Genomic DNA, 57,671 nt, shown 5'->3' on the forward strand with positions numbered 1-57,671 from the left:
CACCGGATCGTTCGCCAGCACGCGGTTCGCGGCCAGCACGACGTTGCGGTTGGCCTGGAAGTAGTCGACGTGGGCGTCGAGACCGACGGCGATCTGGTCGGCGAGGCTGCCGGTGCCCAGGTCCTCAACCTCTGTCAGCAGCTGGGCGGTGGCGCGCTCGTGCACGGCGGCGAACAGATCCCGCTTGCTGGAGAAGTGCCGGTAAAGCAGCGCGCGGGAGACGCCGGCCCTGGTCGCGACCTCCTCCATCAACACGTCGTCGTAGAGCTTCGCGGCGAACAACGAAGCACCCACGTCGATCAGCTGGAAACGGCGCGATTCCGGCGTCAACCTCACGCCGGGAGCTTAGTTGACACGCGTCTACCAAGCCGAGTAGACACGTGTCTACCAAGGGGGTGGGGATGGCCGCGACGCTGAGATGGCTCGCGTGGGCGATGGGAGTCGCCTGCGCGTTGATCGGGATCTACCACGTGGTGCTGGGGGTCGCCTCCGTGCCGGGTGAGGAGATGGCCGGCGCGACGGTCGACAGCCGCGAGCGCTTCTACAACGCGATCTTCTTCGGCTACGGGCTGGCGTGGATCTGGGCGGCCCGGCAGAAGCCGGTCCCCGCCACCGCCGTCCGGTGGCTGGCGGGCGTGTTCGCGCTGTCGGCTGTCGGAAGGCTGCTGTCTCTCGCCGTGCACGGGCAGCCGCACTGGTTCCAGATCCCGCTGATCGTCCTGGAAGTGGTGCTTCCTCCGGTCTTCTTCTGGCTCGCCTCCGCCGACGAGAAGCGCGTAACTTCAACGGGACTGTGAAGAGGTTCGCGAACCGGCAGGAGGCGGGCCGCGCCCTCGCCGCGCGACTCGCGGACCGGCCGTGGCACGACCCGCTGGTCCTCGGACTCCCCCGCGGCGGCGTCCCGGTGGCCAGGGAGGTCGCGAACCACCTCGGCGCCGAGCTCGACGTGGTGGTCGCGCGCAAGATCGGCGCACCCGGCCATCCCGAGTACGGGGTGGGCGCGGTGACGGCGGACAGCGAACCGATCTACGACCAGCGGGTGCTCAGGGCGTTGCGTCTCACCGAGGAACTGCTCGCCGGCACCTGCGATCGGGAACGCGACGAGGCCGCGCGGCGAACCGCCCTCTACCGCAAGGACAAGCCGCTCACCATCTCCGACCGCGACGTCATCCTCGTGGACGACGGGCTCGCCACCGGCGTCACCGCCAAGGCCGCGCTGCACTGGATCACCCGGCACGAACCGAGAAGCGTCACGCTCGCCGTGCCCGTGGCCGCCAGGGAGTCGCTCAGCACGTTCTCGACGCCGGTGGTCGCCGTGCTGGTCCCGCGGCACTTCGGCGCGGTCAGCCGCTGGTACGAGCGGTTCGATCAGACGACGGACGCCGAAGTGCTCAGCGCGCTCGAGTAGTGCTCCACCACCGGGAACGGCGAGTAGAACTTGTGCAGCAGCGACGACCAGCGCTCGTACGACGGCCCCTGCCGGAAGCCCACGGTGTGCGCCTCGAGCGACTCCCACCGCACCAGCAGCAGGTAGCGCGACGACGTCTCCAGGCACCGCAGCAGTTCGAGGCCGAGGAAGCCCGGCGAGGCGGAGATCAGCTCCCGCGCCTCGCCGAACGCCCACTCGAACTCGGACTCGCGGCCCGGCACCACGTCCAGGACCGCCTGCTCCAGGATCACAGCCGGCAGAACCTGATGTCCGAGGCCAGCACGGCCTTGGCACCGATCGCGGCCAGCTCGTCCATCACGCGGTTCGCGTCCTTGCGCGACACCATCGCCCGCACGGCCACCCAGTTCTCGTCGGCCAGCGGCGCGACCGTCGGCGACTCCAGACCCGGCGTCAGGGCGACCGCGTCGTCGAGGATCGTGCGCGGGCAGTCGTAGTCGAGCATCAGGTACTGCTGGGCGAACACGACACCCTGCAGGCGAGCCGTCAGCTGCTTCTTGGCCGCGGTCAGCTCGGAGCCGGCGCGGTGCACGAGCACCGCCTCGGACTCGCAGATCGGGTCGCCGAACGGCACCAGGTCGTGCTGGCGCAGGGTCCGGCCGGACCCCACGACGTCGGCGATCAGGTCCGCCACGCCGAGCTGGATCGAGATCTCGACGGCACCGTCGAGCCGGATCACCTTGGCGCTGATGCCCCGCGTCCTCAGGTCGCGGTTCACGAGCTTCGGGTACGCCGTGGCGAGGCGCTTGCCCTCCAGGTCCTCGACCTTCCAGTCCTTGCCCTTGGGCCCGGCGTAGCGGAAGGTCGACCCGCCGAAGCCCAGCGCCAGCAGCTCCTCGACGGAGGAGCCGTTGTCGTCGGCGCCGGAGTCGGCGGCGAGGTCGCGGCCGGTGATGCCCAGGTCGAGGTCACCGGACGCCACGTAGATCGCGATGTCCTTGGGACGCAAGAAGAAGAACTCGACGTCGTTGTTCGGGTCCAGCACGGTCAGGTCACGCGACTCGTGCCGCTGGCGGTATCCGGCCTCGGTCAGCATGGCGGAGGCGCGTTCGGTGAGCGCCCCCTTGTTCGGGACTGCTACGCGCAGCATGTGGAAGTCTCCGTCAGAGGTACTTGTAAACATCTTCGAGGGTCAGGCCGCGGCCCAGCATGATCACCTGGAGGCGGTACAGCAGCTGCGAGATCTCTTCGGCGAGCTTCTCGTCGGACTCGTACTCGGCGGCGATCCAGACCTCGCCCGCCTCCTCCAGGACCTTCTTGCCCTGCGCATGGACGCCGGCCTCGAGCGCTGCGACGGTGCCGGAACCCGCCGGCTTGGTGGCGGCTCGTTCGGTCAGTTCGGCGAACAGGGAGTCGAAGGTCTTCACGACGTGACATCCTCCCATCTCCCGCACCCCCGTCCACACCGCGGTCACATCTGTCCCAGGCCGTGGACGTGATCTGTCCTGCATGGACACCCGGTAGCGTGAATTCTCGTGTCGGAGTTCGCCGAAGTGCTCGAAGCGCTGCGCCGGGTGCGCGGAATCAACCCGTTCTTCGCCCTCGACGTGGGCCGCCCGGACCAGACGTGGCTGCCCGGATCGGCACTGCTGGAAGGCCCCGCGCTCAAGACGACCATCGACGCCATCGCCACCCGCTACCGGGCGGAGGAACCACGCGTCGCGGCGAGCCTGTTCTTCCTCAGCTACACAGCGCGGCTGCTCAGCCCTCTCACGGCGGCGAACCTCCCGATCGACGTGCGCCCGGAGAACCTGTGGTGGCACCACGACCCGGCGAACGGCCTGAGCGTCCGCATCGACGAGCCGCGGCTGGGCCCACCTGCCGCCGAGGCGCTCGAACCCGTGGTGGAAGCGATCCAGAGGATCACGCCCGTGGCGCGCGGATTGTTGTGGGGCAACGCCATGTCGAACATCGCGGGCGCGCTCAAAATGGTTGTGCGCGCACGGATGCTCACGGCCGAAGAAGCGGAACTTCGCGGCGCACGACTGATGAGCGCGCCACCGTTCGAACAGGCAGGGGAATTCATCCCCTTCCCCGGCGAGGTCACGTTCCGGCGTCGGAGCTGCTGCCTTTACTACCGCGTAGCCGCAGGTGGGAAGTGCGGCGACTGCCCACTCGTGAAGTGATGAACACGACAACTCTTATGGCCGGTTGTGTTTAAGCCACCGATCAACTTACGGTGCACGCGCCGCAGTGACGGGAAGCCGGTGTGAATCCGGCGCGGTCCTCGCCACTGTGACCGGGAAGCGATCCCCGCCGAGCACGTCACTGGTTCCACGCAGGAGCTGGGAAGACGCGGGGGCAGCGTTGATCCGGGAGTCAGGAGACCGGCTGCGGCGCCGCAAGGAGAGTTGACCTTCCACGAGGTATGGAGGAGCCCGTCATGACGAGCCCCGCAGCACATCTGTCCGCCGTCCGCGTGCCCAAGTGGGCCTTCGCCGCCGCCCTGCTCGGCCTGATCGTCACGTACCTGGTCCTGCAGGAGAACGGACTCGCGCTCGGTGCGAGCTCGGAGCTGCTGCACGAGTTCTTCCACGACGGCCGGCACGCGCTCGGCGTCCCGTGCCACTGATCCGCTGATCACGCACATGACGACGACGTACAAGTCCCTCGCTCTGCGGGGGATCGCGGCGGGCGGCATCGCCGGTGTCGCCTCCGCGCTCGTGCAACTGCTGGTGACCGAGATCCCGATTCGCGCCGCGCTGGCGGTCGAGGAGGCCAGGGAACCGGCTGGCGAGGGCCATTCGCACGGTGGCGAGGAAGCACTGGTCGGCCGCGGCGCCCAGGTCGTGGGCGGCATGCTCGGCGTGGTGATCGTCGGCATCGCCGTGGGCCTGGTGTTCGCCACGGCCTACGCGCTGTCGAAGCGCTGGTTCGTCGACCGCACGCCGTTCAGCCGCAGCCTCGCCTTCGGTGCCGCCGTGTTCGGCGCGGTGGCACTGCTGCCGTGGCTGAAGTACCCGGCCAACCCGCCCGCCGTGGGCGACCCGGAGACGGTGAACTACCGGACCGCGCTCTACCTCGGTGTGGTGGTGGCCGGTCTCGTGATCGTGTGGGGAGCGAGCCTGCTGGCCGAACGGCTGCGCGCGCAGCCACAGCCGGTGCGCGTCACCGCGGTGCTGCTCGCGGTGGCCGCGGCCGTCGCGGTGGTGCTGGTGGCGTTCCCCGCGCCGCCGGACACGATCCCCGCGGACATGCCGGTGAACGTGCTGTGGCAGTTCCGCCTCAGCTCGCTCGCCCAGCTCGCCACGCTCTACGTCGGTCTCGGCGTGGTGTTCGGCCTGCTGATCGACCCGGCCACGCGCAGGGCCAAGGCCTCCGAGAAGGCCGCAGTCGCCTGATGGTGTGGGGTGGTCGCGCGCGGCCACCCCACACCGAGGTCAGTCCGCCTACACGATCACACGGACGTAGAACGGATCACCGTCGATGATCCGGTCGTAGGAGTACCACGCACTGAGCCAGGTGCCCGCGGCCTCGTTGTCGTCCCCGAGGATCGACTTGACCGAGAAGTTGCGCAGCGGGTTGTGCGTCGCCGAAGCGCCCTCCCTGGTGGTCGCGAACGGGTACTCGTCGCACTGGTGGCCGGGCTTCGGGTACTCGCCGGGAGGCAGTTCCGTCTCGCACGCCGCAAATGCGCTCTGCCTGTTCTTCTGGCGCCACTCCCTGTCGTGGTAGAGGCGGTGCAGTGGCGCGCGTCCGATGGCACCAGGGATGTCCTTGCCCGCGACCCTCGGACAGGTCTCGCCCGGTCGCTCCATCGCCTGCTTGTAGTGCATGCCGGACGCCTGCATCGCCGCGAACTCGGGTGTGGCGATCGGGAAGTTGATCACCGCGTTGACGTCCGGGAAGATCGCACCCTGACCGCCGGTGAACGCGTTGTACTTCAGGTAGTCGGCGGAGTCGAAGCGCACGCGGTTCTTGGGCGTGTCGAGGTCACGCCTGCTGTTGTTCGGCGCCGTCGCGGTCACGTGCACCCAGGCGTTGCCGTACCCGACCCGATCGGGGTTGAGGTCCGTGACGGGTGGTTCAGCGCCCACGACCTTCATGCGCGCCTCGTTGTTCGCGTCCCACTCGGAGATCGAACGCTCCACTGAGGACAGACTGCTGTCCGGTGCGCAGTCGTCCGGTTGTACCAGGGAATCGCACCGCATCTCCACCTTGATCTTCATCAGGCGGTCGGCGACTGAGACGTCCTCAAAATCGGAGACGAAAACCCGGTAGAGCGACTCGCGGAAGTGCGTGTTGCCCTCGCCGATCACCGTCACCAGGTACACGACCCGTCTGCCGAAGCACAGCGGCCCCCAGCAGTGCATCTTGTAGTTGATCGAAGCGTTGCCGCTCCAGCAGTACGAGTAGTGGTTCTTGATCTGCCCCGGCGGGTTCTCCTCCGCGCCGGGGTTGCGGCACTGGTCGAACGTGAAGTGGTCGTACTTGAAATCCGGCGGGGTCCAGGACGCACCCATCTGAGGCTTCGGCTTCAACTGCAGGTCGGCGTACGTGCCGCTGCGGCCGTGTTCGGCCTGCAAGGACGTCAGATCGCGCAACTTCGGCGTCTCCTGCGACGGGGTGGCGGTTCCGGTGTCCGCACCACCCGAGTTGATCTCGACCAGTTTCTGGCCCTGGTCGAGGTAGACGGCCGTCCAGGTGCCGTTCGCCAAACCAGCGCCGTTGATCATGTTGTTGCCGCCGTTGAGCGGTGCGCCCTGCTGGGCGAGATCGTCCCAGCCCTGAGCGCCCGCCGCTGGATCCACACCGAACCGGCCACGGCTGATCTTGTTACCGGTACCGATGGACAAGATCGTCAGCATTCCGCTCGGCTCGAGGATCACCGCAGTTCAGGAATCGTGCGGTAGGTCGCCGGTCCGCCCACGCCGTCGACCGAGGCGTGCAACCAGCGGCTGGTGTGCCGCGAGATGTGCTCCAGCCTGTTGTCGGTCGTCCCGATCACGAGCGGCGGATACTTGGCCGGCACCTTGGGTCCGACGTCGGCAGTTGCTCCGGTTGTAGCCGAGACCAGTGTTCCCGCCGCAAGTGCGGTCACCGTCAGAATCCTCGTCAAGCGGCCCGAAAATGGGCGCAACAAATTTCGCCTACTCAAAAATAAGCACCCCCATGCAATGGAATTGCCGTTTCTCCGACACCCCCCCAAACCCATGCTCTTGTTCCAGGAAAACGCGATCTACCGCCGTCCGGCCCAACATCGCGAACGGCGATGCGGCATCATGACGACATGACGGAGAACGACGTTCAACCGTGGGAACGCATCCACAACTGGTTGCACAGCAACGCTTCCCGGACTTTCGGCCAGATCACCGCGCCACCGGGTGCAACCGGGTTCTGGCGGCTGACCGGAGCGCGCAACCTGATTCCCCCGGCGTACACGCCCCTGTCCGCGGAAGATTCGAACCGGACACGCATCCGCAAGACCACAGAATTCCAGGTCGAAGCGGAACCCGCAGGCACCACGTCCGGGATCTTCCTCCAAGAATTCGTCCCGCTCGCTGCGGACGGCATGGGTGGCTACGTTTTCGTCGACGAACGACCCGGACCGGAGTCGGGTTGTGTTCGCGAGTGGGACGTCGACGAAGGCAGCCGCCTACCCACGCTGTGGCCGACCATCGACGCGATGCTCGCCGATATCGCGCATTCGCTCGGCACCGGCGAACCGGCCCTCCGCGAGCATGTGAAAGCCGCCAGGGCCAAGTTCGTCAAGGCCGTGCTTTACGTGCCCGAGGTGCGTGACGGCCTGCTGAGCTGGCAGTCCGTACGGGTTTAGAGCGCGCGCAGCACGTCCAGGTCCACGCCCACCAGCGAGTCGCGGAAAATCCGCCGCTCCCCCGCCGGCACCTCGACGTCGCACGGCACCACCAGAACCGTGCACCCGGCGGCGACGGCGGCGGCCACGCCGGTCGGCGAGTCCTCGATCGCCACGCACCGCGTCGCGTCCACGCCGAGCAGGCGCGCTGCTTTCAGGTACGGCTCCGGCAACGGCTTGTTCTGGCCGTCGACCTCGTCGCCGCACACCGTGACGTCGAACAGGTCCCGGCCGATCGTGTCCAGCGCGACCTCGGTCAGCGAGCGCTCGGTAGACGTCACCAGGGCCATCGGCACGCCGGACGCGCGCACCGCCCGCAACGCCTCAGCCGCGCCCGGTCGCCACGGCAGGCCGGCGCGGAACACCTCCTCGGTGCGGCGCGAGATCCACGCGGCGCCGTCCACCAGGTCCTCGGGTGAGGGCTCGATGCCGACGTCGGCGAACAGCAGGCGCATCGTCGTGGGCACGTTGGTGCCGACCATGCTTTCGCGGGTCTCCAGGGAGAGCACCCCGCCGAGCTTCTCCGCGTACTCGTAGAGCGGGATGTCCCACAGCTTCTCGGAGTCCAGCAGGGTGCCGTCCATGTCCCACAGAACGGCAGAGAGGTCAGACATTGAAGTACTTCGCCTCCGGGTGGTGCGCCACGAAGGCGTCGGTGGACTGTTCGGGGTGCAGCTGGAGCTCCTCGGACAGGGTCACGCCGATGCGTTCCGGGTCGAGCAGGTCGACGATGCGCCTGCGGTCTTCCATCTCGGGACAGGCGCCGTAGCCGAACGAGTAACGCGCGCCGCGGTAGCCGAGCTTGAAGAACTCCTCGACCTCGCTCGGGTCTTCCGCCGCGACGGACTCACCCGACGGCCACACGAGCTCCTCGCGGACCCGCTTGTGCCAGTACTCGGCCAGCGCTTCGGTGAGCTGGACCCCCAGTCCGTGGACTTCCAGGTACTCACGATACGCGTTCTTGCCGAACAGTTCGTTGGCGTAGTCGGCGATCGGCTGGCCCATCGTGACGAGGTGGAACGCGATGACGTCGACCTCACCGGACTCGCGGGAACGCCAGAAGTCGGCCAGGCATAGGCGGCGATCCCTTTTCTGGCGCGGAAAAGTGAACCGGAAGCGCTCGGCGGAGTCCACCGACGGCTCTTCCAGGATGATCACGTCGTCGCCTTCGGAGACGCACGGGAAGTAGCCGTAGACGACTGCGGCGTGGGCAAGAACACCTTCCGTGGCAAGGCGTTCCATCCAGTAGCGCAGACGCGGGCGGCCCTCGGTCTCGACCAGGTCCTCATAGGACGGTCCGTTGCCGCCGCGCGTGCCCTTGAGGCCCCACTGGCCCATGAACGTCGCCCGCTCGTCCAGCAACGCCGAGTAGTCCGCGACCGGGATGCCCTTCACGACCCTGCTGCCCCAGAACGGTGGCGCCGGGACCGGGTTGTCGGTGGCCACGTCCGAGCGGCCGGCGACCGTCTCCTCCTCGACGGCGGCGGCCTTGCGGGCGGCGGCGATGCGCAGCGAACGTTCGCGGCGCGCCTTGCGTTCCGCCGCCTTCGCCTCGGCTTCGGGGTCGACGCGGGGAGCTTCGCCGCGCTTGGCCGCCATGATCGCGTCCATCAGGCGCAGGCCCTCGAACGCGTCACGGGCGTAGCGGACGTCGCCGAAGTACATCTCCGTCAGGTCGTTCTCGACGTACGCACGCGTCAACGCGGCGCCGCCCAGCAGCACGGGCCACCGCGCGGCGACACCCCGGGAGTTCATCTCCTCGAGGTTCTCCTTCATGATCACCGTGGACTTGACCAGCAGGCCGGACATGCCGATCGCGTCCGCGCGGTGCTCCTGCGCGGCCTCCAGGATCGCGTTGATCGGCTGCTTGATGCCGATGTTCACGACCTCGTAGCCGTTGTTGGACAGGATGATGTCGACGAGGTTCTTGCCGATGTCGTGGACGTCGCCCTTGACGGTGGCGAGCACGATCCGGCCCTTGCCGCCGTCGTCGGACCGTTCCATGTGCGGTTCGAGGTGCGCGACGGCGGACTTCATGACCTCGGCGGACTGCAGCACGAACGGCAGCTGCATCTGGCCGGAGCCGAAGAGCTCGCCGACGGTCTTCATGCCCGCCAGCAACGTGTCGTTGATGATCTGCAACGCCGGACGCTGCTCCAGCGCGGAGTCCAGGTCGGCTTCCAGGCCGTTGCGCTCGCCGTCGACGATCCGGCGCTCCAGCCGTTCGAACAACGGCAGCGCGGCCAGTTCCTCGGCGCGGGAGGCGCTGTTCGACTTCGTGGTGACGCCCTCGAACAGCTCCATGAGCTTCTGCAGCGGGTCGTAGCCCTCGCGGCGGCGGTCGTAGACCAGGTCCAGCGCCACCGCGCGCTGCTCGTCGGGGATGCGGGCCATCGGCACGATCTTGGACGCGTGCACGATCGCGGTGTCGAGGCCCGCCTGCACGCACTCGTGCAGGAACACGGAGTTGAGCACCTGGCGCGCGGCCGGGTTGAGTCCGAAGGAGACGTTCGACAGGCCCAGCGTCGTCTGCACGTCCGGATAACGGCGCTTGAGCTCGCGGATCGCCTCGATCGTCTCGACGGCGTCGCGGCGGACCTCCTCCTGGCCGGTGGAGATCGGGAACGTCAGGCAGTCGACGATGATGTCGTTGACCCGCATGCCCCAGTTCTGCGTCAGGTCCTCGATCAGCCGGACGGCGACGCGGACCTTCCAGTCCCTGGTGCGGGCCTGGCCCTCCTCGTCGATGCACAGCGCCACGACCGCCGCGCCGTGCTCGGTGACGAGCCGCATGATCTTCTGGAAGCGGGATTCCGGGCCGTCGCCGTCCTCGTAGTTGACCGAGTTGACGGCGCAGCGGCCCCCGAGACACTCCAGGCCTGCCTGGAGCACGGCGGGTTCGGTCGAGTCGAGCATGATCGGCAACGTCGACGCGGTCGCGAGACGCGAGGCCAGCGCGCGCATGTCGGCCTCGCCGTCGCGGCCCACGTAGTCGATGCACAGGTCGATGAGGTGGGCGCCCTCGCGCGTCTGGTCGCGCGCGATCTCGATGCAGTCCTCCCACTTCTCCGCCAGCATCGCCTCGCGGAACGCCTTGGAGCCGTTGGCGTTCGTGCGTTCGCCGATCATCAGCACCGAAGCGTCCTGTTTGAACGGAACGGCCTGGTACAGGGAGGACACGCCGGGCTCGGGACGTGGCCTGCGTTGCGTCGCGCCGAGGTCCTTCACCGCCTCGGCGACCTGGCGCAGGTGCTCGGCCGTCGTGCCGCAGCAGCCGCCGACGAGCCGCGTGCCGAACTCCTGCACGAACCCGGCCAGCGCCTGCGCGAGCTCCTCGGGCGACAACGGGTAGACCGCGCCGTTCGGGCCCAGTTCGGGCAGGCCGGCGTTCGGCATCACCGACAACGGGATGCGCGCGTGCTTGGAGAGCGTCCGCAGGTGCTCGCTCATCTCGGCGGGACCGGTGGCGCAGTTGAGGCCGATCAGGTCGATGCCGAGCGGTTCCAGGGCGGTCAGCGCGGCGCCGATCTCCGAGCCGAGCAGCATCGTGCCGGTCGTCTCGACGGTGACCTGGGCGATGATCGGGACGACGCGGCCCTCCGCGGCCATCGCGCGCTTGGCACCGATGATCGACGCCTTGGTCTGCAACAGGTCCTGCGAGGTCTCGACGATGATCGCGTCCACACCGCCGGCGAGCAGGCCCTTGCACTGCTCGACGTACGCGTCGCGCAACGTCGCGTACGGCGCGTGACCGAGCGTCGGCAGCTTGGTGCCGGGACCGACGCTGCCGAGCACGAACCGGGGCTGCCCGGACGTGCTGAACTCGTCCGCCACCTCCCGCGCGAGCGCCGCGCCCCGTTCGGACAGGTGGAAGATCTGGTCCGGGATGTCGTACTCGGCCAGGTTCGCGAGGTTCGCGCCGAACGTGTTCGTCTCCACGGCGTCCACACCGACTTCGAGATAACCGCGGTGCACGGCCTTCACGACGTCCGGACGCGTGACGTTCAAGATCTCGTTGCAGCCCTCTAGACCGTTGAAGTCGTCAAGAGAGAGGTCAGCGGCCTGGAGCATGGTGCCCATGGCACCGTCAGCGACGACGACCCGGTTCACCAGCGCTTCCAGGAACGGCGACTCTCCGCGATCACGCATGGGCCAAGCCTACGATGAGTTGACCTGGGGAGGCCGTAGTCTGGCGCCGTGAACGATCCGTCCCAGGAATCCCCGACCCCCTCGAACCCGCGCAAACCGCTCACGAGTCCGATCATGGTCTGTGCCTTCGAAGGGTGGAACGACGCGGGCGATGCCGCCAGCACCGCCATCGAGCACCTGCAACTCACCTGGGACGCCACCCCGCTCGCCGAGATCGACCCCGACGACTACTACGACTTCCAGGTGACTCGACCCACGGTCCGCATGGTGGACGGTGTCACCCGAAGGGTCGACTGGCCGACGACGCGGCTCTCGGTGTGCAGGCCCCCAGGCTCCCCGGTCGACGTCATCCTCGTGCACGGCATCGAGCCGAACATGCGGTGGCGCAAGTTCGCCGCCGAGCTGCTGGGCCACATCGAAGCTCTCGGGGTGACGACCGTGGTGACGCTGGGCGCGCTGCTGATGGACACGCCCCACACCCGCCCCGTGCCGGTCACCGGCACCGCCTACGACCCGGACGCCGCCGCGAAGTTCGGGCTGGAGCACTCCAAGTACGAGGGCCCGACCGGCATCGTCGGCGTCTTCCAGGACGCGTGCGTGCAGGCGGGCGTCCCGGCGATCTCGTTCTGGGCCGCCGTGCCGCACTACGTGTCGCAGCCGCCCTCCCCCAAGGCCACGCTCGCGCTGCTGCACCGCGTCGAGGAGGTGCTCGACATCGAGGTCCCGCTCGGCGCGCTGCCGGAGCAGGCCGAGGAGTGGGAGCGCACCGTCTCGGAGATGGCCGACGAGGACGAGGACGTGCGCAACTACGTGCGCGCGCTGGAGGAGCGCGGCGACGCGGCCATCCAGATCACCGAGGCCTCCGGGGACGACATCGCCGCGGAGTTCGAGCGGTACCTGCGCCGCCGCGGCCGCGGCCCAGGCTGGCCCTCAACCGGGCCTCGCTAACCCCTGTTTCGACGACACGCGGGGCCCCTGCGTACTCCAGAAGAGTACGAAAGCTCCCCGCGTACTCTGCGCCACCGCGATGCGAGGCGACCCGGCACGGGCTGCGCCGGCCGCACGATGAAGTACGCGGGGAGCTTTCGTACTGCAGGAGAGGACGAAGGGGCCCCGCGTGCACTTCGCAACGGCTGCGCGCGGCGGCCGGTGCACGCTGACCTGCTGCCGGCCAGGTGTCAGACCCCCTCGCTAAGCTTGAAATTGGGGGTACCCGGCTGACGTCGTGTGTGTGGTGCGCACGCACGGACGTCTACTGCCAGAAAAACTTAGCTCCACTAACCATCACCGCCGCTCCCCCACTAGGGTGGAGCGGCGGAGGTGTCTGTGGGCCGTTTGGCACGCGCCGGGTTGTACGCCGGCGCCTTGATCGGGCCGTTCGGCGGCGCCATCACGACGTCGATCCTGCCCGAGATCGGCCACACCTACGGCCGCTCACCCGGTGCGGCGGCGGCGACACTGACGTACTACCTCGTGCCGTTCGCCGTGCTGATGCTCGTGTCCGGCACGCTCGCCCAACGCTGGGGTCCACAACGGACCGTCCGCATCGCGTACGTCGCCTACGCGCTGGCGTCCGCGCTGGCGGCAACCTCGTGGACGTTCGAGGTACTGCTGGCCTCACGAGCACTCCAAGGCGCCGCGAACTCGTTCACCACGCCGGTGCTGCTGGCCGTCATCGCCGCCTCCACGCCGAAGGAGAAGCTCGGCCGCGCGCTGGGCCTGTTCGGGTCGATGCAGGCCGCCGGGCAGACGTCCGCCCCGCTGGTCGGAGGGCTCGCCGCCGAGGCGAACTGGCGGCTGGCGTTCGTGGTGATCTCCGTCGTGGCCGTCGCCCTCGCGATTCTCGGCGTGCCGGACACGGACACCGAACCGGAGCGCGACGCCAGCCTGCGCAGTGCGTTCGTGCCGAGCACCCTCAGGCCCGCGCTGATCGCGTTCATCGGCTGGGCCTGCCTGGGCGGGTTGTCGTTCCTCGTCGCGTTCCGGCTGGACGACGTCTTCGGGCTCGGCGCGGGCGAGCGCGGCGTGCTGCTCACCGGCTTCGGCATCGTCGGATTCCTGACCGCGCGGCAGGTCGGCAGGGCGATCGACCGGTACGGGGCCACGACCACGGTCGTCGTCGGCGCGACGCTGGGCGGGGGTCTCATCGCGGCGGTGGGCGTCTCGCCGGTCGCGGCGATGGTGGTGATCGCGTGGGCGCTGACCGGGGCGGCCGCGCAGGGTGTGTTGGTGAGCATCAACGCGTTGGTGTTGCAGAGCGACAACGCCAACCGGGGCGGCAGCGTCAGCGTCGTGCAGTCGCTGCGCTTCATGGGTGCTGCCGCCGCCCCGCTGGCGTTCGTTCCGCTCTACCAGTCCCATCCGCTGCTGGGTTTCCTCGTCCCAGCAGCACTGCTGATCACGGTGCCGGCGATCGTCACGTGGTCAGGTCGCGCCGCCGGAAACCGGCGAACCCCGCAGCCAGAAGCACCACCGCCACCGCGCTGAGCCACAGCAGCGGGCCCGCGACGATGTCCGGGTACTTCGGGACGTGCGTGAACGGCGACACGTCGAGCGCCCACTGGTCGAGCTGCAGGGCCGGGCCGAGCAGCGTGATCACCAGCGACGCCGAGACCACGGCCCAGCTCACGCCCGTGAACTGCGGGAACAGCCCGAACAGCACCAGCGCCACACCCGCGACCACCCAGGCGGCCGGGAGCTGGACGAGCGCGGCTCCGAGCATCTTCGGCAGGGCCGTGCCGACGTCACCGATCTGCAGGCCGTGCACCAGGCCGAGGCCGAGACCGGCGAAGGCCAGCACGATCGCGCCGCCGACCAGGGCGAACACCGCGTGCGACGCGACCCAGCCCCAGCGCGAGACCGGGGTCGCCAGCAGCGGTTCGGCGCGGAACGAGGTCTCCTCCGACCGCAGCCGCAGGACCGCCTGGACCAGGTAGATCGACGAGATCAGGCCGATCAGCTGGGTGACGGTCGCGAAGAACGCGTCCACCATCGCGTCCGCCCCGCCGATCTGCTGCACGATCTGACCGAGCGTCGGGTTGTCCTCGACCATCTGCCCGACCGCCTGCGCCACGCTGCCGTAGATCACGCCGACCACGAACAGAGCCACCGACCACCCGATCAGCGACCCCTTCTGCAGCCGCCAGGCCAGGCCGAACGGCGTGCCGATCTTGCCGTGCGCCGGCCCGAGCCTCGTCGGCAGCAGGCCGAGACCGACGTCCCTGCGCGTCACGACGTAGGCCGAGGTGCCCACCAGCACGACGAACACGGCCAGCGGGATCAGCAGCACCCAGAACCTGTTGTCACCGAACGACCGCACCTGCTCGGTCCAGCCGATCGGGGAGAACCAGGTCAGCCACTGCGGGCCCGACTCCCCCGCCGCGTCGCCCGCGGCGCGGAGCAGGTAGATCACGCCGAGGAACCCGCCCGCGAGCGCGTTGGACACGCGCGAGTTCTCCGACAGCTGCGCGGTGAACGCGCTGACGCCGGTGAACACCAGGCCGACGCTCGCGGTCGACAGGCCGAACGCCCAGGCGCCGTCGGCGGGGAGGTCCTTGCCGATCAGCACCAGCGCCTGCAGCACGCCGATCAGCAGGCTCGTGCCGCCCGCGACGATCACCGCGGCCGCGAGGTGCGCGTGCCGGCCCACGACCGCGGCGCTGACGAGCTCCGTGCGGCCCGCCTCTTCTTCGGCGCGCGTGTGCCGGGTGACGACCAGCAGAGCCATGATCGCGATGAACAGGCCCGCGAAGACGCCCCAGCGCCACGCGACCAGACCACCGAGCGTCGACCAGTCGTGCAGCGGGCCGAGCATCGCGAGGAACGCGGAGTTCGCGTTCGCCGTGGCACCGAGCAGTGCCCTGGACTGCTGCGTCCCGTAGACCTCTTCCAGCGCGGTCGTGGTCGACAACGTGGTGAACACCAGGAAGAAGATCCAGACCGGCAGCAGGATCCGGCTGCGGCGCAGCGCCAGCCGGACGAGGTGGAGGGTGCCGATCATTTCGTGTCCTCGTAGTGCCGCAGGAACAGCTCCTCCAGCGTCGGCGGCTGCGAGGTCAGCGTGCGCACGCCCGAGGAGACGAGCTGCTTGAGCACGGGGTCGAGCTTGTCCGAGTCGACCTCGAACTTGACGCGGTTGCCCTCGGCGACGAGGTCGTGCACGCCCGCCATCGAGGTGAGCCCGTTGGGCGGGCCCGCGAGCTCGGCGGAGATCGACGTGCGGGTCAGGTGCCGCAGGTCGGCGAGCGTGCCGGTCTCGACGATGTGGCCGTTGCGAATGATGCTCACCCGATCGCACAACGCCTCGACCTCGGCGAGGATGTGGCTCGACAGCAGCACGGTGCGGCCGCGCTCGCGTTCGTCGTTGATGCAGTCCTGGAAGACGGCCTCCATCAACGGGTCGAGGCCGGACGTCGGCTCGTCCAGGATCAGCAGCTCGACGTCCGACGACAGCGCGGCGACCAGCGCGACCTTCTGCCGGTTGCCCTTGGAGTAGGTGCGGCCCTTCTTGCGCGGGTCCAGTTCGAAGCGCTCGAGGAGCTCCGCGCGGCGGGCCTTGTTCAGGCCACCGCGGAGCCGTCCGAGCAGGTCGATGACCTCGCCACCGGTCAGGTTGGGCCAGAGGTTCACGTCGCCGGGGACGTAGGCGAGGCGGCGGTGAAGGGCTGCGGTGTCCTTCCACGGGTCGCCGCCGAGCAGCCGCGCGGTGCCGGAGTCGGCACGCAGCAGGCCGAGGAGGATCCGGATCGTCGTCGACTTGCCGGCGCCGTTCGGGCCGAGGAAGCCGTGCACCTCACCGGTCTGGACGTCCAGGTTCAGGTCGTCCAGTGCACGCGTCGGACCGAAGGTCTTGACCAGGCCCGACACGGATATCGCAGATGTCATGCCCGGTAAGCTACACTTCTTTCACAACTTCGTGAAGTACGTAAATTTTGCCCGATCGGCTGACGAAAGGGGATGATGCCGCCGTGACGAGAGCTACACAGCGTGACACGCAGGCGGTGAGCCAGTTCGTCGAGCGCTTCGGCGGAATTCTGGCGGACACCGGCGTGCCCCGCATGCCGGCTCGCATCCTCGCGGCGCTGATGACGACGGACTCAGGACGGCTCACCTCAGCCGAGATCGCCGATCTGCTGCAGATCAGCCCGGCGGCGGTGTCGGGCGCGGTGCGCTACCTGACCACGGTCCAGATCGTCAGCCGCGAGCGCGAACCGGGATCGCGCCGGGACGTCTACCGGATGCGCGACAACGTCTGGTACGAGGCAACGTTCCGCAAGGACCAGATGCTCGGGATGATCGACGAGGTGCTCGGCGAGGGCGTCGACGCGCTCGGCCCGGACACCGACGCCGGGGTGCGGCTCGACGAGACGCGCGAGTTCTTCCGGTTCTGCCACGCCGAGCTCGGCTCGATGCTGGACCGGTGGCGCGCGCACCGCGAGAAGTGGCTCGAACAGCGCGAAGCCTGAAACAATGAACGGCGCATTTATCCACTTGAGGTGGACAAATGCGCCGTTCATCGATTGCTGCGTCAGCCCGTGACGAGCGTCAGACCGTACGCCGAGAGGATCTCGTTGACCGGCTGGAAGTAGGTCGTGCCGCCGCTGGTGCAGTTGCCGGAGCCACCGGAGGTGACGCCCTGCGCCTGCGTGCCGCTGACCCACGAGCCGCCGGAGTCACCGGGCTCCGCGCACACGTTCGTGCGCGTCAGACCGCTGACCGAGCCCTCCTGGTAGTTCACCGTCTGGCTCTTGGCCTGGACCTCACCGCAGTGCCAGCCCGTGGTCGAGCCGGACCGGCAGATCGACGCGCCGACCGCGGCCTCGGTGTGACCGGCCACGACGACGTCGGCGCCGCCGTAGTGGTTCACCTTGGCCGTCGCCGTCCACGCCGAGTTGGTGCGGACGAACGAGTAGTCGTTGCCGGGGAAGGACGACTTCTCGAACTCACCCATCGCCGACCGGTCCACACCGGCCACCGTGTCACCGGGCGAACCGCAGTGACCGGCGGACACGAACCCGCCCTGCACCGCGAACCCGATGGAACAACGACCGGCGTTGTTGATGTAGTAGGCGTCGCCGCCGCGCACGTCCTTGAGCAGACGCGGCGCCTCGTCGGTCTCGACGACCTTCGCGAGCGTGCCCGCCTTGCCGGCGAACGACTTCGCCGCCTCGGCCTGGCCGCGCTTGACGGTGATCGTCACGGCGTTCGCGCGGGTGTCGACGAACCAGCCGGTGACCTCGGCGGGAGCCTTCGCGGCGTCCAGCTCAGCCTTGGCCGAGTCGAGGGCACCCGCGGAGTTCGCGACCACCTTCGGTTCCGCGCCGAGCCGGCGGAGCCGGTCGGTCTTCGCCGCGTCGGTCACGCCCACGACGAGCTTGCCGGCGGACGCGTCGAACCACGCGCCACCGAAGCTGTCACCGGCGAAACCCTCCACGACGCGCTGCAGGACCGCGGCCGCGTTCTCCTGGCGAAGACGTTCGGTCGCCTGCTGGGCGTTGAGCCCCAGGTCGCGCTGCATCGCGGCGAGCAGGTCAGCCGACGGTTGCGGCGCGGCGACGGCGGCAGGGGAGACCGTCGTCGCGAGTGCACCCGCCAGCACGGCGACTGCCGCGACAGCCATGCGCTTCATAGGCATTTCTCCTTGATCTTCGGTTCTGCAGGGCCGGTGTAACGCCGGACCGGGCAACCGCGATGAGGAGATCGGCTGTGCTGCAACACAGCCCGCACGACACCGGATGCATGGCGTCCCCAGGCGGTCGAACTGCCCGATCAGTTCGTTCCTCCGTCTGGGGGACGCTATGTTGTGCTGCCTACCGGCCGGTAGGGCCGATCGAGGGTGGACCTCTCGGCGTTGGGCTTGGTATAGGGAAACCAAATGCCTTCTCTTGGCCGATTTCCGTGACTGTGCGCAATCATTGCGATTGACACGAAACGTCAAATCTGTCAACAGTTCGCACTCGACGGCGTATCCCTCTGACCTGCGGTTTAGGGCTAGCGTGCAGGACACCCTGTTCCCTGCACGAGGGAGAACCCTGCAATGCGAAGAGTCTTGGGTACGGGACTCGCTGCCGCTGCCGCCGTGTGTTTGGCCGCAGCTGTGGCACCCGCCGCATCAGCTCAGGAAAACCTGGGGACGATTCTCGGCGCCGAGCGCGCCGACGTCGTGAAGGACAGCTACATCGTCTCGCTGAAGGCCGACACGGCGTCGAGGGCCGCCGCGCCTGGCCTGGCGAGCAAGTACGGCGGCCAGGTCGGTCAGGTCTGGCAGCACGCGCTCAACGGCTTCTCGGTGAAGATGAGCGCCAAGCAGGCGCAGCGTCTCGCCGCGGACCCGAAGGTCGCGTACGTGCAGCAGGACGCCGAGGTGCACATGCTCGACGTCCAGCAGAACCCGCCGTCGTGGGGCCAGGACCGCGTCGACCAGCGCGACCTGCCGCTGAGCAACAGCTACCAGTACGACACCACGGCGTCCAACGTCACGGCGTACATCATCGACACCGGTGTGCGCACCACGCACACGACGTTCGGCGGACGCGCCACCTGGGGCACCAACACCTCCGGTGACGGCAACAACAGCGACTGCAACGGCCACGGCACGCACGTGGCGGGCACCATCGCGGGCGCGGAGTACGGCCTCGCGAAGGGCGCCAAGGTCGTCGCCGTCAAGGTGCTGAACTGCCAGGGCTCCGGCACCACCGCCGGTGTCGTCGGCGGCATCGACTGGGTGACGGCGAACGCGGTGAAGCCCGCGGTCGCCAACATGTCGCTCGGTGGCGGCGCGGACGCCACCCTGGACGCGGCCGTGCGCCGCTCCATCGCGGCCGGCGTGACCTACGCGATCGCCTCCGGCAACTCGAACACCGACGCCTGCAGCACCTCGCCTGCACGCGTCACCGAGGCGATCACGGTCAACGCGTCGACCAACACCGACGCGCGCGCCTCGTTCTCGAACTACGGCTCCTGCACGGACATCTACGCGCCGGGTCAGAACATCGTGTCGTCGTGGAACACCAACGACACCGCGACCAACAACATCTCCGGCACGTCGATGGCCACCCCGCACGTCGCGGGTGGCGCGGCCCTGTGGCTCGCCACGCACCCGAACGACAGCCCGGCTGCCGTGTGGGCCGGTCTGGACGCGGCGTCCACGCCCAACAAGATCACCAACGTCGGCGCCAACACGCCGAACAAGCTGCTCTACACGCTCTTCGGCGGCGGCCAGCCCGGCACCCCGTCGGTGACGAACCCGGGCAACCAGACGTCGACGGTCGGCACGGCGGTCTCGCTGCAGCTCGCGGCGTCCGGCGGCACCCCGCCGTACACCTGGTCCGTCTCCGGTCTCCCGGCCGGTCTGTCGGCGTCCGCCTCCGGCGCGATCTCCGGCACGCCGACCACGGCGGGCACCTCCACGGTGACCGCCACGGTGACCGACTCGGCGGGCAAGACCGGTTCCGCGACCTTCACGTGGACGGTCAACGCGGTCGGCAGCGGCTGTGACGCCAAGACCAACTCCACCCCGGTCACCATCGGCGACCTGTCGACCGTGACCAGCACGATCGTCATCTCGGGCTGCGCGGGCAACGCGTCGGCCACGTCGTCGATCAAGGTCTCGATCACGCACACCTACAAGGGCGACCTCGTGGTGGACCTGGTCGCGCCCGACGGCTCGGTCTACAACCTGCACAACCGGTCCGGCGGCTCGGCCGACAACATCAACGAGACCTACACCCGCGACCTGTCGGGTGAGGCTGCCAACGGCACCTGGACGCTGCGCGTGCGCGACGCGGCGTTCCTGGACACCGGCACGTTGAACAGCTGGACGCTCGACCTCTGATTCACCGCTGAACGAACCGCCCCCGGTGCTTCCGCCTCGGGGGCGGTTCCTCGTTCAGGCCTCGAACCACTCGCGCCGGTGCTCGAACCACTCCGCCAGGTCGTCATCGTCGACGTGCTGGCGCAGCAGGAGCTCCAGCACGTCGTCCCGGTCGGGGTGGTCGCTCGCGCGCACGTGGTCGAGCGTGACCTGGACCCCCGCCGCGAAGAGGTGCTCCACGTCGTAGGCGCAGCCGGCGTCGAAGTTGGCGCGCTTGATCGCGTGGTGCCGCCAGACGTCCTCGACCTGCCGGTGCTCGGCCAGCAGGAACCCGGCCAGCGCGGCCTGCTCCCCCAGGCCCTGGGAGTTCGCGCGGCACAACGCTTCCTGCTCGACCAGGAACCGCAGCAACGGCAGGTCCGCCCTCGTGCGCTCGTCGCGCAGCACCTCGCCGCGGGCCGCCTCGTTCGCGTCCTCGCCGTCCTGTGCGCGCTCGTACCGCAACCGTTGCCAGGCCGTCATCCGTCCATTGTGGCCCTGCCGCATACTCTGCCGGTGAGTTCTGGGGGCAGCTGGCAGGTCGTCGTGCACAACGACGACCACAACGTGTTTTCCGTGGTCCACCACCTGATGCGCAAGGTGTGCGGCGCGAGCGATGCGATCGCACGGGAGAAGACCACGCAGGTCCACCAACGCGGACATGCGGTGGTCGGCGAGTACGAGAGCCGGGAAGAGGCCGAGACGACCGCGCTGAGCCTGGTCAGGTTCGGGCTACACACGACCTTCGGGCGGGTGTGAGGTGGAGGATCCCAACTTCGCCGTGGTCTCGGCAGGCGACGGACTGCTCGTGCGCGCGTCGGAGGCGTTCATCGCCTCCGCGTTGCCGGTGCTCGCCGAACTGCACGACCTGCTGGAGAACGGCGTCGTGCCGCGTCAGCGCAGGAGGCGGTTCTGGCGTGCCCCGACCGCGGAAGCCCTGATGCGGCAGATGTTCCCGGACACCTCCAGCTCTCCCGCCGAGGCTGACGCGTTCTGGGAACGCCACCGGGAGGTGCTCACCGACTCCGGGCCGTCGCGACGCGTGCGGGAACGGTTCGGGGAGCCGACCCCGTGGTTGATCGGGTTCGACGAGGTCGACGACTGGCTCGTCACCTTCGCCCAGCTGCGAGGGCTGCACCGGACGTGGTCCCGCTCGACCACGGCCAGCGCTCAGGGGTTCAGCTCCGTGCAACACGCCTTGGTCGCGGCCCTCGAACCGAGCGCCGCTCACGGCTGGCCCATTCCTCACTGAGAACGAATCGCTTTCCATTCGCATTGCGATTCGACTGCCGCCACGTTGAAGATCCTTTGCAGTTCCTTTTATCAGTGATCACTGGTCGATGGGCGCGTCCTCCGCCCACCGATAAACGGGCGGCACGTAATCGGTGAAACGGTCGAGCAACCGTTCGAGGTCGTCGTCCACCAACACCATGTCGCGGTACGCCGGCTTGAGAAACCCCTCGGACACCATGTGGTCGATCATCGCGATCAGGTGGTCGTAGTAGCCGTCGACGTTGAGCAGGCCGATCGGCTTGGCGTGCAGCTCGAGCTGGGCCCACGTCCAGATCTCGAAGAACTCGTCCAGGGTGCCCGCACCGCCCGGCAGCGCGACGAAGGCGCCCGACAGGTCCGCCATCAGCGCTTTCCGCTGGTGCATGGTGTCGACGACGTGCAGTTCCGTGAGGCCGTCGTGCGCGATCTCCCACTCGACCATGTGGTGCGGGATCACCCCGATGACCGACCCTCCGACGTTCAGCGCACCGTCGGCCACGGCACCCATCGTGCCGACCCGGCCACCGCCGTAGACGACCTCGATCCCGCGCCGCGCGAGCAGCCGGCCCGCCTCGGCCGCGGCCCGCACGTGCCGCACCCTCCCTGCCGACGAACCGCAGAAGACACAAATTCGCATGAGGACACCTTATAACCGAATCGCGCGGGCAAGGAGGAAGAAACGGACATCTTCCGCCAATTCCGCCGTGACGCTGAACAATTCCTGAAGGTCACCGGCAGCCGGTGAAATCCCGCCGAAGCGAGGTGAAAGTGGAGAGGGAAATCGACAGGCAAAGGAGTGCGGACAATGAATTGCGTGCATCTGGTCGTCGGCCCCACTGGTGCGGGTAAGACGGAGGTCGCCACGAACATCGCGGACGAGCACGACGCGCCGGTCGTCGTCGCCGACCGGATCCAGTGCTACCTCGACCTGCCCGTCACGAGCGCGCGGTTCGACGGGCCGCGCCGCCACCACCTCGACGCGAGGACCGTGCCCGACGGCGACTACCCGCTGCACGAAGCCGCGCACGCGCTCCTGAGGAAGGTCGAGTCCCTGAGCCGCAGGCACGACTACGTGGTGGTGGAAGGCGGGTCCATCTCGTTGCTGCGCAGGTTCGCCGACTGCCGCGGGCGGTTCCCGTTCCGGCTCACGTCCACCGTGCTGCCGCTCGTCGACGAACGCACGCACCTCGACCGGTTGCGCACGCGGGCCGCGCGGATGATCGCCGACGGCATGCTCGACGAGATCGCGAAGGCCTGGCAGCACCGGAGGCAGCGCTCGTTCGTCGCGTCGGTCAACGGGCCGGAGGCCGTGCTCCACTGGTGCATCAGGACAGGCCTCGACCCCGAAGACCTCCCCGGCATCCGCGAGGCCGACATCGCCGAGCTCACCGAACGCATCGCGGTGGTGCACCACGAACACAGCCTCGAACAGCACCGGGTGTTCACCACGCTGTTCGGCTGGAACCACGACTGATCGGATGCCGGCGCGCGCTGCGGGACAGCGCGCGCCTGCTGACCGTTAGAGCTCCACGCCCAGAAGCGCGTCCACCGCCGTACGGATCTGCGACGGTCCGTGCGTGTCCGAACCGCCGTGCGACAGCGCCTCGTCGGCCCACGCGTCGATGGCCGCCAACGCGCGCGGGGTGTCCAGGTCGTTGCCCAGGTGGTCACGCAGCCGTGTCACGGTGTCCACAGCGGACGGACCGGACGACAGGTCCGCGGCCCGGCGCCACTTGTCCAGGCGGACCAGCGCCTCGTCCAGCAGGGCCTGGGTCCACGGGCGGTCGTCGCGGTAGTGGCCCGCGAGCAGTGCGAGACGGACGGCGTTCGGGTCGACCTTCTGGGCCCGCAGCTTCGAGACGAAGACCAGGTTGCCGCGCGACTTCGACATCTTCTCGCCGTCGAGGCCGATCATGCCCGCGTGCACGTAGTGGCGGGCGAACGGGTGCTGGCCTGTCTGGGCCTCGGCGTGCGCGGCCGAGTACTCGTGGTGCGGGTAGATCAGGTCGGAGCCGCCGCCCTGGACGTCGAAGCCCATGCCGAGGCGGTTGTGGGCGATGGCGCTGCACTCGATGTGCCAGCCGGGGCGGCCCTCGCCGAGCTCGGACGGCCACGACGGCTCACCGGGACGCTTCACGCGCCACAGCAGGGCGTCCAGCGGGTGGCGCTTGCCGGGGCGGTCGGGGTCGCCACCGCGTTCGGCGAAGAGCTCCAGCATCTTCTCTTGGGAGTAGTTCGACTCGTAGCCGAAACGGCCGGTGGCGTCGTGCGAGTAGTAGATGTCCGGGTACTCGGAGTCGTCCACGCGGTAGGCGTGACCGTCGGCCACCAGCTTGGCGACCACCTCGACGATCTCCGGGATCGCCTCGACGATGCCGACGAAGTCCTGGGGCGGCAGGACGCGCAGGGCCTCCATGTCCTCGCGGAACAACGCGGTCTCGCGCATGGCGAGCACGACCCAGTCGTCCTGGTCGCGCTCGGCGCGCTCCAGCAGCGGGTCGTCGACGTCGGTGACGTTCTGGACGTAGTGCACGTTGTGGCCGTTGTCGAGCCACACGCGCTGCACGAGGTCGAACGTCAGGTAGGTGGCGGCGTGGCCGAGGTGCGTCGCGTCGTACGGCGTGATGCCGCACACGTACAACCTGGCGGTGTCTCCTGGAGCCGTCGGGCGCACCTCGCCCGTAGCCGTGTCGAACAGCCGCAGCGGGCGGGGGTCCCCCGGAACCCGCGGCACAGGAATCGATGACCAGGTCTGCATGCTTCCGACACTAACGCGTGCCGCCGAGTGGAGTGCAGTTTCCGGCTGTTGGGACGGCCACCCCGGACGGACCAGGACAGAAAGATCGGACATTCATTGACGACGTTGTCATCGCGTCCCTAGCGTCCAAGGGCATGCTTCGTGTCGCCGTAGCCACGGTGGTAGCGCTCTCACTGTCCCCCGCAACCGCACCCGCCGAGCCACTGGACGCGGTGGCGTACCTGGAGAACCCGCGCATGACGGGCGAGAACCAGGAGCCTCCGCACCCCGATCTCCAGCTCGAGCGGCGCCTGAGCCTCAACGGCGAGTGGCGCATCCGGATGTTCGACAGGCCCGAGGACGTCAGAGACACCGCCGAGGGCTGGCGCACGGTCCAGGTGCCGCACACGTGGCAGACGGACTTCCTCGACCACCCGATGTTCCGCAACATCCCCACCGAGATGTACCCGGACGACCCGCCCAAGATCCCCCGTGACGTCAACCCCACCGGCGTCTACGAGAAGACGTTCGACGTGCCGCGGAACTGGGACCGCACGCTCGTCCGGTTCGAGGGAGTGACCAGCGGCTACTTCGTCTGGCTCAACGGCGCCTACGTCGGCTACGACCAGGGCGGCTACACGCCCGCCGAGTTCGACCTCACCAGCAAGCTCAAGCCCGGCCGCAACACCCTGAAGGTCCAGGTCCACCGCTGGGGCTCCGGCTCCCACCTCGAGGACTACGACCAGTGGCGGTTCTCCGGCATCTTCCGCGAGGTCTGGCTCTACTCGACGCCGAAGACCTACCTCCAGGACGTCACGATCAAGACCGACCTGGACGCCGAGTACCGCGACGCCACGATCAGCGCCGACGTCAAGATCGGCGGGCCCGCCGAGGGCCACACCGTCCGGACCAGGCTGTTCGACCCGCGGGGCCGTGAGGTTCCGATCACGAACGGCAAGGTCGCGAACCCGTTGAAGTGGACCGACGAGACCCCGAACGTCTACGAGCTGCGGATCGAGCTGCTCAAGGACGGCCGCGTGATCCAGACCGGCCGGCAGCCGGTCGGGTTCCGTAAGATCGAGATCGCCGACAAGCAGCTGAAGATCAACGGAAAGCGCGTCCTGTTCCGCGGCACCAACCGGGCGGAGACGAGCGTGCGCGGCAGCCGGCACGTCACCCGCGCCGAGCAGGAAAAAGACGTCCAGCTGATGAAGCGGTTCAACATCAACGCGGTCCGCACCTCGCACTACCCGAGCGACCCGTACTTCTACGAGCTGGCCGACCGCAACGGCCTGATGATCGCCGACGAGGTCGACATCGAGACCCACCACCACGACGGCTGCCCGTCCAACTGCCTCGCCGAACGCCCGGAGTGGCAGGACGCGTTCCAGGACCGGTTCGCCGCGATGATGCAGCGCGACAAGAACCACCCGAGCGTGATCATGTGGGACACCGGCAACGAGGCGGGCCTCGGCAAGGCGCACTACACGATGGCCGAGTACGCCAGGAAGAACGACACCCGCCCGCTGTACCACCAGCCGAACGTCCCCGACGGCGACGCGCCGTTCGCCGACGTCTCCGGCCCGCGCTACCCGTCGCCCGCCGGTCTCGAAGCCAAGGCGAAGACCACCACCAAGCCGATCATCATGGGCGAGTACGCGCACGCGATGGGCAACAGTCTCGGCAACTTCAAGGAGTTCTGGGACGTCGTGCGCGCCTACCCGCAGGTGCAGGGCGGCTTCATCTGGGACTGGGCCGAGCAGAACATCGCGTTGCCGTTGTTCACCACCCCTGACGACGCGAGCGGCATCATGAGCTGGCTTTCCGGCAAGCCGTCCCAGGTGGACGGACCACACGGCAAAGCCTTGCAGCTCAGCGGACTCGACGACTTCGTCGAGGTGTACCGGGACCGCAAGCTCGACGAGGTGAGCACCGGGCTCACCCTCGACGCGTGGGTCAAGCCGGACACGTGGACCGGTGACTTCACGGTCATCTCCAAGGGCGACCACCAGTACGCGCTGAAGATGGCGAACCAGAACACGCTGCAGTTCTTCATCCACAGCGGTACGTGGCGCACGGCCGAAGCGCAGGTTCCCGCCGACTTCCACGGCAGCTGGCACCGCGTCACCGGCACGTTCGACGGCACGAAGCTCCGGTTGCTGATCGACGGCCGTGAGGTCGCCACGACGAACTACACCGGCACGATCGACTGGTCGCACTGGCCGGTCAACATCGGCCGCAACGCCGAGACCATGCAGGAGAACGTCCAGACCCGCATGGCGCACGGCAGCGTCGACCAGGTCCGGATCTACCACCGGGCCCTGACCGACGCCGAGCTCGCCGCAGACCCGAAGAAGTCCGCGGTGCTGGCGCTCGACTTCGAGAAGCTGGAGGACAAGGGCCGCAAGGAGTCCTACGGCGCCGGCACCGGTGGTGTCGACGGCGTGGTGTGGGCGGACCGCAGGCCGCAGCCGGAGACGACCGAGCTGATGGCGGTCCACTCCCCCATCAGGTTCTCCTACGACGACAACAAGCTCACGGTCGTGAGCGAACGTCAGTTCACCGGCACCGACGACCTCGAACTGCGCTGGCAGGTGCAGGACAACGGCCGCACGATCGCCCAGCACCGCGGCAGGCTCCAGCCGGGCACGGTCACGTTGCCCGATTTCACCGCCGACACCGACCGCTGGCTGACCGTCCGGGCGACCGACCGGCAGGGCAACGACGTCGGCATCGCGCAGTTCCCGCTCGGGGGCACGCAGATCGCCGGCCTGCACACGTCCGTCCCGGCAGGCGAGCTCACCACCACGCAGAACGACGACGAGGTCGTGGTGTCCGGCAAGGACTTCCGTTACGTCGTCAGCAAGCGCTCCGGCACGCTCACGTCGATGCGGGTGCGTGGCACCGAGCTGCTCAGGACCGGCCCGGAGCTCGACGCGTGGCGGGCGCCGCTGTCCAACGAGTTCATGAGCGAGGACAACTCCTGGTACCGCAACGGTCTCGACCGGCTCAGGACCACGCCGTCGAGCGTCACAGTCACGCGGAGCGGGAAGGACACCGTCATCACGGCCAGGTCCACCGCCCAGGCCGTGGCCACGGCGTCGTTCGGCCAGACCTTCACCTACCGGATCACCGGTGACGGCGAGATCCACGTCGGCCACCGGGTCGCCGCGAAGGACAGGATGCGCGACCTGAGCTACCTGCCCGGCATCGGTTTCACGCTCAAGGTTCCCGACAGCTTCGGCAGGTTCACGTGGTACGGCCGCGGTCCGGGCGAGAACTACGACGACCGCAAGTCCGGCAACCCCGTCGGCGTGTACCAGTCCACTGTGGACCGCGAGTTCAACGACTACTACAAGCCGCAGGACTTCGGCAACCACGCGGACACGCGCTGGGCGACGCTGTCCGACGGCCGCGCCGGCCTGCTCGTCGCGGGTGACCTCGACGTGCGCGTCTCACGGTACGACGACCTGGATCGGGCGGCCTACCCGTTCGCGCTCAAGAAGAACGACGGCTGGACGACCCTGCACGCGGCGCATCGCGTCACGGGCGTCAGCGAGACGTTCCACGAGCCGTTGCCGCAGTACCAGGTGGAGGCGGGCAACGAGTACGCGTACTCCGTGCTGCTGCGCCCGCTCACGCCCGTGGAAGCGGCCACGGGCAAACTCGGCCAACGAGTGGACTGCGCACCCACCGCCGAGCTGAGGGCCACCGACACCGCTCTCGAACCGGGCGAGCAGGTGGAGGCCGAACTGGTGGTCACGAAGCCGTGTCCCGGCACCACGACGGCCACCCTCTCCGCTCCCGAGGGCTGGTCGATCTCGCCGGGCATCCTCGATCTCACCAACGGCTCGGCGAAGGTGACGATCAGGCGCGACGGCGGCGACATCGGCACCCGCCCGGTGTTCGCCGAGATCCGCTCCGGGAAGGCCACGACGACCCTGAACAGGGACTTCACCGCCACTCCTCCCGCGCCGACCGGGGAAGCGGCGGTGTCCGCGCTGCCGTTCCTCGGCGAACGCAACGGCTGGGGCCCGATCGAGCGCGACCGCAGCAACGGCGAGAACTCCGGCGGTGACGGCAACCCGATCAGCATCCGGGGCGCGAAGTTCGACCGGGGCGTCGGCGCGCACGCCGAGTCGGAGTTCGGGGTCTACACGGGCGGGAAGTGCAGCCGGCTCACCGCGACCCTGGGTGTGGACGACGAGACGAACGGCAGCGGCAGCGTCCGGTTCGAAGTGCTGAAGGACGGTCAGCCGGTCTACCAAAGCCCCGTGCTGACCGGGCAGAGCGCGGCGCTGCCCATCTCGGTCGACACGAGTGGAGCAACGGTGCTGACGTTCCGGGTGACGGACGGAGGTGACGGCAACGCCTGGGACCACGCTGACTGGGCGACGCCTACGTTGACCTGCGCTTAACGGCGTACCGTTGGGGATCAAGGGCATTCGCCGGTGAAGGGCGGGTCTCATGATCGTGGAAATCCTCGGCGGACTCGTCGCGCTCGGGGGCCTCGGCCTCGCGATGAGCGCGAGAGTGATCAAACAGTTCGAACAGGGACTCGTGTTCCGGTTCGGCAAGCTCCAGCAGGCCGTGCGCGGGCCGGGGCTGACGATGATCGTTCCGGGCGTGGACACGCTGCGGAAGGTCAACATGCAGATCGTCACCCTGCCCGTGCCGGCGCAGGACGGCATCACGCGCGACAACGTGACCGTGCGCGTGGACGCCGTCGTGTACTTCAAGGTGCACGACCCGGCGAAGGCCGTCATCAACGTCGAGGACTACCGGTTCGCGATGTTGCAGGTGGCGCAGACGTCGTTGCGGTCGATCATCGGCAAGAGCGAGCTCGACGACCTGCTGTCGAACCGCGAGCACCTCAACCAGGGCCTGGAGCTGATGATCGACACGCCCGCGCTGGCGTGGGGCATCGACATCGACCGGGTCGAGATCAAGGACGTGGCGCTGCCCGAGAGCATGAAGCGCTCGATGTCGCGGCAGGCGGAGGCCGAACGCGAACGCAGGGCCCGCATCATCACCGCGGACGGCGAGCTGCAGGCTTCCAAGAAGCTCTCCGAGGCCGCGGGCACGATGGAGCAGACGCCCGCCGCGCTCCAACTGCGGCTCCTGCAGACCATCGTCGAGGTGGCGGCGGAGAAGAACTCGACGCTGGTGCTGCCGTTCCCGGTCGAGCTTCTCCGCTTCCTCGAGAAGAACACCGGCACCGAACTACCGAAGGGTGATTCGTCCGAGTGAGTTAACCGCAGTAACCACCCACTCCCCCGGAACGACGTCCGGACAGGGGGTAGTGACGCATGCAGGAGAGGGCCAGGAACAGGTTCGTCGGCATCGGCATCGGCTCGTACGAGCGGGTGCAGCCGCTGCAGCACGCCGTGAGCGACGTGCGGGAGCTCCGTGCGCTGCTCAAGGGCTACGAGGGCGAACCACTGGTCGATCCGTGCGAGAACGAGATCCGCACGCACATGCAGACGTTGGTCGACGACCCGCAGAACGGTGGCTCGCTGGTCGCGTTGTGGAGCGGTCACGCCGTCCCGGTCACGGGCAAGCTCAGGCTGCTGGCCAGGGACAACAGCGGCAGGGCCGACGGCATCGCCATCGAGGACTTCGTCCTGTGGTGCGCGGCGTCGGGCGCGCACCAGGTGCTGGTGATCGTCGACGCGTGCTACTCGGGCCAGCAGCTGGACGACGCTCTGGGCACGATCGCGAACATGCAGGAGGAGCTGCTCGCCGGGCAGATGCACTGGGCGGGTGTGCTGGTGTCGTGCTCCGGCGTCGAGACGGCCCGCGACGGCCTGTTCGGCGGCAAGCTCCGCAACCTCCTGCGCACTGGGCCGATCGCGGACGCGGACGTGCTGCGCTGGAGCGACCGCACACCGCTGGTCGACGGCGGCATCATCGGCACGGCGCTGCTGAACGCGTGGGACAGCGACGTGCAACGACCGCGCTTCATGCAGTACGGCTCACCTGGGCCGATGCTGCCGAACCCGCTCTACGCACCGCACACGGTCGTGAAGCACCTTCTGCTCGCGGCGCGTGGTGGCGACTCGCCGGACAACCGGTCGTGGTTCACCGGCCGCACCGCCGAGGTCGACCAGGTCGTGGGCTGGATCCGGTCCGCCACGCCCGGCCTGCGCGTGGTCACCGGCGCGCCCGGCACCGGCAAGTCGGCGATCGTCGGCCGCGTCGTGAGCCTCTCCAACCAGGCGGAACGGGATCTGCTGCTGACCGCCGGGCCGCCGTTCCAGCACGCCGACCCCGGCCAGAACTCGGTGGCGGCGGCCGTGCACGCCCGCGCGATGGACGCCGACCGGGTCGCCGACCTGATCAGCCGCCAGCTGGTCGCCGCGGGACTCGTCGGTCCGCCGGACGGGCCGCGCCGGGGTGCCGCCGAGCTGGTCGGCGTGGTCAGCACGCTCGCCGAGCCGCCGGTGATCGTGGTCGACGGCCTGGACGAGGCACGTGGTGAGTCGTTCTCGATCGCCACGTCGCTGCTGACCAAGCTCGCGAACCACGCCGTCGTGATCGTCTCCACGCGGCAGGCGCACCGGGTCGCGGGCGGTGCGCCGCTGCTGACCGAGCTCTCTCCCGTCGAGGTGCTGAACCTCGACAAGAGCGACAGCGCCTCCTGTGTGCGCGACTACGCGGTGGCACGGCTGGGTTCCCGCGTTGCGCCGTCCACTGTGGAGGAGATCGCGCGGATGCCGTTCCTGGCCGCGTGGATGGTCACCGACCAGCTCCTCACCGACGGCGGGGCGGACTTCGAGCCGTCGCTGGGGGCCGCGTTCGACCACGAGCTCGACAAGGTGTCCGCGGCACGGCCGTTGCTGACCGCGCTGACGTGGAGCTACGGCGCGGGGTTCCCCGAGGCCGAGTGGATCGCGGTGGCGCAGGCGTTGTCGGGCGAGGAGTTCGGCCGTGACGACATCACCGCCGTGCTCACCGAACTGGGCCGTCACGTCGTCCAGGACGGTGAGGAGGGCACGGCGGTCTTCAAGCTGACGCACCAGACGTTCGCGGACCTCCTGCGGCCTCCGTTCGCGCCGAGCAGGGACGCGGTGTTCGCGCCGGGAGCGGAGAAGGTGGCGTGTGCGTTGATCCGCCTGTACCGGCAGCGGATCGAGGCGGGTGTGCCGCCGGACGTGCCCGGCTACCTGTGGAAGTACGCGTGGCGGCACTGCGGGCACGCGGGCGCGCAGGCGTTGGACGGCCTGCGCGAGCTCGCGATGATGAACCGGATGCTGTTGCCGGACATCGCTCTCGCGGCGACCACGGCGGCGAGCGAGCTGACGCACTGGGGCCGCGGCGACGAGGCGATCGCACCGCTGGAGGAGGCCGCCGAGCACTTCCGCGCGCTGGTGCCGGACATCCGGATGTACCTCGCGGACCTCGCGCACGTGCTGAACCGGCTCGGCCAGCGGTTCCGCGAGGCCGGCAGGCTCCAGCAGGCGGTGGCACCGGCGGAAGAGGCCGTGGTCCGCTATCGCGAGCTGGTCGCGTCCACGCCGACGACCGCGGAGACCCTGACGCACAAACGGCTCGCGCAACGCATCGCGAAGACCACGTCGCACGGCGGCGACAACCCGACGTACGCGGCGCACCTCAGCGGTGCGCTGGTCGACCTGAGCGAGGTCTACGCGATGGTCGGCCGAGGGCACGAGGCGTTGTCGACGGCCAAAGACGCCGTGGCGGCCGTGAGCACAGGTGCTCCGCTTGCGCGCGCGTTGATGTGTCTGTCGGCGCGGTGCTGCGAGACCGGGCGGCGCTACGAGGCCATGCAACGCTCACGGCAGGCCGTCGACGAGTACTTCCAGCTCGCGCAGACGAACCCTGCGTTCCTCGCTGACCTGGTGACCGCACAGGTCGAGCTGAGCCGCGACTACCTGACGCTGGGCAGGCTCGCCGAGGCCGACCAGGTCACGCAGCAGGCCGCGGAGATCAGCGTCACGCTCGGCAGGCACGCCCCGTTCGGGCCGCAGCTCGCGGACGCGGCGCTGAGCCTGAGCGTCGCGTACAGCATGGTCAACCGCAGGAGCGAGGCCCTCGACACCGCCAGGCAGGCCGCCGACCTCGCCGACGGACTGCCGATCCACGGCCAGGCGCTGCACAACCTGATGCGCCGTCAGCGCGACGCGGGCAAGCTGGAGGACGCCCTGGTCACCGGGCAGCGGACCGTCGAGGTGTGCCTGCTGCCCGAGCACGAGCACCGCCTGTCGACGCTCGCGGCAGCGCTGTTCACGCTCGACACGATCTGCGCGGGCCTGGGCCGGCCGGAGATCGTCGACAGGACGTGGGACCACGTGCTGGAGCGGTTCACCGGGCCGCACCACGCGACGCTGCTGACGCTGCGGGCCGCGGCGACGGCGGCGGGTGACCCGGTGGCGGCGAAGTGGCTGTGCCAGGCGCTCACCCACGTCGGGCAGTCCCGCCAGGCGCTGCACGACGTGCACGACATCGCGCGCCGCCACTTCGACTCCGGCCGGCCGTGGCCGTGGGACACGACACCGGACTGGCTGACGGTCGACCGTGTGTTGTTGAAGACCGCACGGGCGTGGGTGTTCGCGCGCTCGTACGCCGAGGAGCGAGCGATCCTGCTCGAACACCCCGAACTTCTCTCGACGGACGCGGACGTCGCCGTCACCGAGGCGTTGTACGGCACCAGCCTGCTGGAGGCGCAGGTCATCCAGTCCCGCCGCACGACCGCGCAGGCGCAGGGCGTCGAGCACTCGTACCGGCCGTGGTTGCTCGCGAGCCTCGCGGACGAGTTCGTGGACGCCACGACCGCACGCCGCCGCGAGCTGCTCGCGACGCGCCGTGCGGAGCTGCTGGACAAAGAAGTCCTCAAGAACGTGCGGGACAACCGGCCCGTACAAGCGTTGCTGCTGCTGGCCGACGAGGACACCGACGTGCTCGATCTCGTGCTGGACGCTCAGGACGATCCCTCACTGGTCACCGACGTCCTGCGTGGACTCGCGGCGAGTGCGTCACCGCAGGCGCTCACCCAGGCCGTGACGGCGTTGGAGCCGTACGCATTGGCAGCGCTCTACAAGGCGGTAGCGCGCGCTCGGGCCGGTGACGGGCGTCTGGCGTTGCCTCCTGCCGACCAGCGTCTGGCGTGGATCCACGAGCTGACGTACCTGGTGCCCGCGAACCCCGAACTGCTGTCCCTCATCCGCAAGCTGGCCGAGGAGTCGTAGATGAGCGATCTGGTCGTCGTCCTGCCCGGCATTCTCGGCAGCACGTTGCGCGACGAGGACGGGGTGGTGTGGGAGGTGTCGGGCAGGGCCGTGGTGCGCGCGGTGCTGACGCTCGGCCGCAACCTGCAACGCCTCAAGCTCCCCGACGGCATCGGCGACGAGCACCCCGGCGACGGCATCCAGCCCGTGGCGTTGATGGCGGACCTGCACGTCATCCCCGGCATCTGGACGCCGTTGAAGGGCTACGACCGGGTGACCAGGCGGATGAACTCGCTCGGCTACACCGTCGAGAAGGGCAACCTGCTGCTCTTCGCGTACGACTGGCGGCTGTCCAACAGGTACAACGGCGCCCTGCTGGCTCGCCGCGTCGACGAGGCGCTGGACAAGCTCGGACCGAACGCCAAGGTCAGCTTCGTGTGCCACTCGATGGGCGGGTTGGTCGCGCGGTGGTGCATCGAGCAGTGCGGGATGGCCGAGCGCACGGACAAGCTGATCACGATGGGCACGCCGTACCGCGGTGCGGCGGCAGCGTTGGAGCAGCTGGTCAACGGCGTGAGGAAGGGCCTCGGGCCGTTGGCGATCGACCTGACCGAGTTCGCGCGCTCGATGCCGTCGCTGCACCAGCTGCTGCCGGAGTACGCGTGCATCGAGAGCGCTTCGGGACTCGTGAAGACGACCGAGACCACGTTGCCCGAGCTCGACACGAAGATGGTCGAAGACGCGATGGCGTTCCACGGCTCGTTGAGCGACTCGTTCGCCGACCGCACGTACGCGATCATCGGCGGTAAGCAGCCCACAGCCACGACCGCGCGCATCGCCGACGGCAAGGTGACCTGCTTGCGCACCTACGAGGGCGACGAGCTGTACGGCGACGCGACCGTGCCGATGGTCGGGGCCGCACGCCGTGGGCTGGCGTTGTCGTCGAACACGCTGCACCGCGTGACGGAGCAGCACACGTCGTTGCAGGACAACGCGGCGGTGCTGGACGCAGTGGAGTCGTTCCTGACCTCGAAGGAGATTATCCCGAGGAACGTCACGGCGACGGAACCGCAGGTCAGCGTGCCGGACCTGGTGCTGGCAGGCGAGGACCTGGCCGTCACCGTCGAGCTGAAGGACACCACCCCGCGGGCGCTGAAGGTGGCGGTGCTCGACGAGAACGGCAGACAGGTCGAGTCGCGCAGTCCGGCAATCTCCGAGACCATGGCGATCAAATTCGACGGACTGACCCCTGGCGCCTACTACGTGCAGGTCAGCGGCATCTCGGTGGGTGCTCCGGTGGTCCCGGTGACCTCGGCGGTGCTCGTCATGGATTGCCCCTCGCCCTGACCGGGAGGACGATGTTCGGGTACAGCGAGGAGGCGCGATGACCACGATCAAGCCGACGCCGGTGGTACCGCATCCGGGAGCTGCGCGCGCCCGGCCGAAGGGGTCGTACTTCCTCTCCCTGTTCAAGACCACAGATCCCAAACAGATCGGGATCATGTACCTGACCACGTCGTTCGCGTTCTTCATGATCGGCGGCGTGATGGCGCTGCTGATGCGCGGCGAGCTGGCGCGGCCGGGCCTGCAGTTCCTGTCGAGTGAGCAGTTCAACCAGCTGTTCACCATGCACGGCACGATCATGCTGCTGCTGTACGCGACGCCGATCCTGTTCGGGTTCGCCAACTTCGTCCTGCCGTTGCAGATCGGTTCGCCCGACGTCGCCTTCCCCCGCCTGAACGCCTTCTCGTACTGGCTGTACCTGTTCGGCGGGATCACCGTGCTCGCCGCGTTCGTGACGCCGGGCGGCGCGCCCGACTTCGGCTGGTTCGCCTACACCCCGCTGTCCGGCGCGGCACACTCACCGGGCGTCGGCGCGGACCTGTGGATCATGGGGCTGGCGGTGGCCGGCCTCGGCACCATCCTCGGTGCGGTCAACATGGTCGTGACGGTGGTGTGCCTGCGGGCGCCGGGCATGACCATGTTCCGGATGCCGATCTTCACCTGGAACATCCTGGTGACGTCGGTACTGGTCCTGATGGTCTTCCCGATCCTCACCGCGGCGCTGATGGGCCTCGCGGCGGACCGGCATCTCGGCGCGCACGTGTTCGACCCCGCGAACGGCGGCGTGATCCTCTGGCAGCACCTGTTCTGGTTCTTCGGCCATCCCGAGGTCTACATCGTCGCCCTGCCGTTCTTCGGGATCGTGACCGAGATCTTCCCGGTGTTCAGCCGCAAACCGTTGTTCGGCTACAAGGGACTGGTGTTCGCGACGCTGGCGATCGCGATGCTGTCCGTGGCCGTGTGGGCACACCACATGTACGCCACGGGCGCCGTGTTGCTGCCGTTCTTCTCGCTGATGACGTTCCTGATCGCGGTGCCGACCGGCATCAAGTTCTTCAACTGGATCGGCACGATGTGGAGGGGGCAGCTGACCTTCGAGTCACCGATGCTGTTCTCGGTCGGCTTCCTCGTGACGTTCCTCTTCGGGGGTCTGACGGGCATCCTGCTGGCCGCGCCCGCTCTCGACTTCCACGTGTCGGACACCTACTTCGTGGTGGCGCACTTCCACTACGTGCTGTTCGGCACGATCGTGTTCGCCACCTACGCGGGCATCTACTTCTGGTTCCCGAAGATGACCGGCCGGATGCTCAACGAACCGCTGGGCAAGCTGCACTTCTGGACGACCTTCTTCGGCTTCCACGGCACGTTCCTGGTACAGCACTGGCTGGGCAACGAGGGCATGCCGCGCCGGTACGCCGACTACCTCGGCTCCGACGGCTTCACGACGCTCAACATGATCTCCTCGATCAGCTCGTTCGTGCTCGGCCTCTCCGTGCTGCCGTTCGTGTGGAACGTGTTCAGGTCGTACCGCTACGGCGACCCGGCCCCGCAGGACGACCCGTGGGGCTACGGCAACTCGCTGGAGTGGGCGACGACCTCTCCCCCGCCGCGGCACAACTTCAAGGAACTGCCGCGCATCCGTTCGGAGCGGCCGGCGTTCGAGCTGCACTACCCGCACATGGTCGAGCGGATGCGCGAGGAGGCGCACTTCTCGTTGACCCATCCCGGAAAGCACCGGGTGGGCAAGGACGAAGCGACCGAGAAGGCGCTCGCCTCGACGGATCGGGACGGCAAGACCGACTAGGGCCTGCGGCTTGCACCTTCCGCAACGGCATGTGGTCCAGTGGACTCGTCTTTCACGCCACCCCGCCGGGTCAGGATCGGTGACGCGGCGGCCTTCGCCGGCACGACGCCGCGGGCGATCCGCCACTACCACGAGATCGGCCTGCTCCCCGAGCCCGAGCGGGGCGGTGACGACCGCCGCCGCCACGGGTACGAGGACATGATCCGCCTGCTGTGGATTCGCAGGACGGCAGGCGCCGGGATCGCCCTGGACGACATCCGTGACGCGTTCAGCACCGGTGCCGGTGTCGCGGGCGTCCTGGAGCGGTTGGAGGAGAGCCTCGCCGAGCAGGAGGCGGAACTGCGGCGGCAACGGACCGCCGTGCAGCGGGTGCGCGCCGAAGGCAGCCGGATGGGCCTGCTCTCCGACTTCGTCACCGCACGCCTCAAGGACCTGCCCGAGGGCTCCCTGCGTCAGGCGGACCTGGACGACCTGCTGATCACCGAGCGGATCTTCGGCCCGCTCGGCGCGGCCGTCCAGGCCACCCGGTTCGTCGTCCTGGCCACGCATCCCGCTCTGCGCCAGGAGTGAGGACGACGACGCCCTCTTCGACGCCTGGGACCGTGCTACCGCTGATGACGGGGAGGCCCGCTCCATGAGCGCGGTCGAAGCCATCGGCAAGATGCCCTACGACTTCTCCCCGGCCCGCCTGCGCTGTGCGGAGCTCGTCGAGGAGCTGTCCGCCACCTGAACGACGTCAGCGGCCGGGAAGCAGACCCCCGTCCACCACGGCCTTGCTCAGCGGCGCGGCCAGCTCGACGAACCGCTGCTTCTCCTGGTCCGACAACACGTCGTAGGCCGGCGCGGCCATGCGGTCCGTGTCGTCCTCGATACCCTGCCGGAACTCGCGTCCCTTCTCGGTCAGCAGCTGGTCCTCGCCGACGAGTCCGCGGCCGCGCAGGTCCTCGACGGTCGCCGCCCACTGCTCCTCGGACCACACGCGCGTCCGGCGCAGCACCTCGGCCGGGTAGTCGCCCGTGGCGGCGTGCAGCACGAGCGCCTCGATGCCGGTGATGTTGTGCCGCAGCAGGGCCGCGAGGTGCCCGTCCCCGCGGAACTCGCGCAGCAACGTCTGGGCGTGGAAGAGCTGCAGGCGCGTCTCGTCCGGCCACGGCAGCCCGGCGTGCGCGGCGAACAACGTGCGCCCCTGCGGCATCTCCTTGGCCCGCTCGGCAGCCCGCCGGGCGAGTTCGGTGATCTCCTTGAGGTCGTCCGGCAGCACCTTGCCCAGCGCCTCGTCGGCCGCCTCCAGCCGGAGCTCGATCATGCGCTGCGGCGTGACCTTCTCCCACGCCTGCGGAATGCGCGCCCGCACGATTTCGGGGTTGAAGTTGTAGAACGTCGCGATCACGACGTCGGCCCCCACCGCCCCGAGCGCCGCCGCCCGTGACGCGAAGTACCCACCGGGCCGGTCGAGCCCGACGCTCGCGTACCGCGTCTCCGCCTCCGGGGCGAAGTAGATCATTCCGTGCACGGCCTCGAGCGAGCGAAACAGAGTCCTGATCATGTCTTCCAACCTAGATCTTCCCGGCCGGTTCGTCAGGCGCCAAAAATTGTCAGACCCCTCTGTCAAGCTCCCTGACGTGGACCCGAACACCTTCTGGAAGCTGATCGCCGAAGCCCGCTCGACCGACTGCTGTGACGTGGTCGCCGCGGCCACCGCGCAGCTGGCGACCCTGCCCCCGGCCGAGATCGTGGCCGCGCAACAGGTCCTGTGGGACCTGATGGCGCAGTCGTACCAGAACCCGTTGTGGGCAGCGGCCTACCTCATCAACGGCGGCTGCTCGGACGACGGCTTCGACTACTTCCGCGGCTGGCTCCTGACCCAGGGCCAAGCGGTCTTCACCGCCGCCGTGGCGTCCCCGGACTCGCTGGCGTCCTTACCGGCCGTGGTGGCCGCGGCGGAGTCCGGCGAGGAGTTCGAGTGCGAGGCAGCGCTCTCCATCGCCTGGGACGCCCACATCAAGGCCACGGGCATGCAGCTGCCGCAGGACGCCTTCAGGATCCGCTATCCGGAGCTCGACCCGGACTGGGACTTCGACTTCGACGACGAGGAGGAGCTGGCAGCCCGCCTGCCGCGGCTGGCGGAGCTGTACCTGCGTTGAGCGACGCGGGGTGTGGTGGGCGGAGGCGCCGCGGGTGGAGGCACGCCACTCCGTCTGCCTGAACTGACCGGCTACGGCAGATTCGGGCCCGCCAGCTCGCCTCTCACCTGCGCCGACCGGCTACGACACGTCCACGCTCGCCCGCTCACCCGCGCCGACGGCAACAGCACGCCCAGGCCCGCCCCCTCACCCACGCCGACCGGCGACGAGCACGCCGAACGCCACGTGATCCAGCCACTGCGGAACCCTTGGGAGGGCACGGATGTCCGGGTTGTGCCGCCCGATGACCTCCAGGTCGAGTGCAGCGATCAACAACCCGGCGATGGCTCCCCGGATCACACCTCGCACCCCGAGCCGTGTCAACACGAACGTCCAGAACGCCGACACGGCCAGATGCACCACCACACCCGCACCAACACCGCCACGCACCAACGACCCGGCAGCGCGCGTGGCACGCAGCGGTGAGTCGCCGACCGCGAGCGCGTACGCAGTCGACGGCAGGCCGCTCAACACAACAGCGACCAGGTACCGACGCATCAGCGCGCCACCTCAACCGCCAACGGCACACGCCCGAGCCACAGCATCACCACGCCACCAACCACAGCCGACGCATCGCCACCCGACCAACCGCCGACGACACCCGACCAGACAGCCGGCGCATCACCGCCGCCGTCGCCGCGACCTCAGGTAGTCACTCACCACGGCAGCCCCGAGCCCGTCCTCATCAGGCGACACGACCCGTCCCCCGCCCCGCCGAGCCACGATGTCCACGAACGCGGCCAACCGCGGATCATCCCCCAGCTTGAACACCGAGATCGTCGCCCCGAGACGAGCCAACGCGTCAACCTCGTTCAACGTCTTGGTCAATGTCCGCGGCAGCGGCGGGTAGTTGAACTCCGCATCCCCGTCCGGCTCCAGGTGGGCCGTGGGCTCGCCGTCGGTCACCACCAGCACCACGGGCTGCGCATCAGGATGACGTCGCACGTGCCGACCAGCCAGCAACAACGCGTGGTGGAGGTTCGTTCCCTGCTCCCACACACCTTCCAGCCCCGTCAGCTGACCGATGTCCACCGCCTCGGCATAGCGCCCGAACGTCACCAGTTGCAACGCATCCGTGCGGAAACGGGTGCGCACGAGGTGATGCAGCGCCAACGCCGTGCGTTTCATCGGCACCCAACGGCCGTCCTGCACCATCGACCAGGACGTGTCCACGCACAACGCCACCGCGGCACGCGTGCGGTGTTCCGTCTCGGACACTTCCAGGTCCACCACGTCCAGCGACATCGAGCCCGACCGCAGCACGGCGTTGCGCAGGGTGCGTGGCACGTCCCACGGTTCGGTGTCGCCGAACTGCCACGGCCTGGTCGAGCCCATCAGCTCGCCCGCGGCGCCGGCCGACGTGGTTTCGCGCGAGCCCTGCGACGAGCGGAGTTGGTCGACGACGCCGCGCAGGGCCGTCTCGCCCAGGCGCCGCAACGCTTTCGGCGTCAGGCGCAACGAGCCGTCCGGGGCGCGTTCCAGGATGTTCTGCTGCCGCAGCGCCTTCTCCAGGTCCGCCAACCGGCGGGCGTCGACCGCGGCCGACCCTCCCAGCTGGCGTTCCAGCGCTTCCAGGTCGATGTCCTCCAGGCGCGCGCCCGGATACGACTGGGAGAGCTGCTCGGCCAGTGCGTCCAGCTCGGCCAGGTCCGCCATCGCCTGCGCGCCCTCGCCGAGACCCAAGGGGTCCTGGCCGCGGAAGCGGGCGGAGGAGGTCCAGTCGAGACCGGGGCGCAGTTGCTGCAGCAGAGAGTCCAGAGTGGACAGTGAGGAGCCGATGCCGCCGAACGCCTGCTGGGACAACGCCGCCAGCTCGGCGCGCTGGGCGTCGGTCATCGAGTTCATCATGCGTTGCGCGGCGGCCGAGCGGGCGGCGAGGGCGTCGATGAGCTCGTCGACGTTGCGGGGCTTCTCCGGGAAGAACTCGCCGTGCTTGCGCATGAACTCGTCGAACAGGCGCGGGGTTTCCGGCGAGCCGGACGCGTGCGCCTCCAGCAGCGAGTTGAGGTCGCGCAACATGCGCTGGATGCGGCGGACGTCGTCGGAGTCCACGTTGGACAGTGCTTCCTTCATGCCCTGGAAGCGCTGGTCCAGCATCTCGCGGCCGAGCAGCTCGCGGATCTGCTCGAACGCGGAACGAGCTTCTTCAGAACGCCAGTCGTACGACGCGAGCTCCTGGACGGCCGCGGCCGTGCCGGGTGGCAGCGCGTCGAGCTGGGCCTCGCGGAAGCGCGCGTCGTCGGACGGGTCCGGGAACAACGCGCGGCGCTCGGCCTCCACCGCCTTGTCCAGCAGCTGGCGGACCTCGGACAGCGTGCCGTCGAGGCGGTGCCGGCGCTGGATCGACGCACGGCGCTGCCACAACCGCGAGGTCAGGTCGTCGAGGCCGCGCGTGCCGTCGACGCCCCGGCGCAGCAGCTCGCGCAGGGCGGACGACGGGGACGCGCCCTCCATGATCTCGCGGCCGAGCTCGTCGACGGCCGCGCGCAGGTCGACCGGCGGCGCCAGCGGGTCGGCGCCACCACCCCAGCGTCCGTAGCGATATCTCATCCGTAAACCGATCGGTCGTCGTCGGAGGAGGTGTCCTTCGACAGGTGGCGAGTCAGGTACAGCGACTCCAGCGCCAGCTCCACGGCGGAGGCGATGCGGCCGACGGGGTCCTTCGGGCCCGCGCCCATGCGGGCCGCCACCTCGTGCAGGATCGGCAGCTCCGGCAGGGCCGCCAGCAGGTCACCGGCGTGCACGCGGTCACCGGTCGCGACCGGGTGGCCGTCGGAGACCACCTCGGCCAGCGCACGGAGGTTCAACCCCGCCAGGCGGGCACGGGCCGTGTCGGCGATCGAGCGGCGCAGCAGGTGCACGAGGACCTCGTCCTCGCGGCCCTCCTCCCCCGCCTCGAACTCGAGCTTGCCGCGCAGCACGTCCGGCACCGACTCGAGGTCGACCGGGCGGGCGATGGCCGGGGTCTCGCCGATCAACGCGGACCGGCGCAGTGCCGACGCCGCAACGGTTTCCGCCGCCGCGACCGCGAACCGGGCGGACACGCCGGAACGCTGGTCGATCGACGACGACTCGCGCAGGTGCCGGACGAACCGGGCGATGATCTCCAGCAGGTGGTCGCCGACTTCGGCCACCAGTGAGGCCTCCTGGCGGACCAGGTCGACCTCGGCGTCGACCTCCAACGGGTAGTGCGTGCGCACCTCCGCGCCGAAGCGGTCCTTCAAAGGCGTGATGATGCGGCCGCGGTTCGTGTAGTCCTCGGGGTTCGCGGTCGCCACGAGCAGCACGTCCAGCGGCAGCCGCAGCGTGTAGCCGCGGACCTGGATGTCGCGCTCCTCCATGACGTTGAGCAGCGCGACCTGGATGCGTTCTGCCAGGTCAGGCAGCTCGTTGATGGCGATGATGCCGCGGTGGGCGCGCGGGAGCAGGCCGTAGTGGATCGTCTCGGGGTCGCCGAGCGACCGCCCCTCGGCGACCTTCACCGGGTCGACGTCGCCGACCAGGTCACCGACGGACGTGTCCGGCGTCGCGAGCTTCTCCGCGTAACGCTCGTCGCGGTGCCGCCACACCACCGGCAGGTCGTCGCCGAGTTCCGACGCCCGGCGGCGGGACTCCGGGGTGATCGGGTCGAGCGGGTGTTCGCCCAGCTCGGAGCCCTCGATCACGGGCGTCCACTCGTCGAGCAACGTCACCAAGGTGCGCAGGAGCCGCGTCTTGCCCTGCCCGCGCTCGCCGAGCAGGACGACGTCGTGGCCTGCCAGCAGCGCGCGTTCCAGCTGCGGGAGCACCGTGCGGTCGAACCCGACGATGCCGGGCCACGGGTTTCTGCCCTCGCGCAACGCCGCGAGGAGGTTCTCCCTGATCTCGGTCTTGACGCCGCGCGGCAGGTGCCCGGCGGCGCGCAGTTCGCCCGCCGTGCGGGCCAGGTTCTGGGTCACGCGAACGACGCTACGCACCGAATCCGGGCTCGTCGATGTGGAGCAACTCCAGGCGGCGGCGCTTCTCGTACAGCAGAATGCGGGGCGCTATGAGTGACAGTGTTGATTTCAAATGGGCTCCCTCCCCTGCCGACTGGCGGGCCAGCCTGCGCGCGATGGTGCCGATGTTCCGGTGGGCGCCGTGGTTCGCCCTGGCGCTGGGCGTGTTCTCGCTGGTCCTGCTGTTCGGTTTCGACGGCATGGTGCCGGCGGCCGTGTTCGGCCTGGTGTTCGCGCTGGTCATCGGGTTCATGGAACCGGTGGCGGTGTGGTGGCGCTTCTCGTCGGACGAGATGATCAGCCGGACCGTCGTCGGCAGCGCGGACGACCAGTCGTTCCGGATGGCCGTGGGCACCTCGGTGCGCGAGGAGATCGTCTGGGAGGAGCTGCCGGGCTGGACGGAGACGCGGCAGGGCTTCGTGCTGGAGACGCTCGACGAGGGCGCGGCGTCGCTTTCGGTGCCGCACCGGGCGTTCGCGTCCGATGAGGACGTCGCGTCGTTCCGCACGTTGCTGGAAGAGCACATCGGTCCGTCGAAGTAGGTGTCTCGGATCGGACACACCGGGTGGGGCTCACCCGGTCCGGCCACGTAACCTCGTCGCGTGTCCTGTGCGAGTGCCACGCTGGTCGTGTGGACGTCGGGTTGGCTGCACGGTCTGGCCGCCTCCGACGACGTCCTCGACGCCCTGCACACGTGGGCCGAGCAGCACGAGGTGGTGGCCGATGACGACGGCACCGCCACGGCGCTCGACCTCCCCGGTCCCGACGAGGCCCCCGTGGGTCCCGCCCTGCTGCTGGCCGCGTTGCGGCGCGCGGGGGCGACGTCCGCGCGGCTGGTGCTGCCCGTGCCGGGTGACGTGCGGGGACTGGGCGGCAAGGGCCCGCTCGCGACGTGCGCGCTGCGGTCCGGTGAGGCGCTGGTGATCCCGTCGGTGCACGTCGGGCTGGTGCCGAAGATCGTGGCGGACGGCGTCATGCGCTGGACCGTGTTCGACCTGCCGTCCTCGAACGGCCTGGAGCACATCCCGATCGGCGAGGCCGAGCACGGGCTGGGCGCGGCGCTGCGCGAGGCGACGGCGGCACTGGCATCACTCGACGTGGCCAAGCACCGTCCGAACGTGCGCAAGGAGATCGCCGACCTCGCCGCCGCGAACTCGTCGCTGCCGTGGCCGGACGCGATGCCGCCGCGCGCGCTGCGGGTGTTGCAGCGTGCCGCCGAAGTGGACGCGATCGTGTCCGTGGCCAGGTCGGACTCTCCAGGTGGTGCCGTGTCGGCGTCGGCGATGTCGGCGCGCACCGAGGCGTTGCGGCCGGTGTCGGAAGCGGTGCGGCGGGCCCGGTGCGCGGCCGTGGACGAGGCCGTGCGCGTGCTCGCGGACAGCGGCGCGGGCAAGCACTGACCCAAACGAGTGGTTCTCCTCCGGCCAACTCCCCCTGGCGCGGCAACTCCCCCGGAACTGTCGGTGGCCCCGCATAGGGTGCCGATGGGGAGGTACGCCGGATGGACGACGTCGACCAGCGCCGGTCGAGCACAACACCCAGGTACGCGGGTGCCCTCATGCTGGCCGCCGTCGCGGGCCACCTGCTCTCGCAGGCGGCGACGGGGGCGCTCGCGACCTGGCAGTCGTGGGTGCTCTACGGCATCGGCACGGCGCTGCTCGTGCTGTCGGCGTCCGCGATCGAGCGGCTGAACCAGCTGGTCAAGCGCATCCGGTTGCGCTGGGTGGTGTTCACGGCGGTGCTGGTGGTCGCGGCCGGGCTGATCGCGCTCGCGGCACCGCCGGTGGTCGCGTACGGCCGGGTGCTGCTGCTCGGCTGCCCGCAGCCGACCGAGGTGCGCGTGCTGACGTCGCAGGACGCGTTGCCCGCGATCAGTGAGGTGGCGCGGAAGTTCGAGCAGCACACGGCGAAGGAGCACCACGAGTGCCGCACGGCGCGGCTGCACGTGTTCTCCGCCCCGGCGGATCGGGGTGCCACGGCGTTGCGGACCTCCTGGCCGTCGCAGGCCCTGCGGGAGATCGGACCGCATCCGGACGTGTGGCTGCCGGACTCCACGGCGGAGACGGCCGAGGTGGTGCGCCGCGCCGGTGGCCTCGGCTCGACGGTGCGCATCAGGCCGGGCGGCTCGGCGGCGTTCTCGCCGGTCGTGCTCGCGGTGCCGACGCGGATCGCGAAGGACGTCGTGACCGGTTCTTCCGAGAAGTGGGGCGACCTGCTGACCGCGGTCGCGGGGAAGGGTCTCGCGATCGGGCGGCCGAACCCGCTCACCTCGACCGACGGCAAGCTCGCGACGTACGCGTTGTACCAGGAGCTGACACCGGCCGTGGTGGAGCGCCGCGTCGAGGACGCCACCAGGTTGCGGCCGGACGCCGCGATGATCACCACTGAGCAGGTGTTGTTGCGGCACAACAAGACCAGCTGCGCGCAGAGCCCGTGCCTCACCGCGCTGTACCCGTCGGACACCTACCACGCGGACTACCCGGTGAACCTCGTCGAGTGGGACGAGTGGGACGTGTCGAACTTCGCGGCACGCGAGCCGGCGCGGGAGTTCCAGGCGTGGCTCGGCACGCCGGACGGGATGTCGGCCCTCAACGCCGCCGGGCTGCGGCCCGCCAGGCAGGCGGCGGGGGCCGAGTTCAGCGAGGAGCACGGCGTGCAGGCGGGTCTGGCGCTCGACCACACCGAGGCCGCGCCCGAGGAGAAGGCCCTGGAGTCCTTCCAGAAGAAGTACGAAGACGCGAAGAGGGCAGGCCGGGTCTGGCTCACGCTCGACGCCTCCGGCTCGATGACCGAGCCGACCGCCACCGGTGAGCCGCGGTTCGCCATCGCGGTCGAGGGCGTCCGCAAGGCCCTGTCCCAGATGGGCGCCAGGGACACGTACGGCCTGTCGGTGTTCAACAACACCGAGGTCCGGCCGCTCGTCCCTCTCGGCAAGCGCGACGAGCAGACGGCGGCCACGGCCTTGAGCACGGTGCAGCCCACCGGTGGCACACCGCTGCACACGGCGATCCTCGACAGCCTCGACCGGGTCGGCGCGAACGACGCGGAGCACGTCAGCGCGGTGATCGCGTTGACCGACGGCGAGGACACGACGAGCGCGCAGACCCGTCAGGACGTGGTGGACGCGGTGCGGCAGAAGGGAATCCGGGTGTTCGTGATCGCGGTCGGGGACGCGAGCTGTGCGGCGCACGGGCTCGCCGCGATCACGGACACCTCCGGCGGTGAGTGCCGCGACTCGACGACGGACACGCTCGGGGACGACCTGGCCGCGTTGTTCCGCAAGGTGTGGGGAGGCACCGGATGAGGTGGATGCGACGACTGTGGGCGGCCAGACCGAGGCTGGGCCCACCCGGCGTGGTGTGGGCGAACCGCTCGTGGCTCGCGATGGGCGTGGCCGTCGGCGTGGTGCTGACGATCCTGTTCACCAGCGGGGTGCAGCCCCTCTTCCGCGAGTCGACCGAGTGGGAGAAGGGCAAGCTGCTCGTGCTCAGCGGCCGCGACCAGAGCGAGGGCGGCCAGCGCCGCGCGTTGATCAACCAGTGGAACGCCGAGCACCCCGAACAGCCGGCGGAGATCGTCGAGCTGCCCACCGAGGCGGACGGCCAGCGCAGCGAGATGGTGGCGCGCGCGAGGGAGAAGGCGGAGAACGCGGACGTCTACAACCTCGACGTCACGTGGACCGCGGAGTTCGCGCAGTCCGGTTACCTGCGCCCGCTGTCCGGTGTGGACACCAGCGGCTTCCTGCGGCGTCCGCTGGAGAGCTGCCACTACCAGGGCGTGCTGTGGGCGTTGCCGTTCAACACGGACGCGGGCCTGCTCTTCTACAACAAGAGCCACGTCACGGACACGAAGGAGGTACCTCTCGACCTCGACGACATCGCCACCACCTCCACTCGCCGCCTGCGCGCACCGGAGGGCGAGGGCCTCGCCGCCGGCTACGCGGGCCAGCTCGCCGACTACGAGGGCCTCACCGTGAACGCCCTGGAGCTGATCTGGGCGGAGAAGGGTGACGTCGTCGACGAGACCGGCAAGGTCGTCATCGACTCCGACCGCACGCGCAGGGCCCTGCGCTGGCTCGCCGACGGTCTCAAGGGCGACAAACCGGTGGTGCTGCCGGATTCGCGCTCCCAGAACGAGCCGCTGAGCACGCAGGCGTTCCGCGACGGCAAGGTCGTCTTCATGCGCAACTGGCCGGTCGCCCACCGCACCCTGCAGGGCAACCGCGGCGAGTCGGCCGGCCGCCCGGGCATTGACTTCGAGGTGGCGCAGCTCCCCGGCCCGAGCGTCCTGGGCGGCCAGAACCTCGCGATCTCCGCCAAGTCCACGAAGCCGCGCGCCGCCCAGGCCCTCATCGAGTTCCTCACGAGCCCCCGCAGCCAGCAGCTGCTCTTCGAACGAGGAGGCCTGGCCGCCACGCGCGGCATCGTCTACCAGGACAGCCGCGTGGCCACCGAACACCGGTACGCGCGCACGCTGCTGAAGGCCATCGAGGACGCCCGATTAAGGCCGGTCACCCCGTACTACTCGCGCTTCAGCGACGAGTTCCGCACTGTGGTCCGCTACGCCCTCGACCACGACGGTGCTCTGCCCAGCAACGCCTCGCAGGTGCTGAGCGCGGCTCTTCAGGGCCACTGATCGACGGAAGGAACAGTTTCCATCGCTTGGGGACGCACCAGAGGCCTGAACATCCTGGTCTCATGCCCTACAAGTTCAGGAAAGCCGCCATCGCCCTCGCGGCAGTCGCCCTGACCGCCGTGGTGGCTCCGCCCGCAAGCGCCACCACCGCTCTCGCCGACTGCACGGCGAGACTGAACCCGCTGGCCTGGCAGTGGACCGCGCAGTGCACGGCGCCGCACAAGGTCACGATCAGGTCGGACCGCCGGTGGTACTGGCTGCACCAGCCCGGCATCGTCTACACCACGACGTCGACGAGCACCCGTGAGGTCGTTCCCGGAACCCCGTGGAACGGATGGATCCTTCCCCTTCCCGAGTCGGTCACCGTCACTCTCTGCCTGACCGCCTACCAGGACTCGACGCTGCTGATCGCACCGACAACCTGCTACGGCCGCTGGCCGTAGAACCGCTCAGGGCGTGCGCCTGCGCAGCGTCACCGCGCCCAGCACCAGCGCCAGCAACCCGCACGCCGCCACGATCACCAGGTTGCGCAGCAGTTCGCCGGTGATGTCGGACGACGTCGTCACGGCCGTGAGCGCGTCCACGGCGTACGACAACGGCATGACGTTGGACAGCCACTCCAACACGGGTGTCATCGACTCGCGCGGCGCGAACAGCCCGCACAACAACACCTGCGGCATGACGAACAACGGCATGAACTGCACGGCCTGGAACTCGGTGCGGGCGAACGCGCTGGCGAACAATCCCAAAGCCGTGCCCAGCAACGCGTCCAGCCCGGCGATCACCACGAGCAGCCAGACCGAACCACCGATCGACAACCCGAGCCACCACAACGAAACACCAACGGCGACAAGCACCTGCACGAGCGCCACGACCCCGAACGCCAGCGCGTAACCGAACAACAGGTCCAGCTTGGCGATCGGCATCGTCATCAGCCGTTCCAGCGTCGCCGTCGTGCGTTCGCGCAGGGTCGTGATCGACGTGACGATGAACATGATCGCGAACGGGAAGACCGCCAGCAGTGCCGGCGCGGCACGGCTGAAGGCGGCTTCGGAGTTGAAGACGAACCGCAGCAGGATCAGCAGCAACGACGGCATGAGCACCATCAGCGCGACGGTGCGGCGGTCGTGGCGGAACTGGTTCAGGATCCGCGCGGCGGTGGCGAGCAGGATCGTGGTGTTCATGCCGCCTCACTCTCCCTGACCAGCGACAGGAACGCCTGCTCCAGGTCACCGGTGCCCGTCTGGGCGAGCAGTGCGGAAGGGGTGTCGTCGGCGAGCAGCGCACCGTCGCGCATCAACAACAACCGCTCGCAGCGCGCCGCCTCGTCCATGACGTGGCTGGAAACCAGCAACGTGACTCCACGGGACGCCAACGTGCGGAACAACGTCCACAGCTCGTCACGCAGCAACGGGTCGAGGCCGACCGTCGGTTCGTCGAGCACCAACAGCTCGGGTGTGCCGAGCAGTGCGACGGCCAGGCTCGTGCGCGACAGCTCGCCACCGGACAAAGAGGACACGAGCTGGCCTTCGTGCCCGCCCAGGCCCACCTCGTCGACCACGCGAGCGACGTCGGATCGCGGCGCGCGCAGGACGGCACAGAAGTAGCGCAGGTTCTCGGCCACGGTGAGGTCCCCGTACACGGAAGGGTTCTGGGTGGCGTACCCGATCCGGTTGCGCAGGCCGGGGCTGCCGGCCGGTGCGCCCAGCACGGAGACCGACCCGCCCGAGACGATCTGCACGCCGACGACCGCGCGCATCAGCGTGGTCTTGCCACAGCCGCTCGGGCCGAGCAGCCCGGTGACACTGCCCTGCGGGATCGTGCAGCTCACGTCCCGCAGGACCAGACGCCCGCCCCGGTGAACCCGGAGCCCCTTGACCTCGACGGCCGCGGAACTGGTCATCCACCAATTCTGCGCCCGTTGAAAAACCTGTGTCTAGGGTCGAACGGGCCTCTTGGCCGGTTCGCAACACAACGGCGCGCACGGCGCACCGTTCACCGTGCACCCGGCCGCCACGAACGACGACAGCTTCCGCGCGGGCGCACCCGCCGTGTGCTCGGCGACCAGCTCGACCACGAGCTCGGCAAAGCGCGGGTCCCCGTTCGGCGTCGCGGCGCGGGCGAACTCCATGCCGAGCTCGGCGGCGCGGTCACGGGCCTCGGTGTCGAGGTCCCACACGACCTCGAGGTGGTCGGACACGAACCCGATCGGGCACACCACGACCCCGGTGACGCCCTTGGCGTGCAGGGCGTCGACGTGGTCGACGATGTCCGGCTCCAGCCACGGGATCTGCGGCGGGCCGGACCGCGACTGCCACACGACGTCGTACTCGGTGATGCCGAGCTCGGCGGCGACCAGGCGGGACGCCTCGACGACCTGGCGCGAGTAGCGGTAGCCGCCCTCGGCCGGCGGGCCGGCGGCCTTGTCGGCCGACACCGGCACCGAGTGCGCGGTGAAGACGAGCCGGTAGGAACCGGACAACGACGCTGCCGCGGCACGAACGCCGTCCGCGAAGGCGGAGATGAACAGCGGGTGGTCGAAGAACTGGCGCAGCTTCACCAGTTCCGGGCCGTCCGGCACGGCCTGCAACGCCCGCACGATGTCCTCGTCGTACTGGCGGCACGCGGAATAGCCGCCGTACGCGCTCGTCGGGAAGACCAACGCCCTGCGGACGCCGTCGGCCTTCATCTGCGCGACGGTGTCCTCGACCATCGGGTGCCAGTTGCGGTTGCCGAAGTAGATCGGCAGCTCGAAGCCCGTGGCGCGGACGGCCTCGATCGCTTCGAGGTTCAGGCGGTTGATCGGCGAGACACCGCCGAAGTGCTGGTAATGGGCCTCGACCTCGTCCAGCCGCTCCGGCGGCACGCCACGTCCGCGGACCACGTTCTCCAGGAAGGGGCGGACGTCCTCAGGACCCTCTGGGCCGCCGAACGACAACCAGAGCAGCGCATCGAAACTCACCGCTCCATCCAATCAGACGCCGAATCGCCTCACACGACGAGCCGATGTGACGTCAGAGACCGCCCACGAAGTGCACGCGGGGAGCTTTCGTTCACTCAGTGCGAACGAAAGGGCCCCGCGTGCAGTCGAGAGCAGCGGTCAGAGACCGAGGAAGTGGACGCCGCCGTCGACGAACACCATCGAGCCCGTGGTGGCCGGGAACCAGTCGGACAGCAGGCCGCACACCGACTTCGCGACCGGCGTCGGGTCGTCGACGTCCCACGACAGCGGAGCCTTCTCGCCCCACATCTTCTCCAGCTCGGAGAAGCCGGGGATCGACTTCGCGGCCATGGTGCGCACCGGGCCCGCCGAGATGAGGTTCACGCGGATGCCGTCCGGGCCGAGGTCGCGCGCCATGTAGCGGTTGATCGACTCGAACGCCGCCTTCGCCGCGCCCATCCAGTTGTAGGCGGGCCACGCCTGACGGGCGTCGAAGTCGAGACCGACGACCGACGAGCCGTGCGACAGCAACGGACGGACGGCCTGCACCAGCGCCTTGTACGAGTACGCCGAGACGTGCATCGCGACGGAGACGTCCTCCCACGGCGCGTCCATGAACGGCGCGCCGAGGCAGCTCTGCGGGGCGAAGCCGATGGCGTGCACGACACCGTCGAGGCCGTCGACGTGCTCACGGACGCGGTCGGCGAGCGTGTCGAGGTGCTCCTGGTTCTGCACGTCGAGCTCGACCACGGGCGCGGGCTTGGGCAGGCGCTGGGCGATGCGCTGCACGAGGCTCATCCGGCCGAACCCGGTCAGCACGACCTCGGCGCCCTGCTCCTGGGCGACGCGTGCGACGTGGAAGGCGATCGACGCGTCGGTGATCACACCCGTGATCAGCAGTCGCTTGCCTTCGAGCAGTCCGGTCACTTGATCCAACCCTTTCCCAGAAAGAACAGAAACTTCAGTGGCCCATGCCGAGGCCGCCGTCGACCGGCAGCACGGCACCGTTGATGTAGCCCGCCTCGTTCGCCGCGAGGAACGTGACGGCGCGCGCGATCTCGTCGGCCGCGCCGTAGCGACCGGCCGGGATCTGCTTCAGCGCGGCCTCGCGGACGGCCTCGGGCAGCTCGTTGGTCATGTCGGTCGTGATGAAGCCGGGCGAGACGACGTTCGCGGTGATGTTGCGCGAACCCAGCTCCAGGGCGATCGAGCGCGCCATGCCGACCATGCCGGCCTTGGACGCGGCGTAGTTGACCTGGCCCGGGCCGCCGCTCAGGCCCACGACCGAGGAGATGAAGATGATGCGGCCGAACTTCTTGCGCAGCATGCCGCGGGAGGCGCGCTGGGCGAACCGGAACGCACCGGTGAGGTTCGCGTCGATGACCTTGGTGAACTGCTCCTCGCTCATGCGCAGCAGCAGGGTGTCCTCGGTGATGCCCGCGTTGGCGACGAGCACCTCGACCGGGCCGTGTGCGGCCTCGACCTCGGTGAACGCGGCGTCGATCTCCTCGGAGTTCGTCACGTCGCACTTCACGCCGAGCAGGCCTTCGGGAGCGCCGGATCCGCGGTGCGTCACCGCGACCTTGTCGCCCTGCGCCGCGAACGCCTGCGCGATGGCGAGGCCGATGCCGCGGTTGCCTCCGGTGACCAGAACGGACCGACTCACTAGCTCTCCCTGCGATCGCTGCTGGTTGACCGGGTGAGGCTATCGGCTACCGGCAGGTAGACCGGCATCGGCGGGGACATGTCACACCAGTCGGGGCATGATCGGGTGATGCGGGCCTTTCTCGATCAACTCCGCCGCCAGGTGGACGGCGACGTCCTCGACGATCCCGCGAGCCGGGCGCTGTACTCGGCGGACGCGTCGAACTACCGGCACGTGCCACGGGTGATCATCCGCCCGCGCACCCCCGAAGCGGTAGGGGCCGCTGTGGCGCTGGCCGCTGAGCACCGCGTGCCGATCACCAGCCGCGGCGCGGGGACGTCCGTCGCGGGCAACGCGTGCGGCACCGGTCTGGTGATCGACTTCAGCCGGTACCTGACCGCGTTCGAGATCAGCGGCGACCGGGCGTTCGCGCAGCCGGGCGCGGTGCTCGACAAGATCAACGCGAGCGCCGGCGACTACCTCTTCGGACCGGACCCGTCCACGCACTCGCGCTGCACGATCGGCGGGATGATCGGCAACAACGCGTGCGGCGCGCACTCGGTGAAGTGGGGCAAGACCAGCGAGAACGTCGTGAATCTGAACGTGCTGACGGTCGACGGCCGCACGTTCGACACGACCGCTCCCCCGCCGCTGGCCCTGCCGGACCACGACCCGGCGTGGTTCCCGCAGCTGGGCCGCCGGGTCAGCGGGTACGCGCTCGACGCCCCGACGCTCACCCAGCAGCTCGTCGGCACCGAGGGCACCTGCGTGGTGGTGCTCGGCGCGGAGCTGAAGCTCGTGCGCAGGCCCGAACGGCGCGTTCTCGTCGTGCTCGGCTTCGCGGACACCTACGAGGCCGCCGACCAGGTCACCCAGATCGAGGACGCGCTGGCGATCGAGGGTCTGAACTCCTCCCTGGTGGACAGCGTGCGGACCCGCCCCGACCTGCCGGAAGGCCGCAGCTGGCTGTTCGTCGAGGTGGAGGACCACCCGGAACGCGTCGCGGCGATCACCAGGAACTCGATGATCATCCACGACCCGGCGCACCAGCGGGCGCTGTGGCGGATCCGCGAGGACGGCGCCGGGCTCGCCACCCGCATGGCCGACGGCAGCGAGGCGTGGTCGGGCTGGGAGGACGCGGCCGTCCCGCCGGAACGCCTCGGCGCCTACCTGCGCGAGTTCGACCAGCTGCTGACCGGGCACGGTCGGCGCGGCGTCACCTACGGCCACTACGGCGAGGGCTGCCTGCACGTCCGCATCGACTTCGACCTCGCGCACGGCTACCGCGAGTTCCTCCAGGACGCCGCCGACCTGGTCGTGAGCCACGGCGGCAGCCTTTCGGGCGAGCACGGCGACGGCCAGGCGCGGTCCGAGCTGCTCAGCCGCATGTACCCGCCGGCGGCGATCAGGGCGTTCGAGGAGTTCAAGCACGCGTTCGACCCCGCGAACCTGCTCAACCCCGGCCGGATCGTGGCCCCGGCGAAGCTCGACGACGACCTGCGGATCCTCGTCGCACCGCCGAAAATCCCGACGCGGGCGGAGTTCGCGAGCGACACCCGCCGGTGCGTCGGCGTGGGCAAGTGCCTGAACACCAAGGGCGGCGTGATGTGCCCGAGCTACCGCGTCACCCGCGAGGAGAAGCACTCGACGCGCGGGCGCGCGCACCTGCTGTTCGAGATGCTCGCCGGTGACGTGATCAAGGACGGCTGGCGGTCCGCCGAGGTCGCCGAGGCGCTGGACCTCTGCCTGGGGTGCAAGGGCTGCAAGCGCGACTGCCCGGTCGACGTGGACATGGCGAGCTACAAGGCGGAGTTCCTGCACGAGCACTACAAGGGACGGCCGCGGCCGCGTGCGCACTACGCGATGGGCTGGCTGCCGACGTGGCTGAAGTACGGGCTGGTGAACAGGTTCACCGCGAGGTTCGCCCGGTTCGCCGGGATCACCCCGGAGCGCTCGCTGCCCACACCCACCACTGCTCTGGTCCGGCAGCTGCACCCGTTCGGCAGCGGTGACCCGGTGCTGCTGTTCCCCGACACGTTCACGAACTTCTTCGAGCCGGGCATCGGCCTCGACGCCGCGAACGTCCTGGTGCACCTGGGAAACCGCGTCGAGCTGCCGTCGGCGAACGTCTGCTGTGGACTGACGTGGCACTCGACGGGTCAGCTCGCCAAGGCCCGCCGGGTGGTCGAACGGACCGCGCGGGTGCTGCTGCCGTGGACGAGCCGGGGCGTCCCGGTGATCGGCCTGGAGCCGAGCTGCACGGCGTTCCTGCGCGAGAAAGCCCCGAAGCTGTCAAGCGAACCGGCCGTGCACGCGCTCGCGGCGGCGACCCGCACGTTCGCCGAGCACGTCGCACCGGAGCTGCCGTCGCTGGAAGGCGAACGCGAAGCCGTCGTGCAGACCCACTGCCACCAGTACGCGGAACTGGGTTTCGACGCGGACCGCGACGCGCTGGCCAAGGCCGGGGTGAAGCCGGAGATCGTCGAGGGCTGCTGCGGCCTGGCCGGCAACTTCGGGTTCGAAAAGGGCCACTACGAGGTGTCGATCGCGTGCGCGGAGCAGGACCTGTTGCCCGCCATCAGGGACAACGCCGGCGCGCTGGTCATCGCCGACGGCTTCAGCTGCCGCACGCAGATCCGCCACACCACCGACCGCGAACCCGTCCACCTGGCCACCGTGCTCGCGACCCGGCTCGGTGTGACTCAGCACTGAGCCCGGTCGACGTCGTGAGGAGGCGGAGGGCGGTCGCCGCAAGACCGCCCTCCGCATGGCCTTTCAGTCGCGGTCGAGCACCGAGTCCTTCGAGGTCTCCCGCATGAACCCGTAGACCAGCAACGAGATCAGCACGCACCCGGCGACGTAGTAGAAGAACACCGACTCGTGGCCGGCCTGCTTGAACCACAGCGCCACGTACTCGGCCGTGCCGCCGAAGATCGCCACCGTCAACGCGTACGGCAGGCCGACGCCCAGCGCGCGGATGTTCGTCGGGAACAGTTCGGCCTTCACGATCGCGTTGATCGACGTGTACCCGGTGACGATCACCAGACCGCCCAGCATGAGCAGGAACGCCGGAAACGCCTCGGACGTCTTCGCGAGCGTCGACAGCAGCGGCACGGTCGCGAGCGTCCCGAGCACGCCGAACCCGAGCAGCAGCGGACGCCGGCCGATCCGGTCGGACAACGCTCCGGCGATCGGCTGGAGCACCACGAACACCAGCAGCGCGCCGAAGTTGATCCAGCTGACCGTCGCGGCGTCGATCTTGCTGGTGTTCACCATGAACTTCTGCAGGTAGGTCGTGTACGTGTAGAACGCGACCGTGCCGCCCAGCGTCAGACCCACGACGAGCAGACATTCCTTGGGGTGCCGCAGCAACGCCTTGAACGTGCCCTTCTGCGGGTTGTCCTTCTGCTTCTCGAAGTTCTCCGACTCGTCCATGCCGCGGCGCAGCCACATGACGATGATCGCCCCGGTCGCGCCGATGACGAACGCGATCCGCCAGCCCCACGACGTCATCTCCGCCTTGGACAGGAACTGCTGCAACACGATCTGCACGCCCAGCGCCACGAGCTGCCCGGCCGTCAGCGTCACGTACTGGAAGCTGGAGTAGAACCCGCGGCGTGCGGGAGAGGCCACTTCGGACAGATAGGTCGCCGAGGTCGCGTACTCGCCACCGACCGACAGCCCCTGCAACAACCGCGCGAGCACCAGCAGAACCGGTGCCACCACACCGATCGACGCGTACGACGGCGTCAGCGCGATGATCAGCGAACCCAGCGCCATCAACGTGACCGACAGGGTGAGTGCGGCGCGACGCCCGTGGCGGTCGGCGTAGCGGCCGAGCAACCAGCCGCCCAGCGGCCGCATGAGGAAACCGACCGCGAACACGGCGGCGGTGTTGAGCAGCTGCGCGGTCTGGTCGCCCTTGGGGAAGAACGCCGCGGCGAAGTAGATGCTGAACGCGGTGTACGCATACCAGTCATACCACTCAATGAGATTTCCCACTGATCCGCGCAGCACGTTCGCGACCACTCGGCGCTCGGTGCTCTTCTCCTGAACGACTGTCATGCCGGACACCATCTCGGCGCCGCCAGAGGAGTCACAACCTGGGCGGACGCTTCTTTACAGTCACTTAGGCGCGTCGCCACGCGCAGGAAACACCCGTCATGGCCGATACTGCTCGCATGCGGGTGCTGTTGGTCGAAGACGACGACGGTGTCGCGGACGCCCTGGTGGAGGCACTGCGGGCGAACGGGCACCGGCCTTCCCGCGTGAGCAGGGGCGCCGACGCGTTGATCGCCCACCGCGACGCCGACGTCGTGCTGCTCGACCTCGGTCTGCCCGACCAGGACGGTCTGGAGGTGCTGCGCAAGCTCCGCAAGATCGACCCGGTGCCCGTGCTGGTGCTGACCGCCCGCGGCGACGAGCGGACCGTGGTGCGCGGGCTGCGGCTGGGCGCGGACGACTACCTGGTCAAGCCCGTGCGGCTGGCCGAGTTGCTGGCCCGCATCGACGCCGTGGCGCGGCGCAGTGCGGCGCGGTCGCAGGAACCCGGTGACATCGTGCGGGTGTCCGATGTGGAGATCGATCTGCAGAGCCGTCAGGTCGTGGTGGGCGGGCGCGAGATCTCGTTGACCACCAAGGAGTTCGACGTCCTCGCTGTGCTCGCGCGACGACCGGGCACGGCGGTGAGTCGTCAGCAGTTGATGGACGAGGTGTGGGGCAACGCGTTCGTGGCGGTGTCGCGCACTCTCGACGTGCACCTCACGCAGCTGCGCGCCAAGCTCGACCGGCCGGGCCTGCTGCACACGATCCGCGGTTTCGGTTACCGGCTCGGTGAGTGATGCGGCAACGGCTTCTGTTGGTGCTGCTGCTCTTCTCGCTCTCGGCGGTCACCGCGTTCGCCTTCCCGCTGCTGATGAGCACGGCGTCGGAACGCACCCAGCAGTTCGTGATCAGCCGCACCGCCGACCTCGACCGCTTCGCCACGCTGCCCGTCGACGTCGTCGTGTCCGAGGCGCAGCGCTACGCCGAGGTCTACGGCGAGGAGGTCGTGGTCGTCGACGCGTCCGGCACTCCCGTCGTCGAGTCGGGCATGACGGTCGCCGACGTGTCCGCGCAGATCGACGCGGCGCTGCGCAACCAGCCCGCCGCCCCCGTGCCGACCGTGATGCCGTGGAGCGGTGGCGACGTCCTGTTCGCACGTCCCGTCGGCACCGGCACGAAAGTCGCGGGGGCCGTGGTGCTGCGCGCGTCGACCGAGGTGGCCGCTCTCGACGTCGCACGGCGGTGGGCGATCGTGCTGGCAGGGGCGTTGCTCGCGGCCTGCGCGTGCGTGCTGCTGGCGTTGGTCGTCGCCCGCTGGCTGCTCCGGCCGCTCAAGGAGCTGGACCGGGGCGTGCGGGCGGTCGCGGAGGGGCAGCGCCGCACCCACGTGGCCGACACCGCGGGTCCTGCCGAGCTGCGGGCGTTGTCCGAGTCGTTCAACCGCATGTCCGACGCCGTCGCCGAAGCCGCCGACCAGCAGCGACGCCTGATCGCCGACGCCTCGCACCAGCTGCGCAACCCGATGGCGGCGCTGCGGCTGCGCGTCGACATGCTGCCGTCCAACGGCTCGTTGCTGACCGAGGTCGAACGCCTGGAGTCGTTGCTGGACGGCCTGCTCGCCCTGGCCTCGGCCGAGAGC

At 69.3% G+C, this 57,671-nt stretch carries 52 protein-coding genes and 1 riboswitch (2 of these 53 cut by a window edge); of the genes, 28 read left to right on the plus strand and 24 right to left on the minus strand.

The genetic code is table 11. The annotated features are described in order from the left end of the window. Positions 1–336 carry the 5' portion of a TetR/AcrR family transcriptional regulator gene (locus AOM45_RS41645; RefSeq protein WP_030471503.1) on the minus strand. The gene continues 228 nt to the left of window position 1, outside the view, so only the first 336 of its 564 coding nucleotides appear in the window; it begins with the start codon at positions 334–336; the stop codon falls past the left edge of the window. 65 nt (positions 337–401) lie between these two features. Here AOM45_RS41645 and AOM45_RS41650 point away from each other — a divergent pair, with 65 nt between their 5' ends. Together AOM45_RS41650 and AOM45_RS41655 are read left to right on the plus strand one after the other, a co-directional pair. Beyond that, on the plus strand, positions 402–797 hold the full coding sequence (locus AOM45_RS41650; RefSeq protein ID WP_030471502.1) for a DUF4345 domain-containing protein: 396 nt from the start codon (positions 402–404) through the stop codon (positions 795–797). Continuing rightward, positions 794–1,408, plus strand: coding sequence for a phosphoribosyltransferase (locus tag AOM45_RS41655; RefSeq protein WP_030471501.1), 615 nt, complete (start codon positions 794–796; stop codon positions 1,406–1,408). The genes AOM45_RS41650 and AOM45_RS41655 overlap by 4 nt, the downstream gene beginning before the upstream one ends. Here the strand turns inward: AOM45_RS41655 and AOM45_RS41660 are convergent. The 3 genes from AOM45_RS41660 to AOM45_RS41670 are packed head-to-tail and all read right to left on the minus strand — an operon-like array spanning position 1,369 to position 2,814. Then, the gene (locus tag AOM45_RS41660) at positions 1,369–1,680 is read right to left on the minus strand and encodes an antibiotic biosynthesis monooxygenase family protein (RefSeq protein WP_030471500.1); all 312 of its coding nucleotides are present in this window, start codon (positions 1,678–1,680) and stop codon (positions 1,369–1,371) included. The genes AOM45_RS41655 and AOM45_RS41660 overlap by 40 nt on opposite strands. Beyond that, positions 1,677–2,537: an ATP phosphoribosyltransferase gene (gene hisG, locus AOM45_RS41665; protein WP_030471499.1), complete on the minus strand. Its 861-nt coding sequence runs from the start codon at positions 2,535–2,537 to the stop codon at positions 1,677–1,679. Before hisG ends, AOM45_RS41660 begins: the two co-directional genes overlap by 4 nt. A gap of 13 nt (positions 2,538–2,550) precedes the next feature. Next, positions 2,551–2,814 carry a phosphoribosyl-ATP diphosphatase gene (locus tag AOM45_RS41670; RefSeq protein ID WP_030471498.1) on the minus strand — a complete coding sequence of 88 codons (264 nt, stop codon included), beginning with the start codon at positions 2,812–2,814 and terminating at the stop codon, positions 2,551–2,553. A gap of 108 nt (positions 2,815–2,922) precedes the next feature. Here AOM45_RS41670 and AOM45_RS41675 point away from each other — a divergent pair, with 108 nt between their 5' ends. From AOM45_RS41675 to AOM45_RS41685, 3 genes are all read left to right on the plus strand, one after another. After that, positions 2,923–3,573, plus strand: a complete 651-nt coding sequence (locus AOM45_RS41675; protein WP_030471497.1) for a (2Fe-2S)-binding protein — start codon at positions 2,923–2,925, stop codon at positions 3,571–3,573. Positions 3,574–3,621: 48 nt separating this feature from the next. Then, a riboswitch (cobalamin riboswitch) is annotated at positions 3,622–3,797 on the plus strand. 33 nt (positions 3,798–3,830) lie between these two features. After that, the gene (locus AOM45_RS41680; protein ID WP_030471496.1) at positions 3,831–4,019 is read left to right on the plus strand and encodes a CbtB domain-containing protein; all 189 of its coding nucleotides are present in this window, start codon (positions 3,831–3,833) and stop codon (positions 4,017–4,019) included. Between the two features lie 16 nt (positions 4,020–4,035). Then, entirely contained in the window at positions 4,036–4,788 is a 753-nt protein-coding gene (locus AOM45_RS41685) for a CbtA family protein (protein WP_030471495.1), read from the plus strand. A gap of 48 nt (positions 4,789–4,836) precedes the next feature. On the opposite strand, the gene AOM45_RS41690 is transcribed toward AOM45_RS41685, so the two are convergent. Continuing rightward, the gene (locus AOM45_RS41690) at positions 4,837–6,243 is read right to left on the minus strand and encodes a NucA/NucB deoxyribonuclease domain-containing protein (RefSeq protein ID WP_162185732.1); all 1,407 of its coding nucleotides are present in this window, start codon (positions 6,241–6,243) and stop codon (positions 4,837–4,839) included. 29 nt (positions 6,244–6,272) lie between these two features. Continuing rightward, on the minus strand, positions 6,273–6,488 hold the full coding sequence (locus tag AOM45_RS51435; RefSeq protein WP_156094216.1) for a hypothetical protein: 216 nt from the start codon (positions 6,486–6,488) through the stop codon (positions 6,273–6,275). 189 nt (positions 6,489–6,677) lie between these two features. Here AOM45_RS51435 and AOM45_RS41695 point away from each other — a divergent pair, with 189 nt between their 5' ends. After that, on the plus strand, positions 6,678–7,223 hold the full coding sequence (locus AOM45_RS41695) for an SMI1/KNR4 family protein (protein WP_030471493.1): 546 nt from the start codon (positions 6,678–6,680) through the stop codon (positions 7,221–7,223). On the opposite strand, the gene AOM45_RS41700 is transcribed toward AOM45_RS41695, so the two are convergent. Next, positions 7,220–7,876, minus strand: coding sequence for an HAD family hydrolase (locus tag AOM45_RS41700; protein ID WP_030471492.1), 657 nt, complete (start codon positions 7,874–7,876; stop codon positions 7,220–7,222). The two genes, AOM45_RS41695 and AOM45_RS41700, sit on opposite strands and share 4 nt — an antisense overlap. Next, on the minus strand, positions 7,869–11,411 hold the full coding sequence (gene metH, locus AOM45_RS41705) for a methionine synthase (RefSeq protein ID WP_030471491.1): 3,543 nt from the start codon (positions 11,409–11,411) through the stop codon (positions 7,869–7,871). The genes AOM45_RS41700 and metH overlap by 8 nt, the downstream gene beginning before the upstream one ends. Positions 11,412–11,459: 48 nt before the next feature. On the opposite strand from metH, the gene AOM45_RS41710 reads away from it, so the two are divergent. Continuing rightward, entirely contained in the window at positions 11,460–12,359 is a 900-nt protein-coding gene (locus tag AOM45_RS41710) for a PAC2 family protein (protein ID WP_030471490.1), read from the plus strand. Positions 12,360–12,737: 378 nt separating this feature from the next. Next, positions 12,738–13,898 carry an MFS transporter gene (locus tag AOM45_RS41715; RefSeq protein WP_236704029.1) on the plus strand — a complete coding sequence of 387 codons (1,161 nt, stop codon included), beginning with the start codon at positions 12,738–12,740 and terminating at the stop codon, positions 13,896–13,898. On the opposite strand, the gene AOM45_RS41720 is transcribed toward AOM45_RS41715, so the two are convergent. After that, positions 13,828–15,411, minus strand: coding sequence for an ABC transporter permease (locus AOM45_RS41720; RefSeq protein WP_035912646.1), 1,584 nt, complete (start codon positions 15,409–15,411; stop codon positions 13,828–13,830). The genes AOM45_RS41715 and AOM45_RS41720 overlap by 71 nt on opposite strands. Further along, positions 15,408–16,295, minus strand: a complete 888-nt coding sequence (locus tag AOM45_RS41725; RefSeq protein ID WP_030471487.1) for an ABC transporter ATP-binding protein — start codon at positions 16,293–16,295, stop codon at positions 15,408–15,410. Before AOM45_RS41725 ends, AOM45_RS41720 begins: the two co-directional genes overlap by 4 nt. An 83-nt stretch (positions 16,296–16,378) precedes the next feature. Here AOM45_RS41725 and AOM45_RS41730 point away from each other — a divergent pair, with 83 nt between their 5' ends. Further along, complete coding sequence (locus AOM45_RS41730; RefSeq protein ID WP_030471486.1) at positions 16,379–16,876, plus strand: GbsR/MarR family transcriptional regulator; 498 nt, start codon at positions 16,379–16,381, stop codon at positions 16,874–16,876. Between the two features lie 62 nt (positions 16,877–16,938). Here AOM45_RS41730 and AOM45_RS41735 read toward each other — a convergent pair whose 3' ends face one another. After that, positions 16,939–18,039 (minus strand): S1 family peptidase, encoded by a 1,101-nt coding sequence (locus AOM45_RS41735; protein ID WP_030471485.1) that lies wholly within the window; start codon positions 18,037–18,039, stop codon positions 16,939–16,941. 408 nt (positions 18,040–18,447) lie between these two features. Here AOM45_RS41735 and AOM45_RS41740 point away from each other — a divergent pair, with 408 nt between their 5' ends. Further along, positions 18,448–20,244: a S8 family peptidase gene (locus AOM45_RS41740; protein WP_030471484.1), complete on the plus strand. Its 1,797-nt coding sequence runs from the start codon at positions 18,448–18,450 to the stop codon at positions 20,242–20,244. Between the two features lie 54 nt (positions 20,245–20,298). On the opposite strand, the gene AOM45_RS52010 is transcribed toward AOM45_RS41740, so the two are convergent. Continuing rightward, positions 20,299–20,745 (minus strand): hypothetical protein, encoded by a 447-nt coding sequence (locus tag AOM45_RS52010; protein WP_030471483.1) that lies wholly within the window; start codon positions 20,743–20,745, stop codon positions 20,299–20,301. A 33-nt stretch (positions 20,746–20,778) separates the two neighbouring features. Here AOM45_RS52010 and AOM45_RS52015 point away from each other — a divergent pair, with 33 nt between their 5' ends. Both AOM45_RS52015 and AOM45_RS41755 read left to right on the plus strand, forming a co-directional pair. Continuing rightward, the gene (locus tag AOM45_RS52015) at positions 20,779–21,021 is read left to right on the plus strand and encodes an ATP-dependent Clp protease adaptor ClpS (RefSeq protein ID WP_030471482.1); all 243 of its coding nucleotides are present in this window, start codon (positions 20,779–20,781) and stop codon (positions 21,019–21,021) included. A 1-nt stretch (position 21,022) separates the two neighbouring features. After that, positions 21,023–21,514: a hypothetical protein gene (locus tag AOM45_RS41755; protein ID WP_030471481.1), complete on the plus strand. Its 492-nt coding sequence runs from the start codon at positions 21,023–21,025 to the stop codon at positions 21,512–21,514. Positions 21,515–21,592: 78 nt separating this feature from the next. Here the strand turns inward: AOM45_RS41755 and AOM45_RS41760 are convergent, their stop codons facing one another. Continuing rightward, entirely contained in the window at positions 21,593–22,171 is a 579-nt protein-coding gene (locus AOM45_RS41760; RefSeq protein WP_030471480.1) for an LOG family protein, read from the minus strand. Positions 22,172–22,348: 177 nt separating this feature from the next. On the opposite strand from AOM45_RS41760, the gene AOM45_RS41765 reads away from it, so the two are divergent. After that, complete coding sequence (locus AOM45_RS41765; protein WP_051784352.1) at positions 22,349–23,008, plus strand: isopentenyl transferase family protein; 660 nt, start codon at positions 22,349–22,351, stop codon at positions 23,006–23,008. A gap of 45 nt (positions 23,009–23,053) precedes the next feature. On the opposite strand, the gene mshC is transcribed toward AOM45_RS41765, so the two are convergent. After that, the gene (mshC, locus tag AOM45_RS41770) at positions 23,054–24,292 is read right to left on the minus strand and encodes a cysteine--1-D-myo-inosityl 2-amino-2-deoxy-alpha-D-glucopyranoside ligase (protein ID WP_030471478.1); all 1,239 of its coding nucleotides are present in this window, start codon (positions 24,290–24,292) and stop codon (positions 23,054–23,056) included. 134 nt (positions 24,293–24,426) lie between these two features. On the opposite strand from mshC, the gene AOM45_RS41775 reads away from it, so the two are divergent. The 6 genes from AOM45_RS41775 to AOM45_RS41800 are packed head-to-tail and all read left to right on the plus strand — an operon-like array spanning position 24,427 to position 37,177. After that, the gene (locus AOM45_RS41775; RefSeq protein WP_035912642.1) at positions 24,427–28,689 is read left to right on the plus strand and encodes a glycoside hydrolase family 2; all 4,263 of its coding nucleotides are present in this window, start codon (positions 24,427–24,429) and stop codon (positions 28,687–28,689) included. Positions 28,690–28,738: 49 nt separating this feature from the next. Further along, positions 28,739–29,521, plus strand: coding sequence for a slipin family protein (locus tag AOM45_RS41780; protein ID WP_051784351.1), 783 nt, complete (start codon positions 28,739–28,741; stop codon positions 29,519–29,521). A 59-nt stretch (positions 29,522–29,580) separates the two neighbouring features. Then, on the plus strand, positions 29,581–33,480 hold the full coding sequence (locus tag AOM45_RS41785) for a tetratricopeptide repeat protein (RefSeq protein ID WP_035912641.1): 3,900 nt from the start codon (positions 29,581–29,583) through the stop codon (positions 33,478–33,480). After that, complete coding sequence (locus tag AOM45_RS41790; protein ID WP_030471475.1) at positions 33,481–34,806, plus strand: esterase/lipase family protein; 1,326 nt, start codon at positions 33,481–33,483, stop codon at positions 34,804–34,806. Between the two features lie 37 nt (positions 34,807–34,843). Beyond that, the gene (gene ctaD, locus AOM45_RS41795; RefSeq protein WP_030471474.1) at positions 34,844–36,607 is read left to right on the plus strand and encodes an aa3-type cytochrome oxidase subunit I; all 1,764 of its coding nucleotides are present in this window, start codon (positions 34,844–34,846) and stop codon (positions 36,605–36,607) included. Between the two features lie 39 nt (positions 36,608–36,646). Beyond that, positions 36,647–37,177, plus strand: a complete 531-nt coding sequence (locus AOM45_RS41800) for a MerR family transcriptional regulator (protein WP_201780168.1) — start codon at positions 36,647–36,649, stop codon at positions 37,175–37,177. Positions 37,178–37,343: 166 nt separating this feature from the next. Here AOM45_RS41800 and AOM45_RS41805 read toward each other — a convergent pair whose 3' ends face one another. Beyond that, a complete protein-coding gene (locus tag AOM45_RS41805; protein ID WP_035912638.1) occupies positions 37,344–38,153 on the minus strand; it encodes an SCO6745 family protein in 810 nt (269 codons plus the stop codon). A 76-nt stretch (positions 38,154–38,229) separates the two neighbouring features. Here AOM45_RS41805 and AOM45_RS41810 point away from each other — a divergent pair, with 76 nt between their 5' ends. Next, the gene (locus AOM45_RS41810) at positions 38,230–38,751 is read left to right on the plus strand and encodes a DUF4240 domain-containing protein (RefSeq protein ID WP_030471472.1); all 522 of its coding nucleotides are present in this window, start codon (positions 38,230–38,232) and stop codon (positions 38,749–38,751) included. Between the two features lie 186 nt (positions 38,752–38,937). Here AOM45_RS41810 and AOM45_RS41815 read toward each other — a convergent pair whose 3' ends face one another. The 3 genes from AOM45_RS41815 to AOM45_RS41825 all read right to left on the minus strand — a co-directional run bounded on the left by AOM45_RS41815 (position 38,938) and on the right by AOM45_RS41825 (position 42,728). After that, positions 38,938–39,288, minus strand: coding sequence for a hypothetical protein (locus AOM45_RS41815; protein WP_030471471.1), 351 nt, complete (start codon positions 39,286–39,288; stop codon positions 38,938–38,940). A gap of 123 nt (positions 39,289–39,411) precedes the next feature. Next, entirely contained in the window at positions 39,412–41,340 is a 1,929-nt protein-coding gene (locus AOM45_RS41820) for a vWA domain-containing protein (RefSeq protein ID WP_030471470.1), read from the minus strand. Next, complete coding sequence (locus tag AOM45_RS41825) at positions 41,337–42,728, minus strand: sigma 54-interacting transcriptional regulator (protein ID WP_030471469.1); 1,392 nt, start codon at positions 42,726–42,728, stop codon at positions 41,337–41,339. The genes AOM45_RS41820 and AOM45_RS41825 overlap by 4 nt, the downstream gene beginning before the upstream one ends. A gap of 155 nt (positions 42,729–42,883) precedes the next feature. On the opposite strand from AOM45_RS41825, the gene AOM45_RS41830 reads away from it, so the two are divergent. From AOM45_RS41830 to AOM45_RS41850, 5 genes are all read left to right on the plus strand, one after another. Next, positions 42,884–43,309 carry a YcxB family protein gene (locus AOM45_RS41830; protein WP_030471468.1) on the plus strand — a complete coding sequence of 142 codons (426 nt, stop codon included), beginning with the start codon at positions 42,884–42,886 and terminating at the stop codon, positions 43,307–43,309. A 60-nt stretch (positions 43,310–43,369) separates the two neighbouring features. After that, on the plus strand, positions 43,370–44,167 hold the full coding sequence (locus AOM45_RS41835) for an Rv1486c family protein (RefSeq protein ID WP_030471467.1): 798 nt from the start codon (positions 43,370–43,372) through the stop codon (positions 44,165–44,167). A 101-nt stretch (positions 44,168–44,268) separates the two neighbouring features. Further along, a complete protein-coding gene (locus AOM45_RS41840) occupies positions 44,269–46,071 on the plus strand; it encodes a vWA domain-containing protein (RefSeq protein ID WP_030471466.1) in 1,803 nt (600 codons plus the stop codon). Next, positions 46,068–47,402 carry an extracellular solute-binding protein gene (locus AOM45_RS41845; RefSeq protein WP_081902544.1) on the plus strand — a complete coding sequence of 445 codons (1,335 nt, stop codon included), beginning with the start codon at positions 46,068–46,070 and terminating at the stop codon, positions 47,400–47,402. The genes AOM45_RS41840 and AOM45_RS41845 overlap by 4 nt, the downstream gene beginning before the upstream one ends. Before the next feature lie 62 nt (positions 47,403–47,464). Further along, entirely contained in the window at positions 47,465–47,845 is a 381-nt protein-coding gene (locus AOM45_RS41850; protein WP_030471464.1) for a hypothetical protein, read from the plus strand. 6 nt (positions 47,846–47,851) lie between these two features. Here AOM45_RS41850 and AOM45_RS41855 read toward each other — a convergent pair whose 3' ends face one another. From AOM45_RS41855 to fabG, 5 genes are all read right to left on the minus strand, one after another. Further along, positions 47,852–48,586 (minus strand): ABC transporter permease, encoded by a 735-nt coding sequence (locus AOM45_RS41855; RefSeq protein ID WP_030471463.1) that lies wholly within the window; start codon positions 48,584–48,586, stop codon positions 47,852–47,854. Next, on the minus strand, positions 48,583–49,305 hold the full coding sequence (locus AOM45_RS41860; RefSeq protein ID WP_030471462.1) for an ABC transporter ATP-binding protein: 723 nt from the start codon (positions 49,303–49,305) through the stop codon (positions 48,583–48,585). The genes AOM45_RS41855 and AOM45_RS41860 overlap by 4 nt, the downstream gene beginning before the upstream one ends. A 33-nt stretch (positions 49,306–49,338) precedes the next feature. After that, the gene (locus tag AOM45_RS41865) at positions 49,339–50,364 is read right to left on the minus strand and encodes a ferrochelatase (RefSeq protein ID WP_030471461.1); all 1,026 of its coding nucleotides are present in this window, start codon (positions 50,362–50,364) and stop codon (positions 49,339–49,341) included. Between the two features lie 138 nt (positions 50,365–50,502). After that, positions 50,503–51,270 (minus strand): enoyl-ACP reductase FabI, encoded by a 768-nt coding sequence (fabI, locus tag AOM45_RS41870; protein ID WP_030471460.1) that lies wholly within the window; start codon positions 51,268–51,270, stop codon positions 50,503–50,505. Between the two features lie 34 nt (positions 51,271–51,304). Then, positions 51,305–52,009 (minus strand): beta-ketoacyl-ACP reductase, encoded by a 705-nt coding sequence (gene fabG / locus AOM45_RS41875; protein WP_030471459.1) that lies wholly within the window; start codon positions 52,007–52,009, stop codon positions 51,305–51,307. A 108-nt stretch (positions 52,010–52,117) separates the two neighbouring features. On the opposite strand from fabG, the gene AOM45_RS41880 reads away from it, so the two are divergent. Beyond that, a complete protein-coding gene (locus AOM45_RS41880) occupies positions 52,118–54,700 on the plus strand; it encodes an FAD-binding and (Fe-S)-binding domain-containing protein (RefSeq protein ID WP_030471458.1) in 2,583 nt (860 codons plus the stop codon). Positions 54,701–54,763: 63 nt separating this feature from the next. Here AOM45_RS41880 and AOM45_RS41885 read toward each other — a convergent pair whose 3' ends face one another. Next, on the minus strand, positions 54,764–56,053 hold the full coding sequence (locus AOM45_RS41885) for an MFS transporter (RefSeq protein ID WP_030471457.1): 1,290 nt from the start codon (positions 56,051–56,053) through the stop codon (positions 54,764–54,766). Positions 56,054–56,169: 116 nt separating this feature from the next. On the opposite strand from AOM45_RS41885, the gene AOM45_RS41890 reads away from it, so the two are divergent. Both AOM45_RS41890 and AOM45_RS41895 read left to right on the plus strand, forming a co-directional pair. Next, on the plus strand, positions 56,170–56,829 hold the full coding sequence (locus AOM45_RS41890; RefSeq protein WP_030471456.1) for a response regulator transcription factor: 660 nt from the start codon (positions 56,170–56,172) through the stop codon (positions 56,827–56,829). Further along, positions 56,829–57,671, plus strand: the 5' portion of a protein-coding gene (locus AOM45_RS41895; RefSeq protein WP_030471455.1) for a sensor histidine kinase. Its footprint extends 462 nt past the window's final position; 843 of the gene's 1,305 nt are visible here — the first part of the coding sequence; it begins with the start codon at positions 56,829–56,831; its stop codon lies beyond the right edge, outside the window. The genes AOM45_RS41890 and AOM45_RS41895 overlap by 1 nt, the downstream gene beginning before the upstream one ends.

Source organism: Lentzea aerocolonigenes, assembly GCF_000974445.1.
Lineage (GTDB): Bacteria > Actinomycetota > Actinomycetes > Mycobacteriales > Pseudonocardiaceae > Lentzea > Lentzea aerocolonigenes.

Bases quoted from the DNA above. Each gene is read 5' to 3' on its own strand.
- AOM45_RS41880 (WP_030471458.1), top strand. From the start codon at position 52,118: ATGCGGGCCTTTCTCGATCAACTCCGCCGCCAGGTGGACGGCGACGTC.
- AOM45_RS41680 (WP_030471496.1), top strand. From the start codon at position 3,831: ATGACGAGCCCCGCAGCACATCTGTCCGCCGTCCGCGTGCCCAAGTGG.
- AOM45_RS41740 (WP_030471484.1), top strand. From the start codon at position 18,448: ATGCGAAGAGTCTTGGGTACGGGACTCGCTGCCGCTGCCGCCGTGTGT.
- AOM45_RS41885 (WP_030471457.1), bottom strand. From the start codon at position 56,053: ATGACAGTCGTTCAGGAGAAGAGCACCGAGCGCCGAGTGGTCGCGAAC.
- AOM45_RS41760 (WP_030471480.1), bottom strand. From the start codon at position 22,171: ATGCGAATTTGTGTCTTCTGCGGTTCGTCGGCAGGGAGGGTGCGGCAC.
- AOM45_RS41855 (WP_030471463.1), bottom strand. From the start codon at position 48,586: ATGAACACCACGATCCTGCTCGCCACCGCCGCGCGGATCCTGAACCAG.
- AOM45_RS41805 (WP_035912638.1), bottom strand. From the start codon at position 38,153: ATGATCAGGACTCTGTTTCGCTCGCTCGAGGCCGTGCACGGAATGATC.
- AOM45_RS41860 (WP_030471462.1), bottom strand. From the start codon at position 49,305: ATGACCAGTTCCGCGGCCGTCGAGGTCAAGGGGCTCCGGGTTCACCGG.
- AOM45_RS41850 (WP_030471464.1), top strand. From the start codon at position 47,465: ATGCCCTACAAGTTCAGGAAAGCCGCCATCGCCCTCGCGGCAGTCGCC.
- AOM45_RS41890 (WP_030471456.1), top strand. From the start codon at position 56,170: ATGCGGGTGCTGTTGGTCGAAGACGACGACGGTGTCGCGGACGCCCTG.
- AOM45_RS41830 (WP_030471468.1), top strand. From the start codon at position 42,884: ATGGTGCCGATGTTCCGGTGGGCGCCGTGGTTCGCCCTGGCGCTGGGC.
- AOM45_RS41780 (WP_051784351.1), top strand. From the start codon at position 28,739: ATGATCGTGGAAATCCTCGGCGGACTCGTCGCGCTCGGGGGCCTCGGC.
- ctaD (WP_030471474.1), top strand. From the start codon at position 34,844: ATGACCACGATCAAGCCGACGCCGGTGGTACCGCATCCGGGAGCTGCG.
- AOM45_RS52010 (WP_030471483.1), bottom strand. From the start codon at position 20,745: ATGACGGCCTGGCAACGGTTGCGGTACGAGCGCGCACAGGACGGCGAG.
- AOM45_RS41725 (WP_030471487.1), bottom strand. From the start codon at position 16,295: ATGACATCTGCGATATCCGTGTCGGGCCTGGTCAAGACCTTCGGTCCG.
- AOM45_RS41815 (WP_030471471.1), bottom strand. From the start codon at position 39,288: ATGCGTCGGTACCTGGTCGCTGTTGTGTTGAGCGGCCTGCCGTCGACT.
- AOM45_RS41775 (WP_035912642.1), top strand. From the start codon at position 24,427: ATGCTTCGTGTCGCCGTAGCCACGGTGGTAGCGCTCTCACTGTCCCCC.
- AOM45_RS41650 (WP_030471502.1), top strand. From the start codon at position 402: ATGGCCGCGACGCTGAGATGGCTCGCGTGGGCGATGGGAGTCGCCTGC.
- AOM45_RS41790 (WP_030471475.1), top strand. From the start codon at position 33,481: ATGAGCGATCTGGTCGTCGTCCTGCCCGGCATTCTCGGCAGCACGTTG.
- metH (WP_030471491.1), bottom strand. From the start codon at position 11,411: ATGCGTGATCGCGGAGAGTCGCCGTTCCTGGAAGCGCTGGTGAACCGG.
- AOM45_RS41685 (WP_030471495.1), top strand. From the start codon at position 4,036: ATGACGACGACGTACAAGTCCCTCGCTCTGCGGGGGATCGCGGCGGGC.
- AOM45_RS41700 (WP_030471492.1), bottom strand. From the start codon at position 7,876: ATGTCTGACCTCTCTGCCGTTCTGTGGGACATGGACGGCACCCTGCTG.
- mshC (WP_030471478.1), bottom strand. From the start codon at position 24,292: ATGCAGACCTGGTCATCGATTCCTGTGCCGCGGGTTCCGGGGGACCCC.
- AOM45_RS41695 (WP_030471493.1), top strand. From the start codon at position 6,678: ATGACGGAGAACGACGTTCAACCGTGGGAACGCATCCACAACTGGTTG.
- AOM45_RS41785 (WP_035912641.1), top strand. From the start codon at position 29,581: ATGCAGGAGAGGGCCAGGAACAGGTTCGTCGGCATCGGCATCGGCTCG.
- AOM45_RS41820 (WP_030471470.1), bottom strand. From the start codon at position 41,340: ATGAGATATCGCTACGGACGCTGGGGTGGTGGCGCCGACCCGCTGGCG.
- AOM45_RS41720 (WP_035912646.1), bottom strand. From the start codon at position 15,411: ATGATCGGCACCCTCCACCTCGTCCGGCTGGCGCTGCGCCGCAGCCGG.
- AOM45_RS41840 (WP_030471466.1), top strand. From the start codon at position 44,269: ATGGACGACGTCGACCAGCGCCGGTCGAGCACAACACCCAGGTACGCG.
- hisG (WP_030471499.1), bottom strand. From the start codon at position 2,537: ATGCTGCGCGTAGCAGTCCCGAACAAGGGGGCGCTCACCGAACGCGCC.
- AOM45_RS41735 (WP_030471485.1), bottom strand. From the start codon at position 18,039: ATGAAGCGCATGGCTGTCGCGGCAGTCGCCGTGCTGGCGGGTGCACTC.
- AOM45_RS41845 (WP_081902544.1), top strand. From the start codon at position 46,068: ATGAGGTGGATGCGACGACTGTGGGCGGCCAGACCGAGGCTGGGCCCA.